Genomic DNA, 57,671 nt, shown 5'->3' on the forward strand with positions numbered 1-57,671 from the left:
CCGTAAGCGACACGCGCCGCCGAAGATCCGCACTCGGCCCGAATTGTGGAGAGTGCGCCGTCGCGCGTCGGTTGTCGACACGCTCCGACGCCCTCAGGGCGCGTCGATCGATCGCGGAGACACGGACTGCCGCGACACCCGGCCCTCGGCGGCCCGCCGGTAGGCGCCGGGCGAGGTGCCGAGCTCCCGTTTGAACATGACGCCCATGTACTCGGCGTGCGGGAAGTCGAGCTCTTCGGCGATGCGGGGCAGCGTCCAATCGGTGGTCGTGAGCAGCTCAGCCACGCGTGCGATCCGCGCACGCACGATCTCACCATGCACGGTTCGGCCGAGGAGCTTCGTCAGCCGGAGGTCGAGTGCGCGTCGCGACAGCCCGACGTGACGGAGCACCGACTCGACGAGGATCGCGGTGTCGGACCGGTCACGGATGAAGCGCATGGCCGCCGCCGCGAGCGGATCGTCCACCGAGACGAGATCGGTCGACTGGCGCGTGGCGATGCGTCGGGGTGGTATCGGTCGCAAGCCAGGCGCCTGCGGCCTGCCGGCCATCATGTGGTCGAGGAGCTCAGCTGCGAGGAATCCGGTGCGCGCCGCATCCGGCTCGATACTGGACAGCTGCGGGCTGGTGAGCGTGCAGAACAGCTCGTCGTTGTCGACGCCGAGCACGGCGACCTCGTCGGGCACCCGCACCCCGGCGATCTTGCACGCTTCGAGCACCTCCTGGCCCGCGACGTCATAGCAGGCGAGCAATCCGATGGGATGGGGCAGGCGGCGCACCCACAGTGCGAGCCGCTCACGCTCACTCGACCTGCGTCCCGACGCGTCCAACGCGAAGGTGTGCGCAACGGTGCCGCGCCGCGCCGCCTCCTCGGCGAAGGCGTCGCCACGCGCGAGGGACCAGCCGTAGCGCTCGTCGCCGCAGTAGGCGAACTCTCGGAGACCGAGACGGGCGAAATGCTCCACGGCCCACGCCGCGATCTGCCGGTCGTCGGTCTCGACGATGGGCAGTTCCGGCATGAGCCGTTTGGCACTCAGATCGACGGTGGGAAGGTCGAGGGCGCGGATGACCTCGGCGGTCCCGGTCGTCTCGACGCGGGCGAGCACGCCGTGCCCGCGCCACCCCTCGAGCCACGAGTAATCCGTCTCGAGCCGACTGTGCTCGGCAAGGTACAACGACCACCGCGGGCGCTCGGCGGCGAAGCTCCGGATGCCTGCGAGCAGGCCCCGCGCATAGGCGTTCGACGTCTCGACCAGCAGCGCGACATGGCGGGTCGGTGAGGAGGTTCGCACGTAAGAATTCTACGGATCAATGCGTAATCGCGCATGGAGCCGCAAGGGTCAGCCCGCATAGCGTGGCGTCCAGGAGGTCGCTCAACGATGACGATGAAAGTACGGATTGCGCTCGCCGGCCTGGGATTCGGTGCCGAGTTCATCCCGATCTACCAGGCCCACCCCGACGCCGAGCTGGTCGCACTCTGCCAACGCAACGAGCACTCGCTCACGACGATCGCGGACCGGTTCCAGGTCCCCCGACGCTTCACCAGTTACGACGAGCTCGTGGCCGATCCCGACATCGACGCCGTGCACATCAACACCCCCATTCCCGATCACGCCGCGCACACGATCGCGGCGCTCGAGGCGGGGAAGCACGTCGCGTGCACCGTGCCGATGGCGACGACCCTCGACGAGTTGCGCGCGATCGTCGCTGCGGCCAAGGCCTCCGGGCGCAACTACATGATGATGGAGACCGTCGTTTACTCACGCGAGTACCTCCACGTGCGCAGCCTCGTGGACGACGGCACCATCGGACGGATCCAGTTCCTCCGAGGGTGGCATTTCCAGGAGATGGCCGGCTGGCCCGGATACTGGGAAGGGCTGCCACCCATGCACTACGCGACCCACGCGGTGAGCCCCGTGCTCGCGCTGGCCGGTGCGCTCGCCGAGAGCGTCGTCTGCCACGGATCCGGACGGATCTCGCCCGAGCTCACTGCACACTACGGGTCGCCGTTCGCCGTCGAGAGCGCCCTCATCGCTCTGCGCAACTCGAATGTGAGCGCAGAGATCGCCCGTTCCCTCTTCGAGACGGCACACGAGTACGTCGAGGGATTCACCGTGTTCGGCGATCGGGCGACGTTCGAGTGGGAGCAGACGCAGGATGCCGGTCACGTGCTGCACGTCGGTGAGAAGCCACGACGCGTCGAAGTTCCCGACTTCGCGCACCTCCTGCCGGCCGAAGTCGCACGATTCACCACGCGCGGCGTCTACGACGAGGACAACGAGCATCTCTCGTTCGTCCAGGGCAGTGGACACGGCGGCTCCCACCCGCATCTCGCGCACGAGTTCGTGCGAAGCATCGTCGAGGGTCGCCCGGCGGCCATCGACGCCGAGGTCGCGGCCAACTGGACCGCGGTCGGTATCTGCGCGCACGAATCGGCGATGCGTGGCGGCGAACGCGTGCGCATCCCCGACTTCGCCGGGGAGCTCGCCGCAGGGAAACAGGCCGAGGCGGTCATCTGATGGCGCCGGCAGGCCCCATCGTCACGGTCGCGACCATCTGCTTCGACGGCTTCGGCGACGAGGATTTCGCACCGACCTTCGCGTCCGCATCCGAACTCGGCGTGCGGGACATCGAGTTCAACGCCTGGTATCCGCGAAACCTCACGCCGGCCGGGATCGCGCGGATTGTCGAGCGCTGCACGACGGCGGGGCTCAGGCCCGCCGCGCTCCAGGTCTCTGCGTTCGCCCCTGGACCGGAACCGCACGATCTGACGCGCGAGGTCTCGAGGTGGATGTGGCTCCTCGACGCCGCACAGCGACTGGGCGTCTCCGTCGTCAAGGCCACCGGATCGGCGCGCGGGGAACGAGGCGGGCTCGACGCCGTCGTCGCCCTGCTCCGCGAGGTCGCTCCCGCGGCGCAGGCTTCCGGGATCACGATCGCGATCGAGAACCATGCCCGGAACGTGATCGAGTTCCCCGAGGACTATCGGCGGATCTTCGCGGATGTGGAGTCGCCGGCCATCGGAATGTGCCTCGACACCGGCCACTTCGTGGCGTCCGGCGTCGATCCGCTCGACATCGTCGACGAGTTCGCCGCGCGTGTCGTGCACGTGGACCTGAAGGACTGCACCGGTGCGGGCGGGGACTTCGTCCGATTCGGCGAGGGCGTCGTGGACTTCGACACGATCCTCTCCCGGGTCGTCGCAACCGGATACACCGGACACCTCGTCGTCGAGCTCCCGCTCGTCGATCGGTCGACGATGATCGCCGACCTCACCGCGGGCGCGGTGATCGCATCGCGCTCCGCTCATCCGAACCATCCACCCACCGAGGAATGAAGGACACTGCGATGAGAACCCATGGCAACGGTGCCATCTCCGTCAGGCCGCGTATGAACGCCGTCCGACGGCGCACGCTGGTCGCCGCGATCACGACGACGACGGCCCTCGCCGTCCTCGCGGGCTGCGCCTCACCTGGCGCGTCCACATCGTCCGGCGACCTCTCCGAGGACGGGCCGCTCTCGATCACCTGGTACGGCTCCGACGCCCGCAACGCCGCCGTGCAGGAGGTCGTCGACGGGTTCGCCGCTCAGGCGGAGGGCGTCGACGTCCAGACTCAACCCACCACGTTCGAGGCGTACTGGGACCGGCTCTCCGTCCAGTCGTCCGGCAACACGATGGCCTGCGTGGTCGCGATGCAGTCCCGCTACGAGGCGCGATACGAAGCACGGGGCTCGCTTCTGGTACTCGACGACCTCATCGCGGACGGCACGATCGACGTCTCGGGGATCCCGGACGAGGTGCTCGAAAGCCAGCGCGCCTCCGACGGCAACCTCTATGTCATCCCGTTCGGCATCTGGTACGAGGGTGCCACCCTGAACATCCCCTTCATCGAGCAGTCCGGGCTCGCCGCGCCCGACGCCGACACCTGGGAGGACTACCTCGAATGGGGTGCCGCAGCGGTACCCGCGATGCCCGACGGCGTCTGGCCCCTCACCGACCGAGGCGGCGAAGTGACCCAGTTCCAGGCCTTCGCCATCGAACGCGGTGAGAACCTGTTCGAGGACGACGGCATCGGGTTCAGCGCAGACACCCTCGTCGACTGGCTGGAGCTGTGGTCCGGTGCGATCGAAGACGGCGTGGTGCCGCCCGCGGGCACGACCGCTGAGCAGGTCGGCGTGCCGACCGCGCAGACACTCGTGGCGCAGGGGCGGGCGATGGTCTCGAGCACGGGCGACAACAACATCTCCGACATCCAGCTGACGCTCGATCAGAACGGGCTGGGCACCGTCTCGATCGCGCCGTCGCCGACAGGGACGAAGCCGCAGGTAGTGGGGACCAACGGCTGGGCGATCTCGTCGAACTGCGGGAACACCAAGCAGGCCACGGCCTTCATCGACTACTTCGTGAACTCCGACGAGGGTGCCACGATCCTGCAGGCGCAGACCGGTCTGCCTCCCGTGTCCTCCGTGCTCGACAGCCAGATCGCACGGCCTGAGACGTCCGCCGCGATCAAGGAGCGCGCGGCGCTCTACCAGCAGCTGCTCGCCGACGGCGCCGTCGTCGATGTCTGGCCCGATGCGACCCAGCAGCTCGTCACCCAGTTCCGCACCGCGTACGAGGAGGTCGCGTTCGGACGCATGTCGGCCGAGGACTCCGCCGAGACGTTCATCGAGCAGGCCGAGGCCGCGCTCTCCGGCTTCTGATCCGCGGGTCGGGGGCGTGCGCCCGCGCACGCCCCCGACCGCCAGAAAGGCGATGATGACCTCACTCTTGAAGCGCGAAGACCTCGCGCACGTCCCTACGGCCCCCGCCCCCGGCGGACCACCCGCCGTCGGCCGGCGGACCTGGAGCGAACGCCGGCGATCGAACGTCGCGGCGTACGTGTTCCTGAGCCCCTGGCTGCTCGGATTCTTCGGCATCACGGCGATCCCGATGCTGGCGTCGCTGGTGCTGTCGTTCACGAACTTCTCCGGCTCGTTCCAGACGATGCAGTGGATCGGGCTCGAGAACTACCGACTGATGTTCTTCGTCGACCCGGCGTACTGGGGCTCGGTGCGGGTGACGTTCCTCTACGTGTTCCTCTCGGTGCCGGTCATGCTCGCCTTCGCGCTCCTGATCGCGACCGTGCTGAACCGCGGCATCCGTGCGCTGGGTCTCTACCGCACCATCTTCTACATCCCTTCGCTCCTCGGCGGCAGCGTCGCCATCGCGGTGCTCTGGCGCTTCGTGTGGGGTGAGACCGGGCTGCTGAACAACATCCTCGCGTGGTTCGGTGCGCAACACGGCAGCTGGATCGGCGACCCCGACACCGCGCTCATCACGATCATGGTGCTGAACGTGTGGACCTTCGGGTCCCCGATGATCATCTTCCTCGCGGGTCTGCGTCAGGTGCCCGGAGAACTCTACGAGGCCGCAGCCCTCGACGGCGCCGGCCGGTGGGCGAGGTTCCTTCACATCACCCTGCCCTCCATCTCGCCGGTCGTGCTGTTCAACGGCATCCTCGCGATCATCGGCGGGTTCCAGGCGTTCACACAGGTCTATGTCGTGAGCGGCGGCACCGGCGGACCGGCGGGCTCGACGCTGTTCTACACACTGCTGCTGTATCAGCGCGCCTTCAGCGAGCTGCGGTTCGGCTATGCGTCGGCGATGGCCTGGGTGCTGCTGGTCGTCATCGCGGCGGCCACCGCAGCGATCTTCGCCAGCGGGCGGTTCTGGGTGCACTACGGGAACGAGGACGATCGATGACGCTCACCATGGCCGGCTCCACGGCGCGCACCGGCACGGCGTCCTGGCGCGTACGGCGGATCCTCATCCACGTCTGTCTCGTCTCAGCCGCGTTCGTGATGGTCTATCCGCTGCTCTGGATGACGGCCTCGGCGTTCCGGCCGCCCGAGCAGGTGCTCGTCGAGAACGGCCTGTTCGTCGCCGACCCGACGCTCGAGAACTTCGAGATCGGCTGGCGCGCGATCGGCACGACGACGTTCGGCACGTTCTTCACGAACTCGATCATCATCGCGGTGTTCGCCGTGATCGGGAACGTGATCTCGTGCGCCATGGCGGCGTACGCGTTCGCGCGGTTGAAGTTCCGCGGGCGCAAGGTGTGGTTCGCGCTCATGATCGGCACGATCATGCTCCCGTACCACGTGCTGCTGATCCCGCAGTACCTGTTGTTCAGCCAACTCGGCTGGGTCGACACCTTCCTCCCGCTGATCGTGCCGAAGTTCCTCGCCACCGAGGCGTTCTTCGTCTTCCTGCTCGTGCAGTTCTTCCGGCTGATCCCGGGTGAGCTCATCGAGGCGGCGCGAATGGACGGTTGCGGCCATGCGCGGATCTTCCTGCGCATCATCCTGCCGTTGTCGATCCCGGCGCTCGCGACCACCGCGGCGTTCTCGTTCATCTGGGCGTGGAACGACTTCCTCTACCCGCTGATCTACCTGACCAGCCCCGCGAACTACACCGTGCCGATCGGCCTCGCGATGTTCGTCGACGCCTCAGGCACATCGAACTACGGCGGCCTGTTCGCGATGTCACTGCTGTCGCTGCTGCCAGTGATCGGCTTCTTCCTCGCCTTCCAGAAACTCCTGCTGAACGGCATCTCGACGACGGGACTGAAATGACCTCCGCATCCATCACTCAACGTCGCTTCGACGGCCGTGTGGCCGCCGTCACCGGCGCGGCTTCCGGGATCGGCCGCGCGACGGCGCTCCGGCTCGCCGCAGAGGGCGCGCACGTGGTCGTGATCGACCGGGCGGCCGAGGACGCCGAGCGGACGACGACCGCGATCCGCACCTCGGGCGGATCCGCCGAGACCGTCGTCGTCGACCTCGGCGACGACGCAGCGGTCTCCGCCGCGGGGACCTCGCTGGCCACACGACATGCGAGACTGCACGCGCTGGCGAACTGCGCGGGCGTCGTGCACGTCGACGGCTCGCAGGAGAACCCGTTCCTCGAGCGCGGACTCACCGGGTGGGACCTCGTCATGGGCGTCAACGTCCGCGGGCTCGCGGGCCTCGTCCTCGCCGTCGCCCCGGCGCTCGTCGCCGCCCGCGGTGCGGTCGTGAACGTCTCGTCCGAAGCGGCGTATCGTGCACGCGCGGGCCGCTGGATCTATGACGCGAGCAAGGCCGCGGTCGTCTCGGTGACCCGGTCGATGGCCGCGGCGTTCGCCCCCGACGGCGTTCGCGTCGTCGGGGTCGCCCCCGGCGGCACCATCACGGAGATGCATCTGCAAGACCACGCCGATCCGGAGGCGGCACGCGAACGCATGCGGCACGGCGCGAACGGCAACCTGCTGAATCGGCTCGCCGAGCCCGAGGAGATCGCCGCGGCGATCACCTTCGCCCTCAGCGACGACGCGAGTTTCATCACGGGCACGACGCTCGCGGTCGACGGCGGCGGAGCGGCGAGCCGATGAGCACGAGATACGGCCTCATCGGACTCGGCAACGTCGGCGCCGACCTCGCGCGGGACGCCGTCTCCGCAGGGCTCGACGTCTCGGCCTTCGACATCGACCGCGCAGCACTCGATCGCGCCGTCGATGCGGGAGTGGCCCCCCGCGCTGACGCGAGCATGGTCGCCGCGGAGGCCGATGTCCTCATCCTCTCGCTCCCGAACTCGCCGATCGTGGACCGAGTGCTGGCCGACGGGGTCTTCGACTCGTTGCGCCCGGGATCCCTCCTCATCGACATGAGCACGAACCTCCCCGCTCGTGCCGTCTCGCTCGCCGCGGAAGGCCGCGACCGAGGGATCCGGGTGATCGATGCGCCCGTCACGTATGGGCAGCACGGCCTCGTCTCGTACGTCGGCGGGGCTGGCGCCGACCTCGAGCATGCGGCGACCTGGCTGGACGCCTCGGTGGTCGAGTGGATCCACGTCGGCCCGAACGGACACGGGCAGTACGCCAAGCTCGCGCAGAACATGCTGAGCGGCGTCGGGATGGGCATCGTCGCAGAGGTCCTGGGATTCGCGCGCGCGGCGGGACTGGACCCCGGCACCCTGCACGACGCGCTGCGACCGACGGGCGCGTACTCGGGGCTGATCGAGCGTGTCCTCCCCGCGATGCAGGAGCGACGGTACGGCTCGGCCGGCACCATGGCGCTGCACGCGAAGGACATGGGGTACGCGCTCCAGACCGCCGGCGACCTCGACGTGAGACTGCCGTTCACGGCCGCGCTGCACGACGTGTTCGAACAGGTGCTCTCGGTCGGAGATCGCCGCTGGGGGCAGACCGCGCTCATCGAGTGGTGGTCTCCTTCGACTGCCCGACCGGACGACGGCCGGGGCGCGGCCGCATGACGCGCCCGATCGGAGTCGGCCTCGTCGGGCTCGGCAACAGCGGCTGGTTCTATCACGCGGAGGGGACGATCGAGCGGTCGTCCGACTTCGACCTCGTCGCCGTATGGTCGCGGACCCCCGCGCGCACGGCAGCCGCGGCCGAACGGTTCGACGCTCGCGGGCACGACGCGTGGGAACGCCTCGTCGTCGACGAGGCCGTCGACGTGGTCGTCGTCGCGACTCCCCACCATCTGCACGCCCCCGTCGCGCTCGCGGCCCTCGCTGCGGGCAAGCACGTCGTCGTCGAGAAGCCGATGGCGATGAACGCCACGGAATGCGCCGCGATGATCGCCGCCGCGGAGCGCGCCGGGCGAGTGCTCACCGTCTTCCACAACCGTCGCTGGGAACCCAGCTTCCTGCTGCTTCGCGAGCTCGTCGACTCGGGCGAGCTCGGTGAGGTCTGGCGTGTCGAGGAACGCCGGATGCACCGCGGCAGATACACGGTGCCGGGGGTCGATCGCCCGCACGCAGGTTCGGATCTGGCGTTGTGGGCTCACGAACCGGCCGGCGGAGGCGGCGTCACGAACCTGATCTCGCCACACCTCGTCGACCATCAACTCACGCTGCACGGCGGACCGCCGTCGACGGTGTCCGCGGTCACCCACACATTCTCCGATGACCGGGTCGACCACTACCTCGACCTTCGGCTCGGGTTCCCCGAGGGTCGGCTCGCGCGGATCGAGGTCTTCCGCGAAGACGTCGTCGACCTGCCGAAATGGGCGCTCTGGGGCACCCTCGGCACGGCGGTGTGCCCCGACTTCGAGACGTTGCGCGTCACGCTCGCAGACGGGCGGACCCGCACCTATGCCGACCTCGCCCCGCTCCAGGCCTGCGACGAGTTCTATGACGGGCTCGCGGCAGCGATCCGCGACGGCTCACCACCTCCCGTCGACCCGCGCGATGCGGCCGCCGTCGTCCAGGTGATCGACCTCGCGCACGCCTCGGCGCGCGCTGGCGGAACGCTGCTCGAGTCCAGCTGACCCCGTCGCGGCTGCACGTGCGGCAAGATGGCCGTGGTGGCGACTCCGCTCCCAGTCGACGATTCGGAGGCCGCATGATCTCCATTCCCGCAGGGACCCTGCTCATCGGATCCGACGAGTACTACCCCGAAGAAGGGCCCGTGACCGAACGCACGATCGAGGCGTTCGAGCTCGACGAGCACCCCGTCACGAACGCGCAGTTCGCACGCTTCGTCGAGTCGACGGGATACGTGACCGTCGCCGAACGGCCGCTCGACCCGGCCGAGTACCCCGGTCTCGCCGCCGACATGCTCGAGCCCGGCGGGCTGGTGTTCACGCCGACCGCCGGCCCGGTCGATCTCCGCGAGTGGCGACAGTGGTGGCGCTGGCAGCCCGGCGCGTCATGGCGCACCCCGAACGGCCCCGGCTCGACGGTCGTGGACCGCGAGGAGCATCCGGTCGTGCAGGTCGCATACGAAGACGCGAGCGCGTACGCCACCTGGGCGGACAAACGACTCCCCACCGAAGCCGAGTGGGAGTGGGCCGCGCGCGGTGGGCTGGTCGGCGCCCGGTACGCCTGGGGCGACGAGCTCCACCCGGACGGCCGGCTCATGGCGAACACGTGGCAGGGCGCATTCCCCTATCGGAATACCGGCGCCCTCGGCTGGGTCGGCACCAGCCCGGTCGGCACGTTCCCACCGAACGGATACGGCCTGTCCGACCTGATCGGGAATGTCTGGGAATGGACGGCCGATGCATGGACCCCGCGGCACACCAGCGGCCCGGGACCGGACGCCGGAGACCGACCCAACCTCCTCGCCCCCGAGACCGCGTCAGCCGCCACCGCCCGACGGGTCACCAAAGGCGGGTCACACCTCTGCGCACCCGAATACTGCGTGCGCTACCGTCCCGCGGCCCGCAGCTCGCAGACCGAGGACTCCGCGACGACGCACCTCGGCTTCCGCTGCGCGCGCTGAGCATCAAGCCCGGCGCCACCACGCCCTACCCGCGCGTGGCGATGTTCACCAGCTTCGGCGCGCGCACGATCACGTTCACGATCTCGCGCTCGCCCACAGCCCGCGCCACCCCGGCCGACGCTCGCGCCAGCTCCTCGAGCTCGTCGGCCCCGATCTTCGGCGACACCACGAGCCGGTCGCGCACCTTGCCGTCGACCTGCACGATCGCGGTCACCTGCTCCTCGACGAGGAGCGCCCGGTCGGCCTTGCGCCACGGCACGTGCGCCACGGTCGGCTCGTACCCGAGCCGCTGCCACATGTCCTCAGCGGTATACGGTGCGAACAGGTCGAGGATGACCGCGGTCACCTCGGCCGCCTCGCGCACGGCCGCGTCGCCGGCACCCGGCCCCGAGTCGATCGCCTTGCGCGTCGCGTTCACCAGCTCCATGAGCCGGGCCACGACCACATTGAACTTGAAGGACTCGACCAGCCCCGGGGCATCCGCCAGCAGCCGGTGCGTCACGCGCCGCAGCGCCTGGTCGCCGGTCTTCCACTCGACGTCCGGTGAGGACGTGATCTCGCCCGAGATCCGCCACGCGCGAGCGAGGAACTTGGCCGCGCCGACCGGCGAGACATCCGCCCAGTCGATGTCGTCTTCGGGCGGGCCCGCGAAGGCCATCGTGACGCGGAGCGCGTCGGCGCCGTGCGCCGACAGCTCGCTCGCGAACTCCACCAGGTTGCCCTTGGACTTGGACATCTTCGCGCCGTCCATGATGACCATGCCCTGGTTCAGCAGCGACGTGAAGGGCTCGGTGAAGCTCAGGTAACCGAGGTCGAACAGCACCTTCGTGACGAACCGCGCATAGAGCAGGTGCAGAATCGCGTGCTCGACGCCGCCGACGTACTGGTCGACGGGCATCCACTTCTCGGCCTCGGCGACGTCGAACGGCTTCTCGTCGTCGTTCGGGTTCAGGAACCGCAGCGGATACCACGAGCTGTCGACGAACGTGTCCATCGTGTCGGAGTCCCGCTTCGCGGGGCCGCCGCAGTTCGGGCAGGCGACGTTCACCCAGTCCTCGGCGGCGCCGAGCGGGCTCGCACCCTTGGGCTTAAGGTCGAGTCCCTCGGCGTCGGGCAGCCGCACGGGCAGGTCCGACTCGGGCACGGGCACCTCGCCGCACTCGGCGCAGTGGATGATCGGGATCGGCGTCCCCCAGTACCGCTGGCGGGAGATCAGCCAGTCGCGCAGCCGGAAGTTCTTCGCGGCGCGGCCCAGCCCGCGCTCCTCGAGCAGGTCGATCGCCCGTCGGATGGCGTTCGACTTCGAGAGTCCGTCGAGCGGCCCGGAGTTGATCAGCCGGCCCTCGCCGGTCAGCGCCTGCCCGGTCGACGCGGGGTCGAGCGGCGGCAGGTCCTCGGGCAGCATCGGCTCGCCGTGCTCGTCGAGCGGGATCACGGGGATCACGCCGGTGACCGGCTGGTTGGTGTCGACGACCACGCGCACGGGCAGGCCGAAGGCGCGCGCGAAGTCGAGGTCGCGCTGGTCGTGGGCGGGCACCGCCATGATCGCGCCGTGCCCGTAGTCGGCGAGCACGTAGTCGGCGGCCCAGATGGGCAGCCGCTCACCGTTGATCGGGTTGATGGCGTAGCGCTCGAGGAAGATGCCGGTCTTCGGCCGGTCGGTCGAGAGCCGGTCGATGTCGCTCTCGGCGCGCACCGACCCGAGGTACTCGTCGAAGCGCGTCTGCACCTCGGGCGACGCACCGGCCACGAGCTCGGCCGCGAGCTCGGAGTCGGGCGCGACGACCATGAAGGTCGCCCCGTAGAGCGTGTCGGGCCGCGTGGTGAAGACGGGCACGGATGCCTCGCGCCCCTCGATCGCGAACTCGACGTCGGCACCCGCTGAACGGCCGATCCAGTTGCGCTGCATGGTCACGACCTTCGCCGGCCACGCCCCCTCGAGCTGCTTCAGGTCGTCGAGCAGGCGGTCGGCGTAGTCGGTGACGCGGAAGTACCACTGCGTGAGGGCCTTCTTCGTCACGACCGCGCCGCAGCGCTCGCAGTGCCCGTCGATGACCTGTTCGTTCGCGAGCACGGTCTGGTCGACCGGGCACCAGTTCACCTGGCCGTCTTTGCGGTACGCGATGCCCTGTTCGTACATCTTGAGGAACAGCCACTGGTTCCACTTGTAGTACTCGGGGTCGCTGGTGTGCAGCTCGCGGCTCCAGTCGAAGCTCGGCGCGTACTGCCGGAACGACCGCTTCTGCTGGTCGATGTTCGCGTAGGTCCACTCGCGCGGGTCGATGCCGCGCTTGATCGCGGCGTTCTCGGCCGGGAGGCCGAACGAGTCCCAGCCGACCGGGTGCAGTACGTCGAAGCCCTGGTGACGCCAGTAGCGCGCGACGGTGTCGCCGTAGCCGAACGCCTCGGCGTGCCCCATGTGCAGGTCGCCCGAGGGGTAGGGGAACATGTCGAGGATGTACTTGCGCGGCTTCGTGTCGCCCGGCTTGCCGGCCTTGAACGGCTCGAGCTCATCCCACACCGGAAGCCACTTCGCCTGGATCTCGGCGAAGTCATAGGCGCCCGGGTCGGCGTGCTGGGCGGAATCCTGCTGATCGGCCACGTGACTCACAATCGGTTTCGCTGCTCGGCCGGGCGGGGACACCGGCCATGATCGAGGGCACGCCGAAGACGCGGGACGCACCCGAAGTCCCAGCCTATTCGATCGGTGCGGGCGGCTCGCCACTCAGGACAGCGAGCAGCGCCCGCGCCTTGATCCGCGTCTCCTCGATCTCCTCGGCCACATCGGACAACGCCGTGATGCCCCCGCCTGTTCCCACCGAGGCTCCCGCCGGCGTGAGCACGATCGAGCGGATCACCATCGCGAGGTCGGCGCTGCCGTCGACCGCGAGGCTGCCGAACACCCCCGAGTACACGCCGCGAGGCCCGCGCTCGAGCTCGTGCAGGATGCGCATGGCGCTCTCCTTCGGCGCTCCGGTCATCGATCCGGCCGGGAACGCCGACGCCACCGCGTCGACCGCGGTGAGTCCCGCCCGCAGCCGCGCGGCGACGGTCGAGACGAGCTGGTGCACGTGCGGGTAGGTCTCGGTGACGAGCAGGTCCGGCACGTGCACGCTGCCGAGCCGGGCCACACGCGTGAGGTCGTTGCGCATGAGGTCGACGATCATGAGGTTCTCGGCGCGCTCCTTGTCGCTCGTCTCGAGCTCGCGGCGCAGCGCCTCGTCCTCATCGCGGGTCGAGCCGCGGGGTCGTGTTCCCTTCATGGGTCGCGTCGACACCCGGCCGTCGGGCTCGACGAGCAGGAACTGCTCGGGCGAGGCGGAGAGCAGCGCCACGTCGCCGAACCGCAGGTACCCGCCATGATGGGTCGGGCTCGTCCGGCGCAGTCGCAGATACGTCTCGAGCGGGTCGGGATGCACGTCGACGTCGACCCGGTTCGTGAGGCACAGCTGGTAGGCGTCGCCCCGAGCGATCGCGGCCTGACAGGCCGCGATCATCGCTGCGTAGTTCGACGGGTCGTGTCGCCATCGCGGCGCGGCCGGTTCGCGACCGGTGACGGATGCTTCGTCAGCTGATCCGTGCACGGATGCCTCGTCGGCCGAGGCGTGCCCGGATGTCTCGTGGAGTCCGCCGATCGCGGCCGCCGTCTGCACCGCCCATTCGTCGGCGTTCGCCGACGGCAGCCATTCGAGGTGAACGGTCCGCCGGGCGTGGTCGAACACGATCGCGCGGTCGGCGAACAGCCAGGCCGCCTCGGGCGTGTCCGCCGCGGCGACCGGCACGCCGAGCCGCCGTGCGCCGAACTCGTATCCGAACCAACCGAGCCAGCCGAGCGCCGTGGGCTCGGTCGCCTCGGGTTCGGCGACCCGGTCCTGCGGGCCGTCTCCGAGATGTCGGATGCCTCGCGCGAGCTGCCACTCCCGACCCGGTTCCGACGGCGTGTCACGCGACACATCCGTCGTCCGGGCCGCCGCCGTCTCAGCCTGCAGCACCTCGCGAAGCTCGCCGAGCACGTGATCGGGGTCGGCGTCGGAGCCGGTGACGACGATCCGGCTGGCGTCGTGCGCGATCGCGATGATGCTCCGGCCCGATTCCGCGTCGATGCCGCCGTCGAGCCACACCGCGGTCGCGGAATCCACCGCCAGCGCGAGGAACACGCGTTCGGGGTCGTGCCAGCCGTCGAGCGCACGAACGGCGACGTGACGGGGCATCCCCTCAGCGTAGAGCCCGCGCCGACCCACCCGCCGCGTCCCGATCGGTCCCACATGGCGGGTGCCGCACGGACACACCCACCATCTGCGACCGCTCGGTGCTCGCCGGGGCGGGCGGCGGGGTGCTCAGCGGGTCGGAGCGTCGGTGGCGGCCGCCGGCAGATCGACGACGCGGTCGATGCCGGCCGGCACCTGTTCGGTGTGCATGACGAGCAGCACCGCGCGGTCGCCGGCCGCCGCGAGGAGGTCTGCGAGCAGACGGTCGGCGGTCTCGGCGTCGACGTTCGCCGTCGGCTCGTCGAGCACGATGACGGGGAAGTCGGCGAGCATGGCCCGCGCGAGCGCGATGCGTTGCGCCTGCCCGCCCGATACGAGCGTGCCGCGCTCCCCGACCTGCGCGCCGAGGCCTCCGCGCTCACGAACCCAGTCGGCGAGGCCGACCCGTTCAAGCACCGCGAACAGATCGTCGTCCTTCGCGGTGTCGCGTGCGAAGAGCAGGTTCTGACGCAGGTCCTCGTCGAACAACCACGGCCGCTGTTCGACGAGCCCGACCGTGTGCCGCACATCCGCGGGATCGAGCTCACGCGCTTCGACGCCGCCGAGCCGGTAGGACCCTTCGTACTCGAGGAACCGCACGAGCGCGTGCGAGAGCGTCGTCTTGCCCGAGCCCGACGGCCCTCGCAGCAACACCCGCTCCCCCGGGGCGAGGTCGAGATCCACCGGATGGGTCAATCCCGCCGGCTCGGGCTGTCCCGCCACCGCCGGCCAGTGCGCACGCACGCCGCGCAGCTCGATCGCCACCCCGTCACGTCCACCCGACGGCACGGCTGCGTACGCCCCGCGAGCACCCTCGCCGCCTCCGGGCGACACCGCGACCGGCTGCGGCACACCCGCCGGCGGCGTCTCGGGCACGGCCGTGGCGATGCGTTCGGCGGACACGCGCGCGGTGCGCCAGGCGCCGACCGCGACGGGCAGTGCGGCAGCGACCTCGGCGATCGCGAGCGGCACGAGGCACAGCACCGCGAACGCGGGGCCGTCGATCGACCCGTCGGCGAACCGCGGCAGGCCGCCGCCGATGCTCGCGAGCGCCGCGAGGCCGCCGAGCGCGGCCATGACCGCCGCCGAGGCGCCCACCGCCGCAGCCTGCGTGCGCGTGGCCCGGGCGAGCCGCGCGCCGAGCGCGTCGATGCGCGCGCGGCTCGCCGCCGCCGCGTCGAAGGCCACGAGCGTGTCGAGCGACGAGGCGTGCTCCACGATCGCGGCCTGCAGCTCGCCGCGGAGCGGCGCGATCAGCCGGATGCCTCGGGCCGACGCCGCGCGTTCGGCGAGCACGGCCACGGCGATCCCCACGATCAGGCAGCCGAGCACGGCGAACGCTGAGCCCGGGGCGAGCCACATGAGTCCGGCGACGGCCGCGATCAGCACGAGCACGGCGCTCACCGCAGGCTGCACTGCACGCAGCGTCACGAACTGCAGATCGTCGACGTCGCCGACGAATCGCGAAAGCAGGTCACCCCGGCGCAACATGCCGAGCCCGTCGGGCGCCGACGGCAGCATGCGCTCGTAGATCCCCGTGCGGATCGCGCCGAGCTGCCGGAACGCGGCGTCGTGCCCCGTGAGCCGCTCGAGGTAGCGGAACGTCGCGCGGCTGAGGGCGAACGCACGCACGCCCACGACCGCCATCGACAGGAAGAGGATCGGCGGCTGCTCGGCCGCCCTGGTGATGAGCCACGCAGACGCCGCGAGCAGCGCGACGCTCGATCCCGCCGACCCGATGCCGAGGAGCACCGCCGGCCAGAGCCGCCGCACCGGCGGGACCGCCTCGCCCAGCACGCGCCGCGTGCGCTGCGCACGCGCGCGGCCGCCGTCGGTGCCCGCAGTCCGGCCCGTCGAGCCGCCCGCGGACACGCCATCGACGCCCGCCTGCTGGCGGGTTTCGCGCTCACGGCGGTCCGCTGCGGCGGCTGGCGCGGTCGCTCGGTCGAGTCCGCGGCCCGCGGACGCGGAGCCACGCGCAGTACGGAGATCGGCCGACGTCTCACGCTGTGCTGCGGCCTGACCCGAATCGGCCTTCCTCACGGGCGCCGTCGGGCGGTCCGCGGCACGCACCTGGTCGGCCGCTCCGGTGCCCTCCGCGTCGGTATCGCCGCGCAGATCGGGGTGCTCAGACATCGGCGCGCACCCCCGCCTCGATCGGGACGATCCGGTCCGCCGCCTCGACCAACGCGGGGCGGTGCGTCGCGACGAGCACGGCACGACCTGCGCCGGCGAGCTCGCGAAGACCGCGCGCGAGCGCGGTCTCCCGGTCGGCGTCGAGCGCCGAGCTGGGCTCGTCGAGGAGGAGGAGCGTGAGGTCTCGCGCCAGCAGCCGGTGGATCGCCCGGGCCACGGCGACGCGCTGCGTCTGCCCGCCCGACAGGCCCGTGCCGCCCGGGCCCAGCGGCGTCGCCGGGTCGACGTCGACGGCCGCGAGCCGCAGCGACTCGGCGAGCAGGCGGTCGGGTGCGCCCTCGTCTCCGAGACGCACGTTCTCGGCGACGGTCCCGGCGACGAGCGCCGGCGTCTGCCCTGACCACGCGACGGCCGCGTGACCCGGCCGGCTCGCGCCGTCGATCTGGATGCGACCGCCGGCGGGAGCGAACCCGAGGATCGCCGCGATCGCACTGGATTTCCCAGCCCCGCTCGGGCCGACGAACGCGACGATCTCCCCCGGCGCGGCGTGCAGGGTCAGCCCGTCGACGACGGTCCGGTCGCCCCGGCGCACAGACAACCCCTCGATCGCCAGGCCCGTCCGGCGACGGCCTGTGCCGAGCTCCTCGGCGTCGCGATGTGCCGGTACGGGCCCGGCGCCGTCCGCCGCCGCGGTCCTGCGGCCGCGGTCGGCCTCCGTCGCGGCGTCCGGTCCCCCGTCGTCGCGGCCCAGCCGCGAGGCATCCGCTCCGTCTCCGACGACCGGCCGAGCCGAGGCATCCGTCCACCCTCCATCGCGCGCGACCGCATGCTCGCCCTCGCGACCGCCCTCGGTCGCGGCCAGCAGATCGAGCGCGTCACCCGACGCGGTCACCCCGCCGGCCGCGGAGTGGAATGCCGCACCGACATTGCGCAGCGGCACGAACACCTCGGGCGCGAGGATGAGCACGAACAGCCCGATCGCGAGCGTGAGCCCGCCCTCGACGAGGCGGAGCCCGATCGACACCGCCACGAGCGCGACCGAGAGGCTCGCGGCGAGCTCGAGCGCGAAGCCGGACAGGAAGGTCACGCGCAGCACCTTCATGGTCTGCCTGCGGTAGTCGTCGGTCACGGCCCGGATGCGGGCCGACTGCCGACGCTCGCGGCCGAACACCATGAGCGTCGACAACCCGCCGAGCAGCTCGAGGAAGGCCTTCGAGAGCGCCGTGAGGCTGTCCCACTGCCGGCGCTGCACGGCCTGGGTCGCGAGTCCGATGAGGATCATGAAGATCGGGATCAGCGGCAGCACGATGACGAAGGTGAGACCCGACAGCCAGTCGGCGCGCCAGGCCGCGAGAATCAGCAGCGGCGTCGCGATGACCGTGAGCACGAGCTGCGGCAGATAGCGCCCGAAATACTCGTCGAGGGCGTCGAGACCCGGTCCGAGGAGCGTCGCGATGCGCGCCGACGGGAACCCGGGCACGCCGCCCGGCCGGCGCTCGAGCCCTGCCAGCAGATCCGCACGGAACTCGCGCTTGACGCGCTGCGCCCCGGCGGACGACGCGGCATCCCAGGCCCACGCGGCGGCCGCGCGCACGAGCACCGCCGCCGCGACGAGCGCCGCGTCCGCCGCCGCGGCCGACCCGAACTCGCCCGCGACGAGTCCCGCGATCAGCGATGCGAGCCCCCACGCGAACGCGATCGTCGCGAGTGCCTGCACGAGCGCGAGCACCGCACCGATGCCGAGGAACATCCGAGCGCCACCGGAGCGCCGGACGAGCCTCGGATCGAGCGGTTTCACGTCAGTGCGCCGCGGCTTCGATCGAGCGGCGGGTCACACGCTTGCGGAACACCCAGTACGTCCATCCCTGATAGGCCAGCACGAGCGGCAGGAAGATGAGCGCGGTCCAGCTCATCACCGTCAGCGTATAGTCCGAGCTCGACGCGTTGGCGATCGTGAGGCTGTTCGCGGGGTCGTTCGAGGCCGGCATGACCTCCGGGACGAGCGCCGTGAACAGCGCGAGCACGGTCGTCGCGATCGTCACCGCGAGCAGGGTGAACGCGATGCCCTCGCGGCCCCGGGTGTTCGCGAGCCAGCCGCCGATGAGCGCGACCGCCGCGACCGCGGCGAGCGCCCAGAACCAGACCGTGCCGTTCGCGAGCCCCGTCCAGACCAGGAACACCGCCGCCACCACGATCGTGATCGCGCCGGCCTTCGTCGCGAGCCGCCGGGCGCGCTCGCGCAGCTCGCCCTCGGTCTTCAGCGAGACGAAGACGACGCCGTGCGTGAAGAACACGAGGAGCGTCGTGAGTCCGCCGAGCAGCGCGTAGGGGTTCAGCAGGTCGAACAGGGTGCCCGTGTAGTTGTGGCCCTCGTCGAGCGGGACGCCCTGCACGATGTTCGCGAACGCGACGCCCCAGAGGAACGCGGGCACGGCCGAGCCGACGACGATCATGCGGTCGAACCGGCGCTTCCACTCGGCCTCGGGCCGCTGGTGCCGGTACTCGAACGACACGCCGCGCGCGATGAGCGCGAGCAGGATGAGCAGCAGCGCGAGGTAGAACCCCGAGAACAGCGTCGCGTACCACTCGGGGAACGCCGCGAACAGCGCCGCCCCCGCGACGATGACCCACGTCTCGTTGAGGTCCCACACCGGCCCGATGGTGTTGATGAGCACCCGGCGGTCGGTGTCGTCCTTGCTCAGGAACGGCAGGGACATGCCGACGCCGAAATCGAAGCCGTCGAGCACGAAGTAGCCGACGAACAGCGCTGCGACGATCCAGAACCAGAGTGTTGCGAGATCCATGGTCGTGACCTCCTAGTAGACCGTCGTGGCCGGTTCGACGCGGCCGGTTTCCGGATCGGGTTCGCCCACCTCGGGCGGGCCCTTCTTAATGGCGCGGACGACGAGCTTGAACTCGACCACCGCGAGCGCGCCGTACACGAGCGTGAAGGCGACGAGCGAGATGAGCACGTCGAGGCCCGTGATGTTCGGCGACACCGCCGATTCGGTGGGCAGCAGGCTGAACACGATCCACGGCTGCCGCCCCATCTCGGTGAACACCCAGCCGACGATCATGGCCATGAGTGAGAGCGGGAAGCTCCAGACGGCGATCTTCCAGATCCACCGCTGGCGAGGCATCCGCCCCTTGCGCGTGAGCCACAGGCCCGCGACGGCGACGAGGACGTGCGCCATGCCGAGGCCGATCATCCATCGGAACGACCAGTAGGTGACCCAGATGATGGGCGTGTAGTCGCCCGGCCCGTAGAGCTCCTGGTACTCGGCCTGCAGGTCGTTGATGCCTTCGACGCAACCGTCGAACGAGTGCGTCGACAGCAATGAGAGCAGATACGGGATGCGGATCGAGAACAGCTCGCTCGAGCCATCGGGTGTGCCGAGGGTGAAGACCGAGAACGAGGCGGCCGCGCCGCAGACGGTGTCGTACGTCGCCTCGGCCGCAGCCATCTTCATGGGCTGCGTCGCGACCATCGCGAGGCTGAGCTGGTCGCCCGAGAGCACGGTTGCGGCGCCCGCGACCACCATGGTCCAAAGTCCGAACTTCAGCGCCGGGCGCATGGTGTCGAGGTGCTGGTTCCGCGCGAGGTGCCAGGCGGCCGCGGCGATGATGAGGCCGGCGGTCACCATGAACGCGGCGGCGATCGTGTGCGGGAACGCCGCGAGCGCGACCGGGTTGGTCAGCAGCTCCCAGATGTCGGTGAGCTCGGCGCGGCCCCGCTCCTCGTTCATCTGGAAGGCGACCGGGTTCTGCATGAAGGCGTTCGCGGCGATGATGAAGTACGCCGAGAGGATGCTGCCGACCGCGGTCGCCCAGATCGTCGCGAGGTGCAGCCCGCGGGGCAGCTTGTCCCAGCCGAAGATCCAGAGGCCGATGAAGGTCGCCTCGAAGAAGAACGCGAGCAGGCCCTCGAGCGCGAGCGGGGCGCCGAAGACGTCGCCGACGAATCGCGAGTACTCGGACCAGTTCATGCCGAACTGGAACTCCTGCACGATGCCGGTGACGACGCCCATGGCGAAGTTGATCAGGAAGATCTGGCCGAAGAACCGCGTGATGCGCAGGTACTCGGCCTTCCCCGTGCGGTACCACGCGGTCTGGAAGATCGCCGCCGTGGCGGCGAGGCCGATGGTGAGCGGGACGAAGAGGAAGTGGTAGATGGTCGTCAGACCGAACTGCCAACGAGAGAGGAGCAGCGGGTCGAGCAGCTCATTCACGTCAGGCCCCTTTCAGCGGCGCGTGTGATGTTTCTACTCATCGTAGAACTTTCTTCTACCGGGCGTAGAAAGTGTTTCGAAGACGAGGTATCGTGTGCATATGGCCAATCTCGGGGACCTTGAGCGCGCCGTCATGGAGCAGCTCTGGGCGAGCGACACCACGCTCACCGCCAATGAGCTGCGCGACCGTCTGACGATCGTCGGCGATGCCGGCGATCGCTCCCCCGCGACGACCACCGTGCTGACGGTGCTGGCCCGGCTCGAACGCAAGGGATTCGTCGCGCGCACGCGCGACGTTCGCCCGCACCGCTACCGCGCGCTGCTCTCGCGCGAAGAGCACACCGCCGAGCTCATGCACGAGGTGCTCGACCGCTCGAGCGATCGCGACGCCGCCCTCGCGCGCTTCGTCGGCACGGCGACCGCCCACGAGACCGCGACCCTGCGGCGCCTGCTCGACGAGCTCGCGCGACGCTGACCGTGAGCGCCGTCGCCGCGCTGCTCGGCGTGCTGGCGGTCGCGCTGGCGTGGCCGGTACCCGTCGCGCTCTCGCGCGCGGCCTGGCCGGCCCGCGCACCCGGCCTCGCGCTCGCACTCTGGCAGGCGGTCGCGCTCGGCGGCGCGCTCTCGATGATCGGATGCCTCGTCGTGATCGGCACCGCACCCGACGGGTCGATCACCGACGCGGCCTCGGCGCTGCTCCCCCACCTGCTCACCGGCCCCCTGCCTCCCGAGTTCGGGGTCATCGACCTCGCCGCGCTCACGCTCGCCGCCGGCCTCGCCGTACACCTGCTGCTCAACGTGGCCGCCACCGCCGTCCGCGCGGAACGCGAACGTCGTCGCCAGCACCAGCTGATCCAGATGCTGAGCGACCCCATGCCGGGCGAGCCCGGGACCCGGGTGCTCGCACACCCGGTTCCGCTCGCCTACTGCGTGCCGGGCCTTCGCACGGCGACGGTGCTCACCGAAGGGCTCGTGGCCGCACTGTCACGCGACGAGCTGCGCGCGGTCGTCGCGCACGAGCGCACGCATCTCGACCAGCTGCACCACCTGGTCCTGCTCTCGTTCCGGGCCTGGCATTCGGCCCTGCCGTGGTTCCCGATCGCCAATCGCGCCGAGCGGTCGGTGACGGTGCTAACCGAGATGCTCGCCGACGACGGCGCGCGACGCGCGACGGGCTCGGCTCCGCTCGTGAGCGCGCTGAGCCGGCTCGGCAGCACCGCCGAACCCGGTGCGTACGCCGACGCCGGCGGCATCGCGCCGGACCGCGAGATGCTGGTCGACCGGCTCGCGCGTCTCGAATCCCCCGCCGGCCGGCTCGCACCGTGGGCCGGCGCGCTCATCGTCACCGCCGCCGCGCTGATCGTCGCGATCCCGCTCGGATCGATGCTCACCATCCTGCACTGATGCCGCCCCGCGCAGACGCGCGGCCCGGCCCGCAACGATGGAGAGCTGACGATCATCCCGGAGACCGATGGTTCGCCCAGGCAGGGGCCGTAGGCTCGGAACTGTGAACGACGTGCTGGACTGGATCCTCGACACGGTGCAGTCGGTAGACCCTGTCCTGCGCACGATCCTCGCGGGCGTGGCGATCATGCTCGAGACCTCGGTGCTCATCGGCCTCGTCGTGCCCGGCGACACCGTCGTGATCGTCGCTTCCACCGCGATCGGCGGACCCGTCGAGTGGCTCGCGCTCGCGCTCACGGTCATCGTCGGCGCCATCGCCGGCGAGACGATCGGCTTCATGCTCGGCCGTTGGTTCGGGCCCAGGATCATCACCTCACGCCTCGGACGCAGGATCGGCGAGGAGAACTGGGCCCGCGCGCAGCGCTACCTCGACCGGCGAGGCGGCCCGGCCGTGTTCATCTCCCGCTTCCTGCCGGTGCTGCACTCCCTCGTGCCGCTGCTCGTCGGCATGAGCACCATGCGGTATCGACGGTTCATCGCCTGGACTCTGCCGGCGTGCGTGATCTGGTCGTTCGCCTACACGACGGTCGGCTGGCTCGCCGCGGGCAGCTACCGCGAGCTCAGCCAAGAGCTGCACTGGGCCGGCTACGTCTTCGTGGCCATCATCGCCGCGTTCGTGCTGCTCGTGTGGGGCATCAAGAAGCTCCTGGTGCGGATCGAATCGCGGCACATGGCGGTCGTGGACCCCGCGGCGGAGACGGACGAGGGGCCGGACACCGAAGCATCCGACCCCTCGATCGACGTGGGCGCGCGCGACCCGCGCGACGGCCCGCGCGGCGGCAGCCGCTAGAAGAGGGCCTTCTCGCTCAGCCAGTCGGCCGCGATGTCTTCCGCCGAACGCTCGTCGTTGACGCTCTCGGCGTTCATGGCGACGAGGTCTTCGGCGGTGAGCGCCGCGCTCACCGCGTCGATGACGGCGGCGACGTCGTCGGTGACCTTCTCACTCGCGACGGGCACGACGTTCGATGCGAGGAAGAGCCCCTTGGGATCCTCGAGCGTGACGAGGTCGTTGGTCGCGATGTTCGGGTCGGCGCTGTAGATGTTCACCATCTGCACCTGGTCGTCGACGAGCGCTTTGACGGTGAGCGCGCCGCCGCTGTCTTCGATGGCCGTGAAGCCCACGTCGACGCCGTACGTCGCCTGCAACCCCTCGGGTCCGTAGGGACGCGTCTCCAGCTCGGCATTGCCGCCGAGCGTGATGGGCTCGGGCACGCCCGCGAGGTCCTCGAGGCTCGTGACGCCGAACTCCTCGGAGAACGCCGCGGTGACGTTGTACGAGTCCTGGTCGGTGGCCGGCGCCTGGTCGAGCACGTGCAGCCCCTCGGGCAGCGCACCCTCGAGCTCGGAATACACCTCATCGCTCGTGCGCGCCTCGGTGTCGGGCACGTAGTACTGGAGCAGATTGCCCGTGTACTCGGGGAAGAGATCGATCTCGCCCGACTCGATCTCGGGCAGGTACACCTCGCGTTGACCGATACGGAACTGACGATCGACCTCGAAGCCGTTCTCTTCGAGCGCCTGGGCGTAGATCTCGGCGATGATCTCGTTCGAGTAGTAGTCCTGCGAGCCGATCACGATCGCGCCCCCGGTCGCGGCCGACTCGCCGCCCGATCCCTCGTCGAGCGGATCACCGGATGCGCACCCTGCCAGGGCCACTGTCGCCCCGACCGCGACCGCCGCCAGAGCGACGAGCCGGCCTTTTCCTGCTGTGAACATTGCGTTTCCCTTCATTTGGTGGGATCACCCCACAGTCGCGCGCGGCCGGGATGGCCGGGTGCGAAGCGATGCGGACCCGCGCCGGACGCGGACACCCTCAGGAACAACAAGGCGCTGGACCAGCGCGAACATTCCGTCGAGGACCAGCGCGAGCGCGATGATGAGGATCGAGGCGCCGAGCATGACGGTGTAGTCCCGGGTCTTCAGCCCGAGGAAGATGTACGTGCCGAGCCCGCCGAGGCCGATGTACGACGCGAGCGTGGCCGTCGCGATCACCTGCAGCACGGCGGCCCTGATGCCGCCGATGATGGTCGGCAGCCCGAGCGGCAGCTCGACCCGGAGGGCGATCTGGAGCTCGGTCATGCCCATCGCGCGCGCCGCGTCGACGGTCGATCGGGAGACACCGCCGATGCCCGCATAGGCGCCCGCGAGCACCGACGGCACGGCGAGGACCATCAGGGCGAGGTATGGCGCGCCGATGACGAGGCCGAGCCAGAGCGCGAGAAGCGTGAGCAGGCCGAGCGTCGGCAGTGCACGGAGCGCGCCCGAGACGACGACCGCGGGCTCGCGGCCGCGCCCGGTATGGCCGATGACGATGCCGATCGGCACCGCGATCACAATTGACCCCGCCACGACGGCCAGGCTGAACACGATGTGGAAGACGAGCCGGGCGCCGATGCCATCGGGACCTTCCCAGTTCGCGGGGTCGGTGAGCCAGGCGAGGGCGTCCGTGAAGAGGTTCACGCGGCCACCTCCGGCCGGGCATCGCTGTGGCGGGCTTCGCGTCGCCGGGCGTCACGTCGCCGACGGGCGCGCGCCGGCTGACTCCAGGGCAGCAGCCACCGGCCGACGAGGACCACCAGACCGTCGAGCACCACCGCGAGGAGCATCGTCGCAAGGACCCCCGCCCAGATCTCGCCCGCGATGCCACGCTGGAACCCGTCGGTGAACAGGCTCCCGAGGCTCTGCACGCCGATGAGCGCGCTGATGGTCGCGAGGCTCACGGTGCTCACGATGACGACCCGGAGACCCGCGAGCAGCCCGGGTCCGGCGAGCGGCAGCTCCACGCCCGAGAAACGCCGCCAGGGCGAATACCCGACCGCGGTGGCCGACAGCCGGATGTCGGCGTCCACGTCGGCGAATGCATCGGCGGCGGTCCGGACCATCAACGCGATGCCGTAGAGGGTCAGCGCGACCACGAGGTTCAGCGGAGAGCGCAGCGAGACCCCGATGACGCCGGGCAACGCGATGAGCAGCGGCAACGACGGGATCGCGTAGAGGATGCCGCAGACGCTGAGCAGCACGCCGCGCGACCACCGGTACCGCCAGGCGAGCCAGCCGATGGGCACCGAGATCACGAAACTCAGGATGATGGCCGGCACCGACAGTGCGAGGTGGACGAGGATCAGTTCACCGATGCGGTCGAGGTTCGACCAGATCCAGTTCACGAGGCGAGCACCCCGGCGGGACGGCCGTCGTCATCCACGACGATGCGGCGCCCGTCGACCTCTGCGACCCTGAGCAGGCGGCGGCCCCGGTCGGCGCCGATGAACCCCGCGACGAACTCGTCAGCCGGATTCGCGAGGATCGCCGCCGGGGCGCCCCGCTGCACCACACGACCACCCTCACTGAGGATGACGACCTGATCGCCGAGCCGGAACGCCTCGTCGATGTCGTGCGTGACGAACACGATGGTCTTGCCGAGTTCGCGCTGCAGGCGGAGGAGTTCGTCTTGCAGCTCGGTGCGCACGAGCGGGTCGACGGCACCGAAGGGCTCGTCCATGAGCAGGATGTTGGGATCGACCGCGAGGCCTCTGGCGACGCCCACCCGCTGCTGCTGACCGCCGGAGAGCTGGGCGGGGTACCGGTCGGCGAGCGACCGGTCGAGCCCGACGGTGTCCATCAGCTCGAGCGCACGGGCGCGGGCGGCCCGCTTCGACTCGCCACGCAGCACCGGGACGGTCGCGATGTTGTCGACGACCTTCCGGTGTGGCAGCAGTCCGCTGTTCTGCATGACGTAGCCGATCGACCGGCGGAGCTTCACGGGGTCGACCGTGGCCACGTCGGCGCCGTCGATGAGCACCTGGCCCTCGGTCGGGTCGACCATGCGGTTGATCATGCGCAGCAGCGTCGTCTTGCCCGAGCCGGACGAGCCGACGAGCACGGTCGTCTGATGCGGAGGCATCTGCAGGTCGACCCGCTCGACGGCGACGCTGCCGTCGGGGAACTGCTTGCGCACGCCACGGAACTCGATCATGCCGCCCACCCTCCGCGGGGGATTCCCGCGGTCCAAGCCAAACATGCCCCACCGACACGTTCAACGTCCGGTGCGGAGTGTGCCCGATGTGCTAGGCGGCCGAACCGTCCTCCGTCAGCGGAGCGAGGTGTTCGGAGAGGTAGTGGCGGACCACGGCCTTCGCTTCGTCGATGTACCGGGAATCGCCCTGCGGGTCACGCGAGTGCGCGCGGTAGACCAGCGCCTCCACCAACTCCATGGCGACGCCGAACCGGAATCGCAGCTCGGGCGTGTCGGCGATGCCGGCGAACTCCGCCGCGAGCACGCGCACCATGCGGCTGGCGAACTCCGGCTCCTCGCCGTCGTCGGAGAGCTCACGGTCCGCCGCGTGGACGACGGTGAACCCGGGCTCGTCGCGGTAGAGCCCGTCGAGCGCGTCGACCGCGGTCTCCACGAGCTGCCACCACGTGGTCAGGTCGATCTCCGCGAGCCGCTCGGCCACACGCGCCCGATACCGGTCGATCGAGCGCTCACGCAGGCCGTGCAGCACCGCGACCCGGTCCGGGAAGTACCGGTACACCGTCCCGATCGAGGCGCCGGCGCGCTCGGCGACCATCTGCGTCGTCAGCCGCTCGAAGCCGACTTCGTCGACCAGTTCGGCGGCCGCGTCGAGCAGTGCGTCCAGTCGTTGGGTGCTGCGTCGCTGGGTCGGCTCGGTGCGCACGGTGCTGATGCGCCCATGATCGGCCCCCAGGATCAGGTCGATGTTCGGCACGGAACCTCCAGTCGATAACGGCAACTATATTACCGGGCATGTAGACGGCGGGTGACCAGCCCCGCCGCCCGGCACGCGAGACGCGAACGGGCATGACAGACTGGAGGGATGCCGGAGACCTCCCCCTCCCCGGTCGGAGCCCGTCAGCGCACGACTCGTCACGGCGCGGCGCGTATCGAAGACTGGCTGCACGACGTCCGCGAGCGATTCGCGCGACGACGCGGACACCTCCCCACGGTGGTGCCGTACACCGGCTACGGCTCGACCGAGTGGGTCAGGGTCCTGTGCCGGGTGCTGCTGTCGAAACCGGTGCCGGCCGGGGCTGGCGGCAGACGTGGGCGGACCCGCGCGCAGAGCATCCGCGGATGGCGGAGCTTCACGAGCGTGCCGGTCGGCGACGTGCCCGTGATCATCGAGGTCGGCGGCCAGCGTCTCGAGGTGCTCGCCGACCGCGGCGGCGTCGTCGACACCAAGGTGCCCGTGCGGCTCGAGCCCGGCTGGCATCGCGCACAGTTGCACACCGAGGGCTCCGAGCCGGTCGAGGCGCCGGTGCACGTGATCGATCCGGAGGCTCGTTTCGGGGTCATCTCCGACGTCGACGACACCGTCATGGTGACCGCGCTCCCCCGCCCGCTGGTCGCGGCGTGGAACACGTTCGTCCTCGACGAGCACGCGCGCATCCCGACGCCCGGCATGGCCGTGCTGTTCGAACGCCTGGTGCGCGACCACCCCGGCGCGCCGGTGATCTACCTGTCGACCGGCGCGTGGAACGTCGCGCCGACCCTCACGCGCTTCCTCGACCGCAACCTCTACCCGGCGGGCCCGCTGCTGCTCACCGACTGGGGGCCCACCCACGACCGATGGTTCCGGAGCGGGCGTGCCCACAAAGAGGAGAACCTGCGGCGGCTCGCCGAGGAGTTCCCCGACGTACGGTGGCTGCTCGTCGGCGACGACGGCCAGCACGACGAGGAACTCTACGCGCGCTTCGCGGCCGATCACCCCGGCCGGGTCGCCGCCGTCGCGATCCGCCGCCTGTCGACCGGCGAGGCCGTGCTCGCGGGTGGCCGCACCAAGGCGGACGAGCACACGGACGAGGTGCCGTGGGTCTCGGCCGGCGACGGGTCCACCCTCGCCGACCAGCTCGCCGAGGCCGGCATCATGCACCCCGGCCCGCCGCAGCCCGAGCCACCCCTCGCCTGAGCCCGGCGAGCGGATGCCCCGGCGCCCGCGGGGTCAGGCCGAGGGCACCGCGGCGCGGCCCCCACGGGCACGCGCACGCGCGAACTGTGCGAGACCGCGGTTGATCTCGCGCGCCCACAGCGGACCGCGGTAGATGAAGCCCGAGTAGCCCTGCACGAGCGTCGCACCGGCATCGAGCCGGTCCTGCACGTCGGCGGCCGTCTCGACCCCGCCGACCGAGATGACGCAGAGCTCGGCGGGTACGTGGTCACGCACGAGCCGCAGCACCTCGAGCGAACGTGCGGCCAACGGCGCGCCGGAGAGCCCGCCCGCGCCGATGCGCTCCACCTCGGAGCGCGCTGTGCGCAGCCCCTCGCGAGAGACGGTCGTGTTCGTGGCGATGATGCCGTCGAGCCCGAGCCGGACCACGAGTTCGCAGAGGCGCCGCACCTCGTCGTCGGCGAGATCGGGCGCGATCTTGACCAGCAGCGGCGTCGAACCGGCCGCGGCGCGGACGGCCTCGAGCAACGGACTGAGCGCGTCGAGCTCCTGCAGACCGCGCAGCCCCGGCGTGTTGGGCGAGCTGACGTTGACCACCAGGTAATCCGCGAACGGCGCGACCACCCGTGCGCTGCGCTCGTAGTCGGCCACGGCCTCCTCGACGGGCGTGACCCGGCTCTTGCCGATGTTCACGCCCAGCACCGGCCGGTCGCGCCGGCGGGCGAGGCGCGAGAGACGCCCCGCCGCGGCATCCGCCCCGCCGTTGTTGAAGCCCATGCGATTGACCAGCGCCCGGTCCTTCACCAGCCGGAACATGCGCGGGCGCTCGTTGCCGGGCTGCGCGATCGCCGTGAGCGTGCCCACCTCGACGTGGCCGAACCCGAGCTGCCCGAGGCCGCGCACCGCGAGACCGTCTTTGTCGAAGCCGGCGGCGACGCCGAACGGCGACGGGAACCGCAGCCCCAGCGCGGTCACCTCGAGTTCCGGTGCAGGCCGGGTGACGCGCTCGACCAGCCGCCCCAGACCGAACGCCGGAAGCCATCTGATGACCCGGAACGCGAGATGGTGCGCCCGCTCCGGATCGAGGTGCGTGAGGACGTGGGTGAAGAGAAGTCGATACATGCCGCGGCCCAGAGTATCCGAATCGTGACCTGCGCGTCGTGGCTACTCGACCGGCCGCGCCGGGAGCCGTCCGTGTTCGGCTCTGAGGGCCTCGATCGCCGACTCGAAGTCGTCGAGCGACTCGAACGCCTGGTAGACGCTGGCGAACCGCAGGTACGCCACCTCGTCGAGCTCGCGGAGCGGCGGCAGGATCGCGAGGCCGATGTCGTTCGCCTCGATCTGCGACGCGCCGGTCGAGCGGATCGTCTCTTCCACCCGCTGCGCGAGGACCGCCAGGTCGGCGTCGGTGACCGGGCGCCCCTGGCACGCCTTCCGCACGCCGAGCACGACCTTCTCGCGGCTGAACGGCTCGACGACACCGCTGCGCTTGATCACCGACAGGCTCGCGGTCTCGGTCGTGGAGAACCGTCCGCCGCACTCGGGGCATTGGCGACGTCGCCGGATCGAGAGACCGTCGTCGCTCGTGCGCGAGTCGATGACCCGTGAATCGGGGTGACGGCAGAAGGGGCAGTACATGGTGGCCCCAGCCTACCCGCGCGCTGCGCGCGGGGACTCGCCCGCACGCTCCGCCGTGAAGCGCGCCGTGACCGCCTCGCCGTGCGCGGGCAGGTCTTCTTCGGCCGACAGTGCGGCGATCACCGGGGCGACCTCGCGGAGCGCCGGCTCGTCGTACCGGACGACCTGCTGCGGGCGCAGGAAGGTCGCGGCCGAGAGGCCGGACACGTAGCGGGCGGTGCCCCCGGTCGGCAGGACGTGGTTGGAGCCGGCCGCGTAGTCGCCGAGGCTCACCGGCGAGTAGGGACCGACGAAGATCGCGCCGGCGTTGTCGATGCGCGTGAGCACGGCCTCCGCGTCGGCCACCTGGATCTCGAGGTGCTCGGGCCCGAAGGCGTTCGCGAAGGCGGCGGCCTGCTCGAGGTCGTCGACCAGCACGACGGCCGATTGCGGCCCGGTGATCGACTGGCGCACGCGAGCGGCGTGCCGGGTGCCCGCGACCCGCTCGGCGAGCCGGCCGGCGACGGCCTGGGCCAGCTCGACGGAGTCGGTCACGAGCACGGCTGCGGCGAGCTCATCGTGCTCGGCCTGGCTTACGAGATCGGCCGCGACGAAGTCGGCGTCGGCGGTGCCGTCGGCGATCACGAGGATGTCGGTGGGCCCGGCCTCAGCATCGATGCCGGTGACGCCGGCGACGAGACGCTTGGCGGCGGCCACGAAGACGTTGCCCGGCCCGGTGACCCGCTGCACGGGCTCGAGCCCGATGTCGGGCACGCCGTACGCGAACGCGCCGATCGCGCCGGCGCCGCCCATCGCGTAGACCTCGTCGATGCCGAGCAGCGCCGCGACGCCCGCGACGGTCGGGTGGACCCGGCCGCCGTGGTCGGCCTGGGGTGGCGAGGCGAGGGCGATCGACCGCACGCCGGCGACCTGGGCGGGCACGACGTTCATGACGACGCTCGAGGGGTACACGGCCTTGCCGCCCGGCACGTAGAGGCCGACTCGGGCGACGGGCTGCCACCGTTGCTCGATCACCGCGCCCGGCGCGAGCACCGTCGTCTGGGCCGCGGGCACCTGCGCGAGGCTCGCCGCCCGCACGCGCTCGATCGTCGCCTCGATCGCCGCGCGGACCTCCGGGTCGAGCGCGACGAGGGCGGCGGCCAGCTCATCGGCCGGGACGCGGATCGTCGCGGGGCGTGCCCGGTCGAACCGTTCGGCCTGGTCGAGGAGCGCCTGCTCGCCGTGCGCACGCACCGCATCGATGAGCTCGCGCGCGGGCTCGAGCGCGGCCTGCACGTCGGTCGCCGCCCGCGGCACGAGGCCGAGCAGCTCGGAGGGGGTCGGACGGGTCCCGCGGAGATCGATGGTGCGCAGCATGATGCGTCAAGCGTACCGAGCGCTCAGGTGAGACAGCCCGGACCGAGCAGGCTCTTCAGCTCGCCGTAGAAGTCCGCGGTGACCCGCACGGGGTAGGGCACCTCGAACACGCGGGCGGCCTGCCCCTTCGTGAGTTTCAGCCGGACCTCGGTGTCGCCACGGTGCCGACTGAGCACCTCGCCGAGCGCCGAGATCGTCTCGGTCGTGGCGCGCACGTCGGGCATGGAGATCATGACCGGCCCGCTCTCGTCGCTCTGTCCGAACTCGGGCGTCATCACGCTGTACGCGTGCAGGTTCATACCGTCGTCGCGCATGCTGACCCGGCCGCGGACCACGGCGATCGAGTCGGCGACGAGGCCTGGCGCGAACTCCTGGTAGGCCTTGCCCATGAACATCACGGTGATCGAGCCGGAGAAGTCCTCGACCTCGATCATGCCGTACTGGTTGCCGGACTGGCGTGCCACCCGATGCTGGACGCTCGTCACGAGCCCCGCGACCGTGACGGTGTCGCCGTCTTGCGTGGCGTCGGACGAGGTGAGGTCGAGAATGGTCGTCGAGGCGTGCTTCGCGAGCGGCGCCTCGAGGCCGTCGAGCGGATGCTCGGACACGTACAGGCCGAGCATCTCGCGCTCGAAGGCGAGCTTCTGCTTCTTCGCCCATTCGGGCCGCTCGGGCACCGGCGAGGGCGCCGCCTCGCGTTCATGATCTTCGAACAGGCTGTCGAAGTCGAAGCCGACATCGCCGTTCTCGGCGGCCCGCTTCTCCTTGACCGCCGACTCGACCGCGGACTCGTGGATCTCGACGAGCGAACGCCGGGTGTGCCCGAGCGAGTCGAATGCGCCGGCCTTCACGAGCGACTCGACGGTGCGCTTGTTCGCGACCTGGATCGGCACCTTCTTCAAGAAGTCGTGGAACGTCTCGAATCGCCCCTCGGTGTCGCGCGCCGCGCGGATCGCGTCGACGACGTTGAACCCGACGTTGCGGACCGCGCCGAGCCCGAAGCGGATGTCGTCGCCGACGGCCGCGAAGAACCCGATCGACTCGTTGACGTCGGGCGGCAGCACCTTGATGCCCATCCGCCGACACTCGTTGAGGTAGAGCGCGAGCTTGTCGCGCGCGTCGCCCACGCTCGTGAGCAGCGCGGCCATGTACTCGGCAGGGTAGTGCGCCTTGAGGTACGCGGTCCAGTAGCTGAGCACGCCGTAGGCGGCCGAGTGCGCCTTGTTGAAGGCGTAGTCGGAGAAGGGCAGCAGGATGTCCCAGAGCATCTTGATCGCGGCCTCGGAGTAGCCGTTGGCGATCATGCCGCCCGAGAAGCCCTCGTACTGCTTGTCGAGCTCGGACTTCTTCTTCTTGCCCATGGCGCGGCGCAGGATGTCGGCCTGACCGAGCGAGAACCCCGCCACCTTCTGCGCGATCGCCATGACCTGCTCCTGATAGATGATCAGGCCGTAGCTCGTGTCGAGGATGTCCTTCAGCGGTTCGGCGAGCTCGGGGTGGATCGGGGTGATCTCTTGCAGGCCGTTCTTGCGCAGGGCGTAGTTGATGTGCGAGTTCGCGCCCATGGGGCCCGGCCGGTAGAGCGCGATGACGGCCGAGATGTCTTCGAAGTTGTCGGGCTTCATCTGACGGAGGAGCGAACGCATGGGCCCGCCGTCCAGCTGGAACACGCCGAGCGTGTCGCCCCGCGACAGCAGTTCGTACGCCGCGCGATCGTCGAGATCGAGGTCTTCGAGCACGGGCCGGAACCCGCGGTTGGCCTCGATGTTGTCGAGCGCGTCGTCGATGATCGTGAGGTTGCGGAGCCCGAGGAAGTCCATCTTGATCAGGCCGAGCGACTCGCACGCGGGGTAGTCGAACTGCGTGACGATCTGGCCGTCCTGCTCGCGCTTCATGATCGGGATGATGTCGATCAACGGGTCGCTCGACATGATGACGCCGGCCGCGTGCACGCCCCACTGGCGCTTCAGGTTCTCGAGGCCGAGCGCCGTCTCGAAGACCGTCTTCGCCTCGGCGTCGGTCTCGATGAGCGCACGGATGTCGCCGGCCTCTTTGTACCGGGGGTGGTCCTTGTCGAGGATGCCGGACAGCGGGATGTCTTTGCCCATGACGGCCGCGGGCATGGCCTTGGTGAGCTTCTCCCCCATGCCGAACGGGAAGCCCAGCACGCGGCTCGAGTCCTTCAGCGCCTGCTTGGCCTTGATCGTGCCATAGGTGACGATCTGCGCGACGCGTTCCTCGCCGTACTTCTCGGTGACGTACTTGATCACCTCGCCGCGACGACGCTCGTCGAAGTCCACGTCGAAGTCGGGCATCGAGACGCGGTCGGGGTTCAGGAACCGCTCGAAGATGAGTCCGTGCTGGAGCGGATCGAGGTCGGTGATCTTCATCGCGTACGCGGCCATGGACCCGGCTCCGGACCCGCGACCGGGCCCCACGCGGATGCCGTTGTTCTTGGACCAGTTGATGAAGTCGGCGACCACGAGGAAGTAGCCGGGGAAGCCCATCTGGCTGATGACGCCGGTCTCGTAGTCCGCCTGCTTGCGAACATCTGCGGGGATGCCGTCGGGGTACCGGTCGTGCAGGCCGCGCTCGACCTCCTTGATGAACCAGCTCTCTTCGTTCTCGCCCTCGGGCACCGGGAAGCGCGGCATGTAGTTCGCGCTGGTGTTGAACTGGACGTCGCACCGCTCGGCGATCGCGAGCGTGTTGTCGCACGCTTCGGGATGGTCGCGGAACACGTGGCGCATCTCGGCCGCCGACTTCAGGTAGAACTCGTCGGCGTCGAACTTGAACCGATTCGGGTCGTCGAGCGTCGAGCCCGACTGCACGCAGAGCAGCGCCGCGTGACTCTTCGCGTCGTGCGCGTGCGTGTAGTGCAGGTCGTTCGTGGCGACGAGCGGCAGCGAGAGGTCTTTCGCGAGCCGCAGCAGGTCGTCCATGATGCGCTTCTCGATGCCGAGCCCGTGGTCCATGATCTCGGCGAAGTAGTTGTCGGCGCCGAAGATGTCGCGGAAGTCGGCGGCGGCCTTGACCGCCTCGTCGTACTGGCCGAGCCGGAGTCTGGTCTGCACCTCGCCCGACGGGCAGCCGGTCGTGGCGATGAGGCCCTTCGAGTAGGTCTGCAGCAGCTCACGGTCCATGCGCGGCTTGAAGTAGTACCCCTCGATCGACGCGCGGCTCGAGAGCCGGAAGAGGTTGTGCATGCCCTCTGTCGTCTCCGACAGCAGCGTCATGTGCGTGTACGCGCCAGAGCCGGAGACGTCGTCACCGCCACCGTTGCCCCACCGGATACGCGTCTTGTCGCTGCGGTGGGTGCCCGGCGTGACGTAGGCCTCGGTGCCGATGATGGGCTTGATGCCGGCGTCGGTCGCCTGCTTCCAGAAGTCGTAGGCGCCGAACACGTTGCCGTGGTCGGTCACCGCGACGGCCGGCATGCCCTCGGCGACGGCCGCCTTCATGAGCTCGCCCACCCGGGCCGCACCGTCGAGCATCGAGTACTCGGAATGGACGTGCAGATGAACGAAGGAATCGGCGGCCACGGAACTCCTTGGGCGGTGCTGAGGGGTGGTGCGAACGGATGGTTCGGGGGCGTGTGCTGCGAGTCTAAGCGCACCCGCCGACACGAGCGGATGCCTCGTCGGCGAGCCCGCGCTCAGTCGCCGCTGAGCAGATCGAGCGCACGCTGCAGGTCGGCCGGGTAGTCGCTCGTGAACACGGCCCACTCCCCCGTGCCGGGGTGCACGAACCCGAGCTCGCGCGCGTGCAGCCACTGCCGGCCGAGCCCGAGTCGCTCGCTCAACCTGGGGTCGGCGCCGTACATGGCGTCGCCCGCGCAGGGGTGCCGCTGCGCGGCCATGTGCACGCGGATCTGGTGGGTGCGGCCGGTCTCGAGGTGGATCTCGAGCAGCGACGCGTATGGGAACGCTTCGATCGTCTCGTAGTGGGTCACGGCGTGCTTGCCGTCGGCCGTGACCGCGAACTTCCAGTCCGAGCGGGGGTGCCGGCCGACCGGTGCGTCGATCGTGCCCGAGAGCGGGTCGGGATGCCCCTGGACGACGGCGTGGTAGATCTTCTCGACCTCGCGGTCGTGGAACGCCCGCTTCAGCGCCGTGTAGGCGCGCTCGGACTTCGCGACGACCATGAGCCCGCTGGTGCCGGCGTCGAGCCGGTGCACGACGCCCTGTCGCTCGGGTGCGCCCGATGTGGAGATGCGGAACCCGGCGGCGGCCAGTGCCCCCACGACGGTCGGTCCCGTCCATCCGACGGACGGATGCGCGGCGACGCCCGCCGGCTTGTCGACGACGACCAGGTCGTCGTCGTCGTGCACGATGCCGAGGTCGGGCACGGCGATCGCCTCGACCTCGAGCGGCCGGGGCGGCTCCCAGCTCACGTCGAGCCACGCCCCCGCGTGCAGGCGATCGGACTTGTCGACGACGCGGCCGTCGACGAGCACGCCGCCGGCGGTCGCGACGTCGGCCGCTTGCGTCCGGCTGAACCCCAACAGCTTCGCGAGGCCCGCATCGACGCGGGCGCCCTCGAGCCCGTCTGGGACGGGAAGCGCGCGATGCTCCATCAGCGTGTGCCGCCCATCAGGCCTCCGCCGCGGGCTGAGCCACGGGCGCCTCATCGGCCGACCGTCGCTCGCGCGAACCGTCGAGCCCGATGCCGCGGATGGTGAGGATCATGAAGAGCACCATGCTCGACACGATCGCGATGTCGGCGAGATTGTAGATCGCCGGCAGCAGCCACGGCGTCCAGATGAAGTCGATGACATGCCCGAGCCCGAAGCTCGGCTCCCGGAACAGCCGGTCGGTCAGGTTGCCGAGCACGCCGCCCAGCAACAACCCGAACACCAGCGCCCACGCGACCGAGCGGATGCGCCGTGCGAACCACACGATGAACGTGATGACCGCTGCGGCGAGGATCGTGAAGATCCAGGTCATCCCGCTCGCGATGGAGAACGCCGCGCCCGGGTTCCTGACGAACTGCCACTGCAGCACGGTGCCGAGCACCGGAACCGCCTCGCCCTCGGTGAGGTGGGCGACGACGAGGGCCTTGCTCAGCTGATCGAGCCCGTACGCCGCGATGGCCGCCCCGAAGAGGACGGCCAACGCGGTCACGGTACTCGCGGCGCGAGCGCTTCGGTCAGCCGCCAAAGCCCTGGAACGTCGGCGACGGTGCGGCCTCGCCCTGACGGTTCGCACCCGAGCCGGAGAAGCCCTGGTTGCCCGAGACCTGGACCGGCGTCGCGGTGTCGAGCTCGCGCAGCTGGACCTCGATGTAGCTCTTGAGCTTCTGGCGGTAGTCGCGCTCGAAGACCCGCAGCTCGTCGACCCGCTTCTCGAGCGCGATGCGCTCCTGATCGAGGATGTTCATCTGCGCGCGCGACTTGGCCTCGGCCTCGGCGACGACGCGCGCCGCCGTGGCGTGGCCCTCGGCGATGAGCGCATCGCGCTTCTCGACGCCCTCGCGCACGTGCTCCTCGTGCAGCCGGCGGGCCAGCTGCAGCAGGTTCGTGGTGCTGGTCTGCTCGTCGATCTCGGACTGCGGCGTGGCCTGCTGGGTGGGCACGGCCACGGTGGGCGGCGGCGCGGCCGGCTCAGCGTAGGCCGTGGCGGGCGTCGGCGCCGAGACGGCCGGCGCCGGCGCGACCGGGGCCGTGCGCGACGAGTCGCCGCCGCGCGCCTCGGCGGCAGCGAGCCGCTGGCGCAGCTCCTCGTTCTCCTGGTTCAGGCGGCGCAGCTCGACGACCACCTCGTCGAGGAAGTCGTCGACCTCGTCCTGGTCGTAGCCCTCGCGGAACTTCGTTGCCTGGAAGCGCTTGTTGACCACATCTTCCGGAGTTAGCGCCATGGCTGCAACCCTCACATCTGTCGAACGGTTCGGAACGGATTTGCTCACGATATCAGCCTCGCCCGGTGGGTCGCAGTGCGTGCGGTCGCACCGGGTCACGCTCGCAGCAGATCGTCAGGCGCCCGGTGGGCACACGTCAGGCGGCGGCGACGGCCGTGGCCGCCGACAGCCCGGAGACGATGGTCATCAGCACGATGACCACGAGCATGGCGAGGCTCCAGCCCAGATCCAGCGCGATCTGCCCGATGCGGATCGGCGGCACGAGCCGCCTGAAGAACCGCACGGGCGGGTCGGTGACGGTGTACACCAGCTCGACGACGACCAGCCAGAACCCGGTCGGCCGCCAGTGCCGGTTGAAGGTTCGGACCAGGTCGAGCACGAAGCGCGCCCACATGACGAAGAAATAGATCAGGAGGAGCGTCGAGAGGATGCTCCAGACGACCGAAAGTGCTCCCACGACGGGAGAGTCTACGCGTGTGCGAAGAACGTCGCGTCCGCGTCGCCCTCGCCGCTGCCGGTTTCGCCCGAGACGACCACGTGCGCCGGTGACAGCAGGAACACCTTGCTCGTCACGCGCTCGATCTTGCCGTGCAGGCCCTGCGACAGGCCGCTGGCGAAGTCGATGAGGCGCCGAGCGTCGTTGTCGGACATCTGCGACAGGTTGATGATCACCGGCACGCCCTCGCGGAACGACTCGGCGATGACCTGGGCGTCGCGGTACTGGCGCGGGTGGACCGTGAGGATCTCGTTCATATCCGCCTGCAGGGTCGTGGGGACGGGCTGCGGCTGCGACTTCCGCAGCGGCGTCACTGCGGCGCCGCCCTTGGGGGCGGGTGCGGCCTGGACGACGGGCGCGGGCGCGGGCTGGCTCGCGGCCGGGGCGTGCGCCTGCGGCGTCTCGGCCTCGAGTTCCTCGTCGGCGAGTCCGAGGTAGACCATCGTCTTCTTCAGCGGGTTCGACATCGCTGCCCTCCGTGGTTCGTGAAAATCTGTTTCGAGGCTAACCTCAGGCGGGCCGATTCCCCGTGATTGCCGTGCCGATGCGAAGGTGTGTCGCGCCTTCGAGAATCGCGTCGCGGTAGTCGTGGCTCATGCCCATCGACAGCGCACCTGCGTCGGGCGCGAGCCGGCGGACCCGTTCGGAGAGCTCACGAACGCGCGCGAACTCGGGTCGGGCGGGGACACCGAGCGGTGCGACCGCCATCAGGCCGCGCAGCCGCAGCCCCGGCGTGGCCAGTACGCGCTCGACGAGCGCGTCGAGCTCGCCGGGCGCGACGCCGCCCCGCCCGGGATCGTCCGTCAGGTTCACCTGGACGAACGCGTCGACGGATGCCTCGTCGGAGCGCAGCGCGTCGACGAGCGCCGCACGGTCGACCGAGTGGATCGCACTCGCGTACGCGCGCACCTGTCGCGCCTTCTTGCTCTGCAGCTGCCCGACGAAGTGCCAGCGGAGATCGGGCCAGCTGGGCCCGAGCTCGGCGGCCTTCGCCTGGGCCTCCTGATGGCGGTTCTCGCCGACATCGCCGACGCCGAGCGCGGCGAGCTCGGCGACGAGCGAGGCGGGGTGGAACTTGGTCACAACGATCGTCGTGATCTCCTCGGCGCTGCGGCCGGCCTCCGCCGCGGCATCCGCCACGCCCTCGCGCACCCGCGCGAGCCGTCCGCCGAGCCCGCCCGGCTCACCCGGCCCGCCCGCCTGGGCGGGCCCGGTCGTCGGCGGCTCGGTGGTCACTTCAGGAAGTCGGGGATGTCGAGGTCGTCGCCGTCGTCGTCGAACGCCGGGTCGGTGACGATCTGATCGCCGGCAGGCGGGTCGATCTCGCCCCAGTTGGCGGTCTCGACGAGCTCTTCGATGTCGATCTCGGAGGCCAGCTCGCCGCCGTCGGCGATCGAGCCGCCGAGGGCGCCCGCACCGCCGAGCGCACCGGCGCCGCCGACGGCCGCGCCGACCGCCGCCGGCACAGCGGCGGTACGCCGCGCCTCGGACTGGTCCTCGAGCTGTGCCTTGGCCTGCGGTTCGCCGCCGTCGAAGCCCGCGGCGATGACCGTGACCCGGACCTCGTCGCCCAGGGTGTCGTCGATGACGGCACCGAAGATGATGTTCGCCTCGGGGTGCACGGCCTCCTGGACGAGCCGGGCGGCGTCATTGATCTCGAAGATGCCGAGGTTCGATCCGCCCTGGATCGAGAGCAGCACGCCGTGCGCGCCATCGATCGAGGCTTCGAGCAGCGGGCTCGCGACCGCGAGCTCGGCGGCCTTGATCGACCGGTCGGCACCGCGTGACGAGCCGATGCCCATGAGCGCGGAGCCCGCGCCCTGCATGACCGACTTGACGTCCGCGAAGTCGAGGTTGATCAGGCCGGGGGTCGTGATCAGGTCGGTGATGCCCTGCACACCGGCGAGCAGCACCTGGTCGGCGGTCGAGAACGCCTCGAGCATCGAGATCCCGCGGTCGCTGATCTCCAGCAGCCGGTCGTTCGGCACCACGATGAGGGTGTCGACCTCTTCCTTCAGCCGGCCGACGCCCTGCTCGGCCTGGGTCTGCCGGCGCTTGCCCTCGAAGCTGAACGGCTTCGTCACCACACCGATCGTGAGCGCGCCGATCGACTTGGCGATGCGGGCGACGACGGGCGCGCCGCCCGTGCCGGTGCCACCGCCCTCACCGGCGGTCACGAAGACCATGTCGGCGCCCGCGAGCGCCTCCTCGATCTCCTCGGCGTGGTCCTCGGCGGCGCGACGGCCCACCTCGGGGTCGGCGCCCGCGCCGAGGCCTCGCGTGAGGTCTCGGCCGACGTCGAGCTTCACGTCGGCGTCCGACATGAGCAGCGCCTGTGCATCGGTGTTGATCGCGATGAACTCGACGCCGCGCAGACCGAGCTCGATCATGCGGTTCACCGCGTTCACACCGCCGCCGCCGATGCCGACGACTTTGATGACGGCGAGGTAGTTCTGGTTAGTCGACATTTCCGGCCCTCCGTGCGAACTCTGAACCTTGAACCTTCACCTGAAGGTTAAAGTCTTGCCGAGTATGCAATTCCTGCGACGACGGTACGGTGTGCGAGCTGTTCCGCTCGGCAAGGCGCACCCGCGTGTCGCGATCCCCCGGCCAAACCCATCGGAAGCCGACGCGCGGCGCGGCGCGTCATCCGATCAGCCCGGGGCTCATCGGCGCAGAGACGTCGTAGGTCGTGACCGTTCCGGGCGGTGCCGAGCGCATGAGCTGAGCCAGCACCGTCGCCTTGAGCGTGGACTCCTCGGCGCTGCCCCACACGACCGCCGCGTCGCCAGCGAGCACGAGCCGCACATCGTCGGCCGTCTCGGCACTGGCGTGCACGACCTGCGCGCGGACGTCGGCCGGCAGGCTGCGGATCACCGCGGCCGCCGCCCGGAACCCTTCGCTCGTCACGGGACCGGCACTGATCACCGGCTGCCCCTCGGGCCGCTCGGCCGGCCGCTCGATGACCACGCCGGCCGCGTCGACGAGCTCGAGCCCGGCCGGCGTCTCGAGCACCCCGACGGGCACCCGCTCGACGATGCGGACCACGAGCGTCCCGGGCGGCAGGGTCTCCGTCGAGTACGTCTCGATCAGCGGGAACGCCTCGAGGGCCGACTGCACCTCGGCCGAGGTGATCAGGGGCAGCGGCGTGCCGAGATCCTCCGCGAACGCGGCCTGGATCTCAGCGACGGGGATGCGCGCCGCCCCCTCGATACGCACCTCACGGAGCGCCATCACCGGCGAGTACGCGATCGCGAGCAGACCCACCGACACCAGCAGCACCGAACCGGCGCCGATCAGCCAGGCCCGGCGGCGGCGGCGCGACCGCTCGGTGAACCGGCGCACCTCCTGCCGCTCGTACCGCTTCCGCGCCGCGCGCGCTCGCGCGAGGGCGCGCCTCGCCGCCCGCACGTCGGTCCACGCGGACCCTGCGCCGCCGGATCCGGACGGTGCGGATGCCTCGGACGAGTCGGGCGGCGATGAATCCGCGGATGACGGAGCATCCGGCTCGGAGCCGGCCCGCGAGCGGCCGGCCCGGAATCCCCGACGCGGCGAACCCGTGCCCTCGCGGATCAGCGGCTCGATGGGCTGCGTGGCGTCGGCGTCCTCCACCGGCGGGGCCGGGTCCGGACGCTGCACCGGAATCGGCTCGGTGGTGGCGCGTTCGCTCGCGGTGCGCGACGCGCGCGCCCCGCGCGCCCGGCCGCTCCCCCGCTCGGTCACCGCGCCCGCCGTCTCCGGGACCGGTTCCGGATGCCGCGACCGAGGCGGCCCGTCGAACCCCTGCGGCCGCCTCACGCGGGTGCCGCCCTCACTCGCGCTCCCGCTCGAGCGCGGCGAGCAGCTGCGGCACGATGCGGTACACGTCGCCGCAGCCCAAAGTGATCACGAAGTCGCCGTCGCGTGAGATCCGCGCGGTGTGGTCGGCGGCCGCCTGCCAGTCCGCGATGAACGCGACATGCGACGCGTCGGCGAAACGCTCGCTGACCAGTTCGCCCGTGACCCCCGGCACGGGGTCCTCGCGCGCGCCGTACACGTCGAGCACGACCGTCTCGTCGGCGAACCGCTCGAGCACCTCGGCGAACTCGGTCGCGAACGCCTGCGTGCGGCTGTAGGTGTGCGGCTGATGCACGGCGATGATCCGGCCGTCGCCGACGACCGTGCGGGCGGCCTCGAGCGCCGCGGCGACCTCGGTCGGGTGGTGCGCGTAGTCGTCGTAGACGCTCACCCCGCCGACGGTGCCGTGCAGCTCGAAGCGGCGGCCCGTGCCGCCGAACCGTTCGATGCCCGCGAGCGCCGCGGCCGGATCGTGCCCGAGCCCGACGAGCACGGCGAACGCCCCGGCGGCATTGATCGCATTGTGCCGTCCCGGCACGCGCAGCCGCGCCCGGTAGGTCCGGCCGTCGTAGTCGATCGCGAAAGCCACGGGACCGTCGGTCTCGACGGAGTGCACGCGCACCGTGGCATCCGCCGCCGCACCGAACGTGACGACCGCGCCGTGCGCGAGCCGATCGCGCACCCGGGTCGCGCCAGGGTCGTCGGACGAGATCACGACGAGCTCGCGGGCCCGGTCGGCGAAGTCGACGAACGCCTGCTCGAACGCCTCGCGCGAGCCGTAGTGGTCGAGGTGGTCGGGGTCGACGTTCGTGATGAGCGCGACGGACGTGTCGTACAGCAGGAACGAGCCGTCGGACTCGTCGGCCTCGACTACGAAGAGCTCGTCGCGCCCCGACGCCGAGCTCACACCGAGGTCGGCGATGACCCCGCCGTTCACGAAGTTCGGGTCGGCGCCCACGCCGAGCAGGCCGGTCACGATCATGCCCGTCGACGTGGTCTTGCCGTGCGCACCCGCGACCGAGACGAGCCGGCGCCCGCCGATCAGCGCCGCCAGCGCCTGCGAGCGGTGCAGCACGGGCAACCCGCGCTCGAGCGCCAGCTGGTACTCGGGATTGTCCTGCCAGAGCGCACCCGTGACGACGACCGTGTCGGTGTCGTCGGGGAGGTTCGCCGCGCGATGTCCGATCGCGACCGCGGCCCCGAGCTCACGAAGCGCGGCGATGTTCGCCGAGTCGCGCACATCCGAACCGGTCACGCGGTGACCGTCGCCGAGCATGAGCCGGGCGATGCCGCTCATGCCGGACCCGCCGATGCCCACGAAGTGCACGTTGCCGAGTTCGGCGGGGATCCTCACTGAGGGGTCGGGCTTGATGGTCACGTCGGTTCGGGCCTTTCGCGGTCGCGTCCGGCGGGCCTCCCGCCGGTGGATGCCCCGCGCGGGACATCTCGCTCCTTCAACGTTACGCGGGATCGCCCGCAGCGCGGGCTCCCCCGCCGAGCGCGCGATCGACGAGGGCGACCATGCGGTCGGTGCCGTCGCGGAAGCCCGCCGCTGCGGCGGCACGCGCCATGGCGGCGACGCCCGGCGCGTCCTCGAGGAGCGGCGCGAGCGTCGCGGTCACCCATTCGGGCGTGAAGGCCTGATCGGCGACCAGCAGCCCGCCGCCCGCGGCGACCACGGGCGCCGCATTGAACCGCTGCTCGCCGTTGCCGACCGGGTAGGGCACGTAGACCGCCGGGATGCCGAGCGCGGCGAGCTCGCTCACGGTGCCGGCTCCCGCGCGCGACACGGCGGCGTCCGCCAGCGCGAGCGCGAGGTCCATGCGGTCGGCGTACTCCACCATGCGATAGCCCTCGAGCCCCGGATCGGCCACCTCGCTCGACCCGCCGGTCAAGTGCAGCACCTGCCACCCGGTCGCCAGCAGCCGTTCGGCCGAGTCCACGACGGTCGTATTGATCCGGCGTGCCCCGAGCGATCCGCCCGTGACGAGCAGCACCGGGCGATCGGCGTCGAGCCCGAATGCCAGCGCCGCCTCGGCGCGCGACGCGACCCGGTCGAGGCGCTCGATCTCTCGTCTGAGCGGCATACCCACGACCTCGGCTCGCGGCAGCGGCGTACCCGCGAACGCGACCCCGGTCGCGGCCGAGAACCGCGCGCCGAGCCGGTTCGCGAGCCCGGGCCGGGCGTTCGCCTCGTGGATGGCCACGGGGACGCGGGCCCGGCGCGCGGCGAGGTACGCGGGCGTCGAGACATAGCCGCCGAAGCCGACGACCACGTCGACGCCGTGCGCGCCGATCAGCCGGCGCACGTCGTCGATCGACTGCCGGAACCGGGCCGGGAACACCACGGCCTGGCGGTTCGGCCGCCGCGGGAACGGCACCTTCGCGATCGTCAGCAGCTCGTAGCCGCGAGCCGGCACCAGTCGCGACTCGAGTCCTTCGGCGGTGCCGAGCACGAGCACGTCCACGTCGGGATCGCGCTCGCGGAGCCGGTCGGCGACCGCGAGCAGCGGGTTCACATGACCGGCGGTGCCACCGCCGGCGAGCAGGTAGGTCGTCACGTGGTGGTGCTCCTCGCACGTCGGCCCGTGAACGGCATCGAGAACCGAGCAGTGCCCTCGGGATCCCGCGCGACCGAGAGCACGACACCGATCGCGAACAGCGTCGTGAGCAGGGCGGTGCCGCCCGCGGAGACGAGTGGCAACGGCACGCCGAGCACGGGGAACACCTTCAGCACGACGCCGATGTTCACCAGCGCCTGCCCGATCACCCAGACGGTCACCGCGGCGGTCGCCGCCCGGCCGAACGGCGTCTGCGCGCCGCGCAGCACGCGCGCGAGCGCGACCGCGAGCAACGCGAACAGGCCGATGACGACGATCGCCCCGATCAATCCGAGCTCCTCGCCGATGATCGCGAAGATGAAGTCGTTGTCGGCCGCGGGCAGCCACGACCATTTCGCCGCCGAGTTGCCGAGCCCGACCCCGAAGATGCCGCCGTTCGCGAGCGCGAACATGCCGTGCTGGCTCTGCCAGCAGTCCTCCTGGTCGATCGTCGTGCAGTTCTCCTGGAGGAACGAGGTGATGCGTCGCAGCCGGCTGTCGCTCGATACCGCGACGATCCCGAACAGGACGGCGCCGACGATCACCGGGACGAGCAGCAGTCGCAGTTTCACGCCGATCAGGAACAGCGCGCCGAGCAGCATGCCGGCCATCACCATGACGGTGCCGAGGTCGCCGCCGAGCAGCACGAGGCCGATCGCACCGCCGCCCACGAGCAGGATCGGGAGCAGGCCGTGCACGAAGTCGTCGAGCTTGTCCTGTTTCTTGGTCACGATGAGCCCGAGCCAGAGCACGAGCGCGACCTTGATCGCCTCGGACGGCTGGAACGAGAACGACCCGAGCGCGAGCCAGTTCCTATTGCCGCCCACCTCGATGCCGAGCGGGGTGGCGACGACGAGCACCTGCATCACGCACGCGACCGCGAGCGCCGGCCACGCGAGCGCCATCCAGAACTTCTGCGGCATCCGGCTGGCGAAGAGCATGATCGGCACGCCGAACAACGCCCACAGGCCCTGCCTGCTGGCCTGGCCGAGGAAGTCGCCCTCGTCGAGCTTGGACTGGACCAGCGACGACGACAGCACCATCACGAGTCCGAGTGCGACGAGGAAGATCGTCGTGCCGAGCAGCAGGAAGTAGTCGCCGGACTCCGCGCGCAGGACCCGGCCGAGCCGGATACGAGCCGCGTGGACGCCCGACGCCTCAGTGGTCTTCGCGGGGCGCGAGGCCTTGGGTGGAGTCGTCACCAGCCTCACCTCCGAGCATCGCCTGCACCGCGTGATGGAACCGCCGGCCTCGGTCGGCGTAGTCGGCGAACTGATCCATCGACGCGGCCGCCGGAGCGAGGAGCACGGTGTCCCCCTCTTCCGCCACGGTCGCCGCGAGGGCGACCGCTTCGGGCATCACCTGCTCAGTGTCGTCCGCGGTCACCTCGAACAGCGGCAGCCCGGGCGCGTGTCGGCCGAACGCGGCCACGAGCGCCGCACGGTCGCGACCGATGACCACCGCGGCGCGCAACCGCCCGACGTGCGCGGCGACGAGCGAGTCGGCGTCGACACCCTTGAGCAGGCCGCCGACGATCCATACGACGCGCCCGAAGGCGGTCAGCGACGCCTGCGCGGCGTGCGGATTGGTCGCCTTCGAGTCGTCGATCCAACGGATGCCTCGGGCGAGCGCCACGGTCTCGATGCGATGCGCGTCCAGACGGAAGTCGAGGAGCGCGTCGTGGATCACGCCCACCGGGACCCCGAACGACCGCGCGAGCGCCGACGCCGCGAGGATGTTCTGCACGATGTGCGGCGCTGCGAGGCCGCGCGGCTCGAGCTCGCCGAGGGTCGTGATCTCGAGGGCGGCCGTGTGCCGCTCCTCGAGGAACGCGCGATCGCAGAGGATGCCCTCGACGACGCCGAAGTCGCTCGGCCCCGGCGTGTCGAGGCCGAAGCCGATCGCGCGCGCGCCCTCTTCGACCTCGGCGTCCTCGACCATGCCGCGCGTGACCTCGTCAGCCCGGTTGTAGACGCACGCCACGCGCGTGTTCGCGTAGACCTTGGCCTTCGCCGCACGGTACGCCTCGAACGAGCCGTGCCAGTCGAGGTGGTCGTCGGCAAGATTGAGGCACACGCTCGACCACGGGTGGAGCGCGCCGGGCCCGGTGGTGCGCAGATGGTGCAGTTGGTAGCTCGAGAGCTCGACCACGAGCACGTCGAAGCCGCCCGGGTCGCGCACGGCATCGAGCACCGGCACGCCGATGTTGCCGCAGGGCGCTGCGCGCAGACCGTTCGCCGCGAGCAGGGTCGCGGTGAGCTGCACCGTGGTCGTCTTGCCGTTCGTGCCGGTGACGAGGATCCAGTCGGCGGGGCGCACCTTGTCGCGCACCCGCCAGGCGAGCTCGATGTCGCCCCACACGGCGATGCCACCCGCGGCCGCCCACTCGAGGACCGCGTGGTCGGGATGGAACCCAGGGGACGCGATCACGAGCTCCGGCGCGAAGTCGACGAGCGCCGGCGGCGCCGTCTCGAGCGGGTCGACGACGAATCCGGCACCGATCACATCGAGGATCCGTGCACGCTCGTCGTCGGGCTTGGACGCGAGCACGAGCACGTCGGCGCCGAGCTCGGTGAGCGTGTCGGCGACCGCGAACCCGGTGACCCCGAGGCCGAGCACCGCGACGCGGAGTCCGCTCCAGTCGGCGTGCCAGCTGGTGAGCCCGTCGAGGCGGGTGGGCGAGACATCCGTCACTGCTGGAGCCATTCGAAGTAGAAGCTGCCGACGCCGGCGGCCACGAGGAGCCCGCCGATGATCCAGAAGCGCACGACGATGGTGACCTCCGCCCACCCCTTCAGCTCGAAGTGATGGTGGATCGGGCTCATGAGGAAGATACGTTTGCCGCGCGTGAGCTTGAAGTACGCCCGCTGCACGATCACCGAGCCGGTCTCGATCACGAACAGACCGCCGATGAGCAGCAGCAGCAGCTCGGTGCGGCTGAGGATCGCGAGCGCCGCGAGCGCGCCGCCCAGCGCGAGCGACCCGGTGTCGCCCATGTAGATGTGCGCGGGATTGGTGTTCCACCAGAGGAAGCCGATGAGTCCACCCACGATCGCCGTCGCGACGATCGCGAGGTCCAGCGGATCGCGCACGTCATAGCAGCGGTACGCGTCGGCCGGGTCGAGGCTCTCGCTGAAGCAGGACTGATTGAACTGCCAGAAGCCGATGATCACGAACGAGCCGATCGCGAGGATCGAGGCGCCGGCCGCGAGTCCGTCGAGGCCGTCCGTCACGTTCACCGCGTTGGACGCCGCCGCCGTCAGCAGGCAGATCCAGATCACGTACAGCACGATGCCGACGACCGTGCCGAACACCATGAAATCGAGCGGCAGGTCGCGGATGAACGAGATCTTCGTCGTGGCAGGCGTCGCGTTCTGCGCGTTCGGGAACTGCAGGGCGAGCAGCGCGAACGCGCCGGCGACGACGACCTGGCCGCCGACCTTCGCCCAGCCACCGAGTCCGAGGCTCTGCTTCTTTCGGGTCTTCAGGAAATCGTCGACGAACCCGACGATGCCGAGGCCGACCATCATGAACAGCACGAGCAGTCCGGAGGGCGTCGGCGGCTCGTTGCTCACCAGCAGCGTCGCCACGAAATAGCCGAAGAGCGCACCGAGGATGAAGATGATGCCGCCCATCGTGGGCGTGCCGCGCTTCACGTGGTGCGACTGCGGGCCGTCATCGCGGATGAACTGCCCCCACCCGATGCGACGGAACAGCCGAATGAACAGCGGCGTCAGGAACAGCGTGAAGGCGAGCGACAACGCTCCGGCGGTCAGCAGTGCTCTCACTCGGACACTCCCCGTCGGTCGCTGAGGCAGCCGAGCCCGCGGATCATCAGTGCTGCTGCGCCGCTCATGCGGACACTCCCCGTCGGTCGCTGAGGCGGCCGAGCCGGCGGATCATCAGTGCTGCTGCGCCGCTCATGCGAACCATTCTCCCAGTCGGTCGCCGAGGTGGCGGAGCCCCGCCGAGTTCGACGATTTGACGAGCACGGTGTCTCCGGGCTGGAGGGAGGCCAGGACGAGATCGTACGCCTCGTCGGCGCTCTCCACGAACGCCGACTCGCCGGCCCACGAGCCCTCGTTGATCGCCGAGATGTGCAGTCGCCTGGCGCCCTGCCCCACCACGATGAGCTGCGAGATGCCGAGCCGCACCGCCAGCAGCCCGATGCGGTCGTGCTCCTCACCGGAGAACTCGCCGAGCTCGCTCATCTCGCCGAGCACCGCCACGGTGCGGGCGCCCGGGCGCTGCACCTGGGCGAGGGTCTTCAGCGCCGCGGCCATCGAGTCGGGGCTCGCATTGTACGCGTCGTTGATGATGCTGATGTCGTCGCGGCCGCCCATGAGCTGCATGCGCCAGCGTTCGGCGAGGGTCACCTGTTCGAGCGCTTCGGCGACGGATGCCACGGGCACCCCGAGTTCGATGGCGGCCGCGGTGGCGGCGAGGGCGTTCATGACGTGGTGCTCGCCGAGCACGCCGAACCGCACGCGCGCGGTCTCCCCGCTCGGCACGACGATCGTGAAGTCCGTGCCGCGCGCGTGCGCGACGAGATCGATCGCCCGCACATCGGCGGCGTCACCGAGGCCGAACCAGACCACCCGGGCGGGAGTGAGCCCGGCCATCGGCACCACACGGGGGTCGTCCGCGTTCAGGATCGCGACCCCACCGGGAAGGAGGTCGGTGACCATCTCGGACTTCGCGCGAACGGTCTGCTCGATGCCGCCGAACTCGCCGGCGTGCGCGAGTCCGACCTTCAGCACGATCCCGATGTCGGGCCGGGCCATGCGGACCAGGCGAGCGATCTCGCCGACCGCGGACGCTCCCATCTCGGCGACGAGGAACTCGGTGTCCTCGGTCAGCTCGAGCATCGTGATCGGGCCGCCGACCTCGTTGTTGAAGGACTTGCGCGAGGCGACGGTCGGGCCGGCGTGCTCGAGGATCGTGCGCAGCAGGTTCTTCGTCGTGGTCTTGCCGTTCGATCCCGTGACCCCGATCACGCGAAGCCGGCCGAGGGCGCGCACGCGGGCGACCACCTCGGTCGCGAGGGCGCCGAGCGCGTCGACCGAGTCCGGGACGACGATCTGCGCGACGGGCAGCTCGAGCGCCCGCTCGACGACGAGCAGTGCCGCACCCCGTTCCGCCGCGGACGGCGCGAACCGGTGACCGTCGTCGAACTCGCCGCGCTTGGCGAAGAACACCCCACCGGGTTCGATCTCGCGTGAGTCGGTCGTGACGGCGCCGTCGACGACCGTCTCGGGCGTGGCATCCGCCCCGCCGATGCGGAGCTCGCCGCCGACCGCCGCAGCGATCTCGGCCAGAGTGAGCGCGATCATGCGGGCCACCCCGCCTCGCGGAGGGCCAACCGGGCATCGTCTCGCGCCGAGTAGGGGATCTTGACTCCGTTCACCTCGTGGTAGTCCTCGTGGCCGGGCCCCGCGTACAGGATGACGTCACCCTCCGAGGCGAGCGCGAGTGCGGCGCGGAACGCGGCGCGGGGGTCGGCGACCTCGTGGATCTCGCGGTCGGGCACGGCCTCGCGCGCGCCCGCGATCAACGCGGCTCGGATCGCCGCGGGGTCCTCGGTGCGCGGGTGGAAGTCGGTCACCACGACCACGTCGGCCCCGCGCGCGGCGATCGCGCCCATCTCGGCGCGTTTGGTCGTGTCGCGGTCGCCGTCGGCGCCGAACAGCATGATGATCCGCCCCACGGCGAACCGCCGGATGGCGGCGAGCGTCTGCAGGAACGCATCGGGGCTGTGACCGTAGTCGACGTAGACCACCGGACCGTGGTCGCCCGACACGCGCTCGGCACGCCCGGGGATGTACGCACGGATGCCGCCGTCACGACGGAGCGCCTCGGAGATCCGCTCGAACTCCACGCCCGCCTCGACGAGCAAAACGATGGCGAGGGCCGCGTTCGCGGCCATGTACCGCCCGAGCAACGGGACCCGCGTCGCGACGAGGCGCCCGTCGCGCGCCGCGAGGGTGAAATCGGTGTGCGTCGCCGTCTCGGCGCCGAAGTCCACGCGCCAGTCGGCGTCGACGTCGGGCACGGTCGAGATCGTCGTCACCGGGATCGCCGCCTCGGCGGCCAGCCGGCGTCCCCACTCGGAGTCGACGGTCACCACGCCGCGCCGGGCCCGGTCGGGCTGGAACAGGTCGAGCTTGGCCTCGAAGTAGGCCTCCATCGACGCGTAGTCGTCGAGGTGATCGTGCGTGAGGTTCGTGAAGCCCGCCACGTCGAACACGAGTCCGTCGACGCGGTGGCGCGACAGCGCCTGAGCCGACACCTCGACGCCGACCGCGCGCGCGCCCAGTTCGCGCCCGCGCGCGAGCAACGCGTGCAGCTCGCTGGCCTCTGGCGTGGTGAGCGCACTCGTGACCGCCTCGTCGGCGATGCGCCGCTCGGCCGTCGAGGTGAGCCCGGCGACCTCACCGAGCTGCTGCAGGATGCCGAAGAGCAGGTAGACGACGCTCGTCTTGCCATTCGTGCCCGTGACCGCGATCAGCGTCGCCCGGTTCTCGTCGGTCCGGTACACCCAGCTCGCGACACCGCCGAGTGCCGCGCGAGCGTCGTCGACCACCAGCACCGGCAGACCGGGCGCGGCGTCAGCTGCGCGCGCGGCGCCGACCGCATCCGTGAGCACGGCGACGGCGCCGCGCTCCACGGCCGCTGCGGCGAAGTCCGCGCCGTGCGCGTGGCGCCCGGGGACGCCCACGTAGAGGTCGCCCGGCTGCACCGCCCCCGAGGCGAGGCTCACGCCCGTCACCTCGAGGCCGTCGAGGTCGCCACGGACCTCGAGCGCGAACGCGTCGGCGAGGCCGCGGAGCGATCGCGGACTCGGATGCTGCGGCCGAAGGGCAGCCGAAGACGATCCGGTCACGAACCCAACTTTCTCACCAGGTAGCTGGCAGCTCGGGCGCCGGGGCGCCGGATGGAACGGTCCGATATTTCTTCAGCACCTGGCTCATCACGTCTCGGAACACGGGCGCGGATGCAGCGGACGAATTCATCTTAACGGGATTCATGATGCTCACCGAAACGACGAACTCCGGGTCATCCGCGGGCGCGAAACCGGACACTGACACGAGATATCCGCTCTGGTAGCCGCCCTGCCCATCGGGGACCTGGGCGGTGCCGGTCTTCGCCGCGACCCGGTATCCGGGGATCTCCCACTCCTTCGCGAGCCACCCCTCGGCGTACACGCGCTCGAGCATCTGCGACGTCTGCTGCGCGGCCTGCGGCGAGACGACCGCGTTGCCCTCGGTCGACGGCTTCTCGGTCACGGTTCCGTCCTCCTGGACGCATCCGTCGACCAGCGTGACCGGCATCCGCACGCCGTCGTTCGCGATGGCCTGGTAGGCGCTCGCGATCTGGATGGCCGTCGTGGTGAGTCCCTGCCCGAACATCGTGGCGTACTTGGTCTGGTCGTCCTCGGCCCACACCTCGGGTCCGCCGTGCAGATCGCCGGACGCCTCGGCCGGGAATCCCACCTCGGTCTGGACACCGAGACCGAAATCGAGCATGTCCTGATAGCGCTGCTCGTCGGACACGCGTTCCCCGAACAGGGACATGCCCGTGTTCGACGAATCGATCATGACGCCCGTGAGGGTGAGCCGCTCGTCGCCGTGCATGTACGAGTCGTTGATGTCGGCGTTGCCCGGCGTGATGCGGTACGGGGCGACCACCTGGCTGGTCGGGTCGCCCTGGCCCGCATCGATGACGGATGCCGCGGTGAGGGCCTTGAACGTCGACCCGGGCTCGAACGGCGCGGTGAACGCGCGCGAGCCGCGATTCTCGGATGCGATGGCCGCCGGGGTGTTGGGATCGACCGTGGGCACGTCGACGACGGCGAGCAGCCGCCCCGTCTTCGCCTCCATCACGGTCACCGTGGCCCAGTCGGCACCGGTCGCCTCGACCTGCGCCGCGGCGGTGCGCTGCACGGAGTACTGCAGGTCCGAGTCGATCGTGAGCTGCAGCGAGCCGCCCGCGCGGGCCTCCTTGACGACGTGCTCGCTCCCCGGGATCGTGACCCAGTCGCGGAGCGATCGCAGATGCCTCGTGCTGCCGTCCTCCCCGGCGAGACATGCGTCCTGCGCGAGCTCGAGTCCCGCGACGGGATTGGCGTCCGGGTCCACGAACCCGATCAGGTTTCCGGCCACCGCCCCGTTCGGGTACCGGCGGCTCGGGTTGTCCAGCGGGTAGACCCAGGGGATGCCGAGTTCACGCACCCGTTCGAGCGTCTCGGTGTCGACGACCTTCGCGACGTAGGCGAAGTCCGAGTCGGGGTCGGCCGCGAGGTACTCGTCGATGATGCCGAGGACCTGGTCGGGCGGGAGGCCCAGCGCCGCGGAGAGCTCGGTCGCCGCCTGCTCGGTCGTCACCTCGACGTCGACGGTCTTGGACGCGTCCGCCGGATCGGGGGTCTCCCGCTCGAATCCACCGCCCGACCGAGCCTGCTTGGGAGAGATGGTGATGTCGTAGCGCATGACCGTGTCCGCGAGCACGACGCCGTTCGCGTCGACGATGTCACCCCGCGGGCCATAGACGGTCTGCGTCGTCGAGCGCACGTCCTGCGCGGCCTCGTTGTACTCTTCGGCACGGACCACCTGGATGTCGACGAGCCGGGTCACGAAGACGCCGGCCACCGCCACGAGCACCACCCCGAGAGCGATGATGCGCCGCATGGGGTGCTTGCTCGTCCGTCGCATCCTGTCGTCCCTCACTCGTTCTTCATGGGCACCGGGCGGTTCAGTGGGTGGCCGGCGTGGGCAATCCGTCGCTCGGCGGAGCGACGGGCGCCGTGTCGACCGGTGCCGTCGCGACCGGTGCGGCGACGACGTCCCCTGGTGCGGCTGCGTCACCGCCAGTCTCCCCCGCCGACTGCTCCGTGACGAGCGGCGCGTCGGCGATCAGCGAATTCGCCACCGAGCCCGCGGCACCGACGGCGCCGCCGGCCGCGGCCGTCGGCTGGCCGAGCACGGCGCCGTCGGAGAGTCGCAGGTACACGGGCGCCGCGTTCGGCACCATGCCGAGCGCCTCGGCGTTCGCCGCGAGGAACTGCGGCGACTCGAGCGCATCGATCTGCTCGCGGAGCACCTGGGTCTCGCGGTCGAGCTTGGCTTGCGCCACGCGGTACCCGTCGATCTCGTAGGCACCCTCGGTCATCGCGACCGAGAGCAGCAGCTGCGCGACGACGATCGCGACGATGCCCGCGAGCGCGGTGACGGCGTACGCGAGTCTGGGCCGTCTGCGCTGGTCGGGCACGGGCCGGAGCCGGGGCTGCTCGCGCGGCGCGCGATCGGGCCGGAACTCGGGAAGGGACATGGCCGGCACGGCACTCATGACCGCCTCCTCACACGTTCGGCGGCGCGCAGACGCACCGGTTTCGCACGCGGGTTCTCCGCCTGCTCGGTCTCGCTCGCAAGCTCCGCACCTCGGACGAGGAGCCGGAACTGCGGGCGGTGCTCGGGAAGCTCCATCGGCAGCCCCGCGGGCGCGGTGGAACTGGTGGCGGACTGGAGCGCGCGCTTCACGATCCGGTCCTCGAGCGACTGGTAGGCGAGCACGACGGTGCGCCCGCCCACGGCCAGCACGTCGAGCGCGGCGGGCACCGCGCGTTCGAGCACCGACAGCTCTTCGTTGACCTCGATCCGGAGCGCCTGGAACACCCGCTTCGCGGGGTGCCCGGCGCGCTTGACGGCGGCGGGCGTCGCGTCGTCGAGGATCTCGACCAGCTCGGCCGAGCGCGTGATCGGCCGTTCGGCGCGAGCGCGCACGATCGCCCTGGCATAGCGGGGCGCGAGCTTCTCCTCGCCGTAGTCGAAGAAGATGCGCCGGAGCTCGGCCTCATCCGACTCGGCGATGACCTCGGCTGCGGTGCGGCCGCTGGTCGCGTCCATGCGCATGTCGAGCGGGGCGTCCTTCGAGTAGGCGAAGCCCCGCTCGGCCCGGTCGAGCTGCAGCGACGAGACGCCGAGGTCGAACAGCACGCCCTGCACCTCGTCGAATCCCTCACCGCGGACCGCCTCGCCGATGCCGTCGTACACGGTGTGCACGAGTCGCGCTCTGGATCCGAACGGCTTCAGCCGCTCCGCGGCGATCGCGAGCGCGTCGGTGTCGCGGTCGAGGCCGATCACGGTGAGCTTCGGGAAGCGCTCGAGCAGGGCACGGCTGTGCCCGCCCATGCCGAGGGTTGCGTCGACCAGCACGGCCCCCTCCTCCCCGATGGCGGGGGCGAGGAGCTCGACGGTGCGCTCGAGCATGACCGGGGTGTGGATGCGTTCGATGTCCATGATTCCTTCGGGACGTCAGGTCCCGGGCTCCGATCCCCATCCGTTCGTCCTGACGCGGGGAAGTGCGCCAGGCGCGTACGGCTGGGAGTCGCAACCCGGGCTAGAACAGCCCGGGGATCACCTCCTCCGCCGTCTCTGCGAAGGCCGCTTCCTGCTCGGCGAGATAGGTCTGCCACGCCGCCGCGTCCCAGATCTCGACCCGGCTTCCGGCGCCGATGACCGCCAGGTCGCGGTCCAGGCCGGCGTAGGTGCGGAGGGTGGTGGGGATGGTCAGCCGGTGCTGCTTGTCGGGCGTCTCCGCGGAGGCGCCCGAGAGGAAGACGCGCATGTAGTCGCGCGCCTGCTTGCTCGTCACCGGGGCCTGCCGGATCTTCTCGTTCATCGTCTCGAACTCGCGAGCGCTGAACACGTAGATGCAGCGTTCCTGGCCACGGGTGAGCACGAGGCCGCTGGAGAGCTCGTCGCGGAATTTGGCAGGGAGGATGATCCGGCCCTTCTCATCGAGCTTCGGCTCATAGGTCCCGAGAAACACCGCGTCACCCCCTTCCCTCCCGCCAGGTTCCAGGTAGCACCACTTTACTCCACTTTCATCCACTACATCAAGAAGAGCGCTCGTATTTGTGGGAATCCACCGGTGACAAAGCGCGAAAATGCGCGGGAGAACGGCGGTGGAGGACGGTGGAGGGAAAATCCACACTGTGGGGGTCGAGCGGCCCCCGCGAACCTCAGTCGAGGGTCGCGCGGGCGCCAGTCACCGGCGCCGGGCGCACGAAAAACGGGCCGATCATCCGATCGGCCCGTTCAGGTGGTGCGAAGTGGAGGGGTCAGCGCTCACCGTCTTGACGACGGTCCCAGCGCTCGTTCAACCGGTCCATGAACCCGGCGTTCGAGCGCCCGGTCGGTGCCGGTCGGGGCGCGTGACCCGCGGGCGGAGCACCGGCGCCGCGCTTCGACGGGGTGATCGCGAGCAGAACGCCCGCGAACATGACGGCGAAGCCGATGATGCCGACGACGAGCAGTTGCAGGGCGACGCCGGCGATGAGCCCGCCGATGCCGGCGAGGGCCAGCAGCACACCGAGCACGATGGAACGATAGTTCGGTCTTCCTCGCCCGCTGACGGCCGCGACGAAGTCGGCGTCATTTCGATAGAGATTGCGCTCCATCTCGTCGAGAAGACGTTGCTCCTGCTCTGATAGCGGCATCTCATTCCCCTCAGGTCCGGGCTCGACGCGTCGTCCCATCATTCTAGCCCCGCGGCCCATCAGTAGGCTAGGCGAGTGGCTCACGGTTCCCGGCTCGTCGACCTCGTACAACATCGCATCGAGGACTTCCTCGCCGACCGCTCTTCGATTCTCCGCTCCATCAGCCCCGACCTGGTGCCGCTGGACGCATTCTCGAAGCGATTTCTCAGCGGTGGCAAGCGATTCCGGGCCAGATTCTGCTACTGGGGCTTCGAGGCGGTGGCCGGTCGCGGGACGCCCGAGCCCGCCGACCTGTACCCGATCGTCTCGGCGGCGGCCGCGCTCGAGCTGTTCCATGCCGCAGCGCTCCTGCACGACGACCTCATCGACAACTCGGACACCCGGCGCGGCGCACCCTCGGCGCACCGGCTCTTCGAACGACTGCACGTCGAATCCGGCTGGGCCGGCGACGCGTCCGAGTACGGTCGTGCTGCGGCGATCCTGCTCGGCGACCTCCTGCTCGGGTGGAGCGACGAACTGCTCGACGAGGGGCTCGAGGCCCAACCCGACCGCGGCCGTGCCCGGGCGGCACGTGCGGAGTTCATCCGCATGCGCACCGAGGTGACGGCAGGCCAGTACCTCGACATCCTCGAGGAGCGCGCGTGGCGCACCCGCGGCGACCACGAGCAGCGGGCCCGCGCCGAGCGGGTCATCGTCTTCAAAGCCGCGAAGTACTCGGTGGAGGCTCCGCTCGCGATCGGGGCCGCGCTCGCGGGCGCGACCTCGCACCAGCTGCAGTCGCTCCGCGACTTCGGACTGCCGCTCGGCATCGCCTATCAGCTGCGCGACGACCTGCTCGGCGTCTACGGCGACCCCGAGGTGACCGGCAAGCCCGCCGGAGACGACCTGCGTGAGGGCAAGCGCACGATGCTTGTCGCGATCGCACGCGAGCGCCTCGCGGCGGGGCCGAGGAACCTGCTCGACGAGCTGCTGGGCGACCCCGGGCTCGATGCCGACCAGATCAGCATGCTGCAGCGCACCATCGAAGGCTGCGGCGCGGTCGACGAGATCGAGGAGCTCATCGGCGCGTGGCTCGCGAAGGCCACCGACGTGCTCGCCGACGCGCCGATCGACGGCGCCGCGAAGGCCGAGCTCGGGGCGCTCGCGAGCGACGTCGCACGACGCGCGAGCTGAACGGGCGCCGACGCCGGCTCGCCGATCAGGCGAGTGCCTGTGCGACCCGTCGCACCTCGGTCTTCCGGCCGGCGTGCAGCGCCGCGATGGGCGTCGTGCCGAGACTGTCCTCGTCGCCGATGAGCCATCGCAGCGCCTCCTCATCGCTGAACCCCGCGTCCGCGAGCACCACGGCGGTGCCGTGCAGTTCGGGCAGCGGGCCGTCCTCCCGGAGGAAGACGGCGGGCACCTTGAGCACGCCGTCGATGCGGGCGGCGAGCAGGTAGCGCTCGTCGATCAGCCGGCGGATGCGGCTCGGGCTCTGCCCAAGTCGTTCGACGAGGTCGGGAACGGTCAGCCAGTCGGTCTCAGCGGCGTCGGTCACGTCGTCAATGCTGCCACGACGGGGGCCGGCTTCGGAAGACGACCGATCTGCCCGCGGCGTCGCGTGACGCGCGGCGAGGTCGTTGACTCGGGATACCCCGCATGGAAACGTGACCCGAACAGGGGTCGTCGACGAGGGGAACACGATGGGTGACAGGACCGGCAAGACCGGGCCGAGCGACGGACGCGAGCGGGCGCGTGCGGCGAACGACGGCGGGCGCCTCCGCCGGGTGCTCGCCGTGCCGGTGGCCATCGCGAGCACCCTCGCCGTGACCCTCGGCATCGTCCAGCCGGCGAACGCCGCTGCATCACCGGTCCCGAAACGCCAGCCGAATCCCAAGGGCGTCGTGCCGGGCGCACCGAACGCGGTCGTCACCGCCGCGGCGACGCAGACGAACGTCGCACCGAGTGAGTACACGGTCGCCGAGGGCGACACCGTCTCCGGCATCGCCGAGCGCTTCGGTCTCGCCACCCCCGACGTGCTGGCGCTCAACGGCCTGGGCTGGTCGTCGCTGATCTTCCCTGGCCAGCGGCTGGTGCTGCGGGCCGCCTCGGCCGCGCCGCAGCCTGCGCCGGCACCGCCCGCCCAGGCGGAGATCCCCCG

The 57,671-nt window shown here is 70.6% G+C and carries 52 protein-coding genes (1 of these 52 only partly in view); 15 read left to right on the top strand and 37 right to left on the bottom strand.

Features of this window, described 5'->3' with window-relative positions; all coding sequences use genetic code 11:
* Positions 1-93: 93 nt before the first annotated feature.
* Positions 94-1,290 (bottom strand): XylR family transcriptional regulator, encoded by a 1,197-nt coding sequence (locus QU602_RS10790; RefSeq protein WP_308796449.1) that lies wholly within the window; start codon positions 1,288-1,290, stop codon positions 94-96.
* 87 nt (positions 1,291-1,377) lie between these two features.
* Between QU602_RS10790 and QU602_RS10795 the strand changes: the two genes are divergently transcribed.
* From QU602_RS10795 to QU602_RS10835, 9 genes are all read left to right on the top strand, one after another.
* The gene (locus QU602_RS10795; protein WP_308796450.1) at positions 1,378-2,517 is read left to right on the top strand and encodes a Gfo/Idh/MocA family protein; all 1,140 of its coding nucleotides are present in this window, start codon (positions 1,378-1,380) and stop codon (positions 2,515-2,517) included.
* Positions 2,517-3,335, top strand: coding sequence for a sugar phosphate isomerase/epimerase family protein (locus tag QU602_RS10800; RefSeq protein WP_308796451.1), 819 nt, complete (start codon positions 2,517-2,519; stop codon positions 3,333-3,335). The genes QU602_RS10795 and QU602_RS10800 overlap by 1 nt, the downstream gene beginning before the upstream one ends.
* A gap of 11 nt (positions 3,336-3,346) precedes the next feature.
* Complete coding sequence (locus tag QU602_RS10805; RefSeq protein WP_308796452.1) at positions 3,347-4,702, top strand: ABC transporter substrate-binding protein; 1,356 nt, start codon at positions 3,347-3,349, stop codon at positions 4,700-4,702.
* Between the two features lie 55 nt (positions 4,703-4,757).
* Positions 4,758-5,744 (top strand): carbohydrate ABC transporter permease, encoded by a 987-nt coding sequence (locus QU602_RS10810; RefSeq protein WP_308796453.1) that lies wholly within the window; start codon positions 4,758-4,760, stop codon positions 5,742-5,744.
* Positions 5,741-6,616, top strand: coding sequence for a carbohydrate ABC transporter permease (locus QU602_RS10815; RefSeq protein WP_308796454.1), 876 nt, complete (start codon positions 5,741-5,743; stop codon positions 6,614-6,616). The genes QU602_RS10810 and QU602_RS10815 overlap by 4 nt, the downstream gene beginning before the upstream one ends.
* Positions 6,613-7,413: an SDR family NAD(P)-dependent oxidoreductase gene (locus tag QU602_RS10820; protein ID WP_308796455.1), complete on the top strand. Its 801-nt coding sequence runs from the start codon at positions 6,613-6,615 to the stop codon at positions 7,411-7,413. Before QU602_RS10815 ends, QU602_RS10820 begins: the two co-directional genes overlap by 4 nt.
* A complete protein-coding gene (locus QU602_RS10825) occupies positions 7,410-8,294 on the top strand; it encodes an NAD(P)-dependent oxidoreductase (RefSeq protein WP_308796456.1) in 885 nt (294 codons plus the stop codon). The genes QU602_RS10820 and QU602_RS10825 overlap by 4 nt, the downstream gene beginning before the upstream one ends.
* A complete protein-coding gene (locus tag QU602_RS10830; protein ID WP_308796457.1) occupies positions 8,291-9,313 on the top strand; it encodes a Gfo/Idh/MocA family protein in 1,023 nt (340 codons plus the stop codon). The genes QU602_RS10825 and QU602_RS10830 overlap by 4 nt, the downstream gene beginning before the upstream one ends.
* 74 nt (positions 9,314-9,387) lie before the next feature.
* A complete protein-coding gene (locus QU602_RS10835; protein ID WP_308796459.1) occupies positions 9,388-10,269 on the top strand; it encodes a formylglycine-generating enzyme family protein in 882 nt (293 codons plus the stop codon).
* 25 nt (positions 10,270-10,294) lie between these two features.
* On the opposite strand, the gene leuS is transcribed toward QU602_RS10835, so the two are convergent.
* From leuS to QU602_RS10865, 6 genes are all read right to left on the bottom strand, one after another.
* Positions 10,295-12,871: a leucine--tRNA ligase gene (gene leuS, locus QU602_RS10840; protein WP_308796460.1), complete on the bottom strand. Its 2,577-nt coding sequence runs from the start codon at positions 12,869-12,871 to the stop codon at positions 10,295-10,297.
* Positions 12,872-12,965: 94 nt separating this feature from the next.
* Entirely contained in the window at positions 12,966-14,480 is a 1,515-nt protein-coding gene (pabB, locus tag QU602_RS10845; protein WP_308796461.1) for an aminodeoxychorismate synthase component I, read from the bottom strand.
* 126 nt (positions 14,481-14,606) lie between these two features.
* The gene (gene cydC, locus QU602_RS10850; RefSeq protein ID WP_308796462.1) at positions 14,607-16,652 is read right to left on the bottom strand and encodes a thiol reductant ABC exporter subunit CydC; all 2,046 of its coding nucleotides are present in this window, start codon (positions 16,650-16,652) and stop codon (positions 14,607-14,609) included.
* Complete coding sequence (gene cydD / locus QU602_RS10855; protein WP_308796463.1) at positions 16,645-18,402, bottom strand: thiol reductant ABC exporter subunit CydD; 1,758 nt, start codon at positions 18,400-18,402, stop codon at positions 16,645-16,647. Before cydD ends, cydC begins: the two co-directional genes overlap by 8 nt.
* Positions 18,403-18,451: 49 nt before the next feature.
* Positions 18,452-19,456, bottom strand: coding sequence for a cytochrome d ubiquinol oxidase subunit II (cydB, locus tag QU602_RS10860; protein ID WP_308796464.1), 1,005 nt, complete (start codon positions 19,454-19,456; stop codon positions 18,452-18,454).
* 12 nt (positions 19,457-19,468) lie between these two features.
* Positions 19,469-20,881 (bottom strand): cytochrome ubiquinol oxidase subunit I, encoded by a 1,413-nt coding sequence (locus QU602_RS10865; RefSeq protein WP_308796466.1) that lies wholly within the window; start codon positions 20,879-20,881, stop codon positions 19,469-19,471.
* A 100-nt stretch (positions 20,882-20,981) separates the two neighbouring features.
* On the opposite strand from QU602_RS10865, the gene QU602_RS10870 reads away from it, so the two are divergent.
* The 3 genes from QU602_RS10870 to QU602_RS10880 all read left to right on the top strand — a co-directional run bounded on the left by QU602_RS10870 (position 20,982) and on the right by QU602_RS10880 (position 23,135).
* Positions 20,982-21,356 (top strand): BlaI/MecI/CopY family transcriptional regulator, encoded by a 375-nt coding sequence (locus tag QU602_RS10870; RefSeq protein WP_308796467.1) that lies wholly within the window; start codon positions 20,982-20,984, stop codon positions 21,354-21,356.
* Between the two features lie 2 nt (positions 21,357-21,358).
* Positions 21,359-22,285, top strand: a complete 927-nt coding sequence (locus QU602_RS10875) for a M56 family metallopeptidase (RefSeq protein WP_308796469.1) — start codon at positions 21,359-21,361, stop codon at positions 22,283-22,285.
* A gap of 103 nt (positions 22,286-22,388) precedes the next feature.
* Entirely contained in the window at positions 22,389-23,135 is a 747-nt protein-coding gene (locus QU602_RS10880) for a DedA family protein (protein ID WP_308796470.1), read from the top strand.
* Here QU602_RS10880 and QU602_RS10885 read toward each other — a convergent pair.
* From QU602_RS10885 to QU602_RS10905, 5 genes are all read right to left on the bottom strand, one after another.
* Positions 23,132-24,061: an ABC transporter substrate-binding protein gene (locus QU602_RS10885; protein ID WP_308796471.1), complete on the bottom strand. Its 930-nt coding sequence runs from the start codon at positions 24,059-24,061 to the stop codon at positions 23,132-23,134. The two genes, QU602_RS10880 and QU602_RS10885, sit on opposite strands and share 4 nt — an antisense overlap.
* Positions 24,062-24,085: 24 nt before the next feature.
* The gene (locus QU602_RS10890; protein ID WP_308796472.1) at positions 24,086-24,805 is read right to left on the bottom strand and encodes an ABC transporter permease; all 720 of its coding nucleotides are present in this window, start codon (positions 24,803-24,805) and stop codon (positions 24,086-24,088) included.
* Entirely contained in the window at positions 24,802-25,509 is a 708-nt protein-coding gene (locus QU602_RS10895; protein WP_308796473.1) for an ABC transporter permease, read from the bottom strand. Before QU602_RS10895 ends, QU602_RS10890 begins: the two co-directional genes overlap by 4 nt.
* Positions 25,506-26,318, bottom strand: coding sequence for an ABC transporter ATP-binding protein (locus QU602_RS10900; RefSeq protein ID WP_308796474.1), 813 nt, complete (start codon positions 26,316-26,318; stop codon positions 25,506-25,508). Before QU602_RS10900 ends, QU602_RS10895 begins: the two co-directional genes overlap by 4 nt.
* A gap of 91 nt (positions 26,319-26,409) precedes the next feature.
* Positions 26,410-27,072 (bottom strand): TetR/AcrR family transcriptional regulator, encoded by a 663-nt coding sequence (locus tag QU602_RS10905; protein WP_308796475.1) that lies wholly within the window; start codon positions 27,070-27,072, stop codon positions 26,410-26,412.
* A gap of 108 nt (positions 27,073-27,180) precedes the next feature.
* On the opposite strand from QU602_RS10905, the gene QU602_RS10910 reads away from it, so the two are divergent.
* Positions 27,181-28,272 carry an App1 family protein gene (locus tag QU602_RS10910; protein ID WP_308796476.1) on the top strand — a complete coding sequence of 364 codons (1,092 nt, stop codon included), beginning with the start codon at positions 27,181-27,183 and terminating at the stop codon, positions 28,270-28,272.
* A 33-nt stretch (positions 28,273-28,305) separates the two neighbouring features.
* Here QU602_RS10910 and QU602_RS10915 read toward each other — a convergent pair whose 3' ends face one another.
* The 24 genes from QU602_RS10915 to QU602_RS11030 form a co-directional block, all read right to left on the bottom strand.
* Positions 28,306-29,373 carry a quinone-dependent dihydroorotate dehydrogenase gene (locus QU602_RS10915; RefSeq protein ID WP_308796477.1) on the bottom strand — a complete coding sequence of 356 codons (1,068 nt, stop codon included), beginning with the start codon at positions 29,371-29,373 and terminating at the stop codon, positions 28,306-28,308.
* 42 nt (positions 29,374-29,415) lie between these two features.
* Positions 29,416-29,889 carry a transcriptional regulator NrdR gene (gene nrdR / locus QU602_RS10920; RefSeq protein WP_308796478.1) on the bottom strand — a complete coding sequence of 158 codons (474 nt, stop codon included), beginning with the start codon at positions 29,887-29,889 and terminating at the stop codon, positions 29,416-29,418.
* Positions 29,890-29,901: 12 nt separating this feature from the next.
* Positions 29,902-31,245, bottom strand: coding sequence for a histidinol dehydrogenase (gene hisD, locus QU602_RS10925; protein ID WP_308796479.1), 1,344 nt, complete (start codon positions 31,243-31,245; stop codon positions 29,902-29,904).
* A 23-nt stretch (positions 31,246-31,268) separates the two neighbouring features.
* Positions 31,269-34,739: a DNA polymerase III subunit alpha gene (dnaE, locus tag QU602_RS10930; protein WP_373692930.1), complete on the bottom strand. Its 3,471-nt coding sequence runs from the start codon at positions 34,737-34,739 to the stop codon at positions 31,269-31,271.
* A 161-nt stretch (positions 34,740-34,900) separates the two neighbouring features.
* Positions 34,901-35,821, bottom strand: coding sequence for an RluA family pseudouridine synthase (locus QU602_RS10935; RefSeq protein WP_308796481.1), 921 nt, complete (start codon positions 35,819-35,821; stop codon positions 34,901-34,903).
* 16 nt (positions 35,822-35,837) lie between these two features.
* Positions 35,838-36,368, bottom strand: coding sequence for a signal peptidase II (gene lspA / locus QU602_RS10940; protein WP_308796482.1), 531 nt, complete (start codon positions 36,366-36,368; stop codon positions 35,838-35,840).
* 25 nt (positions 36,369-36,393) lie between these two features.
* Positions 36,394-37,101, bottom strand: coding sequence for a DivIVA domain-containing protein (locus QU602_RS10945; RefSeq protein WP_308796483.1), 708 nt, complete (start codon positions 37,099-37,101; stop codon positions 36,394-36,396).
* Positions 37,102-37,237: 136 nt separating this feature from the next.
* Positions 37,238-37,558, bottom strand: coding sequence for a YggT family protein (locus QU602_RS10950; RefSeq protein ID WP_308796485.1), 321 nt, complete (start codon positions 37,556-37,558; stop codon positions 37,238-37,240).
* Positions 37,559-37,569: 11 nt separating this feature from the next.
* Positions 37,570-38,064, bottom strand: coding sequence for a cell division protein SepF (locus QU602_RS10955; protein WP_308796486.1), 495 nt, complete (start codon positions 38,062-38,064; stop codon positions 37,570-37,572).
* A gap of 43 nt (positions 38,065-38,107) precedes the next feature.
* A complete protein-coding gene (locus QU602_RS10960) occupies positions 38,108-38,833 on the bottom strand; it encodes a YggS family pyridoxal phosphate-dependent enzyme (RefSeq protein WP_308796487.1) in 726 nt (241 codons plus the stop codon).
* A complete protein-coding gene (ftsZ, locus tag QU602_RS10965) occupies positions 38,830-40,065 on the bottom strand; it encodes a cell division protein FtsZ (protein WP_308796488.1) in 1,236 nt (411 codons plus the stop codon). Before ftsZ ends, QU602_RS10960 begins: the two co-directional genes overlap by 4 nt.
* A 178-nt stretch (positions 40,066-40,243) precedes the next feature.
* On the bottom strand, positions 40,244-41,320 hold the full coding sequence (locus QU602_RS10970) for an FtsQ-type POTRA domain-containing protein (RefSeq protein WP_308796489.1): 1,077 nt from the start codon (positions 41,318-41,320) through the stop codon (positions 40,244-40,246).
* A gap of 88 nt (positions 41,321-41,408) precedes the next feature.
* Entirely contained in the window at positions 41,409-42,812 is a 1,404-nt protein-coding gene (murC, locus tag QU602_RS10975; RefSeq protein ID WP_308796490.1) for a UDP-N-acetylmuramate--L-alanine ligase, read from the bottom strand.
* An 82-nt stretch (positions 42,813-42,894) separates the two neighbouring features.
* On the bottom strand, positions 42,895-43,995 hold the full coding sequence (locus tag QU602_RS10980; protein ID WP_308796491.1) for a UDP-N-acetylglucosamine--N-acetylmuramyl-(pentapeptide) pyrophosphoryl-undecaprenol N-acetylglucosamine transferase: 1,101 nt from the start codon (positions 43,993-43,995) through the stop codon (positions 42,895-42,897).
* Positions 43,992-45,236 carry a putative lipid II flippase FtsW gene (gene ftsW / locus QU602_RS10985; protein ID WP_308796492.1) on the bottom strand — a complete coding sequence of 415 codons (1,245 nt, stop codon included), beginning with the start codon at positions 45,234-45,236 and terminating at the stop codon, positions 43,992-43,994. The genes QU602_RS10980 and ftsW overlap by 4 nt, the downstream gene beginning before the upstream one ends.
* The gene (gene murD / locus QU602_RS10990; RefSeq protein WP_308796493.1) at positions 45,193-46,740 is read right to left on the bottom strand and encodes a UDP-N-acetylmuramoyl-L-alanine--D-glutamate ligase; all 1,548 of its coding nucleotides are present in this window, start codon (positions 46,738-46,740) and stop codon (positions 45,193-45,195) included. The genes ftsW and murD overlap by 44 nt, the downstream gene beginning before the upstream one ends.
* Positions 46,725-47,822, bottom strand: coding sequence for a phospho-N-acetylmuramoyl-pentapeptide-transferase (mraY, locus tag QU602_RS10995; protein ID WP_308796495.1), 1,098 nt, complete (start codon positions 47,820-47,822; stop codon positions 46,725-46,727). Before mraY ends, murD begins: the two co-directional genes overlap by 16 nt.
* A gap of 132 nt (positions 47,823-47,954) precedes the next feature.
* Positions 47,955-49,367, bottom strand: a complete 1,413-nt coding sequence (locus QU602_RS11000; RefSeq protein ID WP_308796496.1) for a UDP-N-acetylmuramoyl-tripeptide--D-alanyl-D-alanine ligase — start codon at positions 49,365-49,367, stop codon at positions 47,955-47,957.
* Positions 49,364-50,917, bottom strand: coding sequence for a Mur ligase family protein (locus QU602_RS11005; protein ID WP_308796497.1), 1,554 nt, complete (start codon positions 50,915-50,917; stop codon positions 49,364-49,366). The genes QU602_RS11000 and QU602_RS11005 overlap by 4 nt, the downstream gene beginning before the upstream one ends.
* A 13-nt stretch (positions 50,918-50,930) precedes the next feature.
* On the bottom strand, positions 50,931-52,721 hold the full coding sequence (locus QU602_RS11010; protein WP_308796498.1) for a peptidoglycan D,D-transpeptidase FtsI family protein: 1,791 nt from the start codon (positions 52,719-52,721) through the stop codon (positions 50,931-50,933).
* Between the two features lie 64 nt (positions 52,722-52,785).
* Entirely contained in the window at positions 52,786-53,379 is a 594-nt protein-coding gene (locus QU602_RS11015) for a hypothetical protein (protein WP_308796499.1), read from the bottom strand.
* The gene (gene rsmH / locus QU602_RS11020; protein ID WP_308796500.1) at positions 53,376-54,329 is read right to left on the bottom strand and encodes a 16S rRNA (cytosine(1402)-N(4))-methyltransferase RsmH; all 954 of its coding nucleotides are present in this window, start codon (positions 54,327-54,329) and stop codon (positions 53,376-53,378) included. Before rsmH ends, QU602_RS11015 begins: the two co-directional genes overlap by 4 nt.
* A 100-nt stretch (positions 54,330-54,429) precedes the next feature.
* Positions 54,430-54,861, bottom strand: coding sequence for a division/cell wall cluster transcriptional repressor MraZ (mraZ, locus tag QU602_RS11025; protein WP_308796501.1), 432 nt, complete (start codon positions 54,859-54,861; stop codon positions 54,430-54,432).
* A gap of 292 nt (positions 54,862-55,153) precedes the next feature.
* On the bottom strand, positions 55,154-55,531 hold the full coding sequence (locus tag QU602_RS11030; RefSeq protein ID WP_308796502.1) for a DUF3040 domain-containing protein: 378 nt from the start codon (positions 55,529-55,531) through the stop codon (positions 55,154-55,156).
* 75 nt (positions 55,532-55,606) lie between these two features.
* Here QU602_RS11030 and QU602_RS11035 point away from each other — a divergent pair, with 75 nt between their 5' ends.
* Positions 55,607-56,704, top strand: a complete 1,098-nt coding sequence (locus QU602_RS11035; RefSeq protein ID WP_308796503.1) for a polyprenyl synthetase family protein — start codon at positions 55,607-55,609, stop codon at positions 56,702-56,704.
* 25 nt (positions 56,705-56,729) lie between these two features.
* On the opposite strand, the gene QU602_RS11040 is transcribed toward QU602_RS11035, so the two are convergent.
* The gene (locus QU602_RS11040) at positions 56,730-57,068 is read right to left on the bottom strand and encodes an Rv2175c family DNA-binding protein (protein ID WP_308796504.1); all 339 of its coding nucleotides are present in this window, start codon (positions 57,066-57,068) and stop codon (positions 56,730-56,732) included.
* Between the two features lie 145 nt (positions 57,069-57,213).
* Between QU602_RS11040 and QU602_RS11045 the strand changes: the two genes are divergently transcribed.
* On the top strand, positions 57,214-57,671 hold the start of the coding sequence (locus QU602_RS11045; RefSeq protein ID WP_308796506.1) for a LysM peptidoglycan-binding domain-containing protein. 631 nt of this gene lie beyond the right edge of the window; the window shows 458 of its 1,089 coding nt (coding positions 1-458); its start codon is at positions 57,214-57,216; its stop codon lies off the right edge, out of view.

Origin of the sequence: Agromyces protaetiae, assembly GCF_030866785.1 — a bacterium.
GTDB lineage: Bacteria > Actinomycetota > Actinomycetes > Actinomycetales > Microbacteriaceae > Agromyces > Agromyces silvae.

What these genes read in the sequence shown, in the direction of transcription:
- QU602_RS10795 (WP_308796450.1), top strand. Translation starts at nt 1,378, where the DNA reads ATGACGATGAAAGTACGGATTGCGCTCGCCGGCCTGGGATTCGGTGCC.
- QU602_RS10800 (WP_308796451.1), top strand. Translation starts at nt 2,517, where the DNA reads ATGGCGCCGGCAGGCCCCATCGTCACGGTCGCGACCATCTGCTTCGAC.
- QU602_RS10805 (WP_308796452.1), top strand. Translation starts at nt 3,347, where the DNA reads ATGAGAACCCATGGCAACGGTGCCATCTCCGTCAGGCCGCGTATGAAC.
- QU602_RS10810 (WP_308796453.1), top strand. Translation starts at nt 4,758, where the DNA reads ATGACCTCACTCTTGAAGCGCGAAGACCTCGCGCACGTCCCTACGGCC.
- QU602_RS10815 (WP_308796454.1), top strand. Translation starts at nt 5,741, where the DNA reads ATGACGCTCACCATGGCCGGCTCCACGGCGCGCACCGGCACGGCGTCC.
- QU602_RS10820 (WP_308796455.1), top strand. Translation starts at nt 6,613, where the DNA reads ATGACCTCCGCATCCATCACTCAACGTCGCTTCGACGGCCGTGTGGCC.
- QU602_RS10825 (WP_308796456.1), top strand. Translation starts at nt 7,410, where the DNA reads ATGAGCACGAGATACGGCCTCATCGGACTCGGCAACGTCGGCGCCGAC.
- QU602_RS10830 (WP_308796457.1), top strand. Translation starts at nt 8,291, where the DNA reads ATGACGCGCCCGATCGGAGTCGGCCTCGTCGGGCTCGGCAACAGCGGC.
- QU602_RS10835 (WP_308796459.1), top strand. Translation starts at nt 9,388, where the DNA reads ATGATCTCCATTCCCGCAGGGACCCTGCTCATCGGATCCGACGAGTAC.
- pabB (WP_308796461.1), bottom strand. Translation starts at nt 14,480, where the DNA reads ATGCCCCGTCACGTCGCCGTTCGTGCGCTCGACGGCTGGCACGACCCC.
- cydC (WP_308796462.1), bottom strand. Translation starts at nt 16,652, where the DNA reads ATGTCTGAGCACCCCGATCTGCGCGGCGATACCGACGCGGAGGGCACC.
- cydD (WP_308796463.1), bottom strand. Translation starts at nt 18,402, where the DNA reads ATGTTCCTCGGCATCGGTGCGGTGCTCGCGCTCGTGCAGGCACTCGCG.
- cydB (WP_308796464.1), bottom strand. Translation starts at nt 19,456, where the DNA reads ATGGATCTCGCAACACTCTGGTTCTGGATCGTCGCAGCGCTGTTCGTC.
- QU602_RS10870 (WP_308796467.1), top strand. Translation starts at nt 20,982, where the DNA reads ATGGCCAATCTCGGGGACCTTGAGCGCGCCGTCATGGAGCAGCTCTGG.
- QU602_RS10885 (WP_308796471.1), bottom strand. Translation starts at nt 24,061, where the DNA reads ATGTTCACAGCAGGAAAAGGCCGGCTCGTCGCTCTGGCGGCGGTCGCG.
- QU602_RS10900 (WP_308796474.1), bottom strand. Translation starts at nt 26,318, where the DNA reads ATGATCGAGTTCCGTGGCGTGCGCAAGCAGTTCCCCGACGGCAGCGTC.
- QU602_RS10910 (WP_308796476.1), top strand. Translation starts at nt 27,181, where the DNA reads ATGCCGGAGACCTCCCCCTCCCCGGTCGGAGCCCGTCAGCGCACGACT.
- QU602_RS10915 (WP_308796477.1), bottom strand. Translation starts at nt 29,373, where the DNA reads ATGTATCGACTTCTCTTCACCCACGTCCTCACGCACCTCGATCCGGAG.
- nrdR (WP_308796478.1), bottom strand. Translation starts at nt 29,889, where the DNA reads ATGTACTGCCCCTTCTGCCGTCACCCCGATTCACGGGTCATCGACTCG.
- hisD (WP_308796479.1), bottom strand. Translation starts at nt 31,245, where the DNA reads ATGCTGCGCACCATCGATCTCCGCGGGACCCGTCCGACCCCCTCCGAG.
- dnaE (WP_373692930.1), bottom strand. Translation starts at nt 34,739, where the DNA reads ATGCTCGACGGTGCGGCCCGGGTGGGCGAGCTCATGAAGGCGGCCGTC.
- QU602_RS10935 (WP_308796481.1), bottom strand. Translation starts at nt 35,821, where the DNA reads ATGGAGCATCGCGCGCTTCCCGTCCCAGACGGGCTCGAGGGCGCCCGC.
- QU602_RS10945 (WP_308796483.1), bottom strand. Translation starts at nt 37,101, where the DNA reads ATGGCGCTAACTCCGGAAGATGTGGTCAACAAGCGCTTCCAGGCAACG.
- QU602_RS10955 (WP_308796486.1), bottom strand. Translation starts at nt 38,064, where the DNA reads ATGTCGAACCCGCTGAAGAAGACGATGGTCTACCTCGGACTCGCCGAC.
- ftsZ (WP_308796488.1), bottom strand. Translation starts at nt 40,065, where the DNA reads ATGTCGACTAACCAGAACTACCTCGCCGTCATCAAAGTCGTCGGCATC.
- murD (WP_308796493.1), bottom strand. Translation starts at nt 46,740, where the DNA reads ATGGCTCCAGCAGTGACGGATGTCTCGCCCACCCGCCTCGACGGGCTC.
- QU602_RS11000 (WP_308796496.1), bottom strand. Translation starts at nt 49,367, where the DNA reads ATGATCGCGCTCACTCTGGCCGAGATCGCTGCGGCGGTCGGCGGCGAG.
- QU602_RS11010 (WP_308796498.1), bottom strand. Translation starts at nt 52,721, where the DNA reads ATGCGGCGCATCATCGCTCTCGGGGTGGTGCTCGTGGCGGTGGCCGGC.
- QU602_RS11015 (WP_308796499.1), bottom strand. Translation starts at nt 53,379, where the DNA reads ATGAGTGCCGTGCCGGCCATGTCCCTTCCCGAGTTCCGGCCCGATCGC.
- rsmH (WP_308796500.1), bottom strand. Translation starts at nt 54,329, where the DNA reads ATGGACATCGAACGCATCCACACCCCGGTCATGCTCGAGCGCACCGTC.
- QU602_RS11030 (WP_308796502.1), bottom strand. Translation starts at nt 55,531, where the DNA reads ATGCCGCTATCAGAGCAGGAGCAACGTCTTCTCGACGAGATGGAGCGC.